The organism is Mesorhizobium sp. M1428 (genome assembly GCF_040317515.1).
Taxonomy (GTDB): domain Bacteria; phylum Pseudomonadota; class Alphaproteobacteria; order Rhizobiales; family Rhizobiaceae; genus Mesorhizobium.
In genome coordinates this window covers 392457-450127 of record NZ_JAMYKT010000001.1, presented here as the reverse complement: position 1 = coordinate 450127, position 57671 = coordinate 392457, and the positions used below count along the sequence as shown (strand labels likewise).

The 57671-nt window shown below is 62.4% G+C and carries 51 protein-coding genes, 3 pseudogenes and 1 riboswitch (1 of these 55 only partly in view); of the genes and pseudogenes, 23 read left to right on the top strand and 31 right to left on the bottom strand.

Annotation, left to right across the window (positions count from 1 at the left end; all coding sequences use genetic code 11):
- Positions 1-168 precede the first annotated feature (168 nt).
- The 4 genes from NKG60_RS02215 (at position 169) to NKG60_RS02200 (ending at position 5389) form a co-directional block, all read left to right on the top strand.
- Positions 169-1428 carry a sarcosine oxidase subunit beta gene (locus NKG60_RS02215; RefSeq protein ID WP_352865258.1) on the top strand — a complete coding sequence of 420 codons (1260 nt, stop codon included), beginning with the start codon at positions 169-171 and terminating at the stop codon, positions 1426-1428.
- A gap of 91 nt (positions 1429-1519) precedes the next feature.
- Entirely contained in the window at positions 1520-1816 is a 297-nt protein-coding gene (locus NKG60_RS02210) for a sarcosine oxidase subunit delta (RefSeq protein ID WP_352865255.1), read from the top strand.
- A complete protein-coding gene (locus tag NKG60_RS02205; RefSeq protein WP_352865251.1) occupies positions 1813-4809 on the top strand; it encodes a sarcosine oxidase subunit alpha in 2997 nt (998 codons plus the stop codon). Before NKG60_RS02210 ends, NKG60_RS02205 begins: the two co-directional genes overlap by 4 nt.
- Complete coding sequence (locus tag NKG60_RS02200) at positions 4802-5389, top strand: sarcosine oxidase subunit gamma (protein ID WP_352865248.1); 588 nt, start codon at positions 4802-4804, stop codon at positions 5387-5389. Before NKG60_RS02205 ends, NKG60_RS02200 begins: the two co-directional genes overlap by 8 nt.
- 19 nt (positions 5390-5408) lie before the next feature.
- Here the strand turns inward: NKG60_RS02200 and NKG60_RS02195 are convergent, their stop codons facing one another.
- On the bottom strand, positions 5409-6107 hold the full coding sequence (locus tag NKG60_RS02195) for a nitroreductase (protein WP_352865245.1): 699 nt from the start codon (positions 6105-6107) through the stop codon (positions 5409-5411).
- A 271-nt stretch (positions 6108-6378) separates the two neighbouring features.
- Between NKG60_RS02195 and NKG60_RS02190 the strand changes: the two genes are divergently transcribed.
- From NKG60_RS02190 to NKG60_RS02170, 5 genes are read left to right on the top strand one after another with little or no spacing between them, the layout of a single operon-like run.
- Entirely contained in the window at positions 6379-6972 is a 594-nt protein-coding gene (locus NKG60_RS02190) for a helix-turn-helix domain-containing protein (RefSeq protein ID WP_352865243.1), read from the top strand.
- A gap of 13 nt (positions 6973-6985) precedes the next feature.
- Positions 6986-9439 (top strand): GcvT family protein, encoded by a 2454-nt coding sequence (locus NKG60_RS02185; protein WP_352973969.1) that lies wholly within the window; start codon positions 6986-6988, stop codon positions 9437-9439.
- Positions 9436-10335 (top strand): homocysteine S-methyltransferase family protein, encoded by a 900-nt coding sequence (locus NKG60_RS02180; RefSeq protein ID WP_352865238.1) that lies wholly within the window; start codon positions 9436-9438, stop codon positions 10333-10335. The genes NKG60_RS02185 and NKG60_RS02180 overlap by 4 nt, the downstream gene beginning before the upstream one ends.
- Positions 10335-11516, top strand: coding sequence for a pyridoxal phosphate-dependent aminotransferase (locus tag NKG60_RS02175; RefSeq protein ID WP_352865236.1), 1182 nt, complete (start codon positions 10335-10337; stop codon positions 11514-11516). Before NKG60_RS02180 ends, NKG60_RS02175 begins: the two co-directional genes overlap by 1 nt.
- Positions 11513-13972, top strand: coding sequence for a GcvT family protein (locus NKG60_RS02170; protein ID WP_352973966.1), 2460 nt, complete (start codon positions 11513-11515; stop codon positions 13970-13972). The genes NKG60_RS02175 and NKG60_RS02170 overlap by 4 nt, the downstream gene beginning before the upstream one ends.
- A gap of 6 nt (positions 13973-13978) precedes the next feature.
- Here NKG60_RS02170 and NKG60_RS02165 read toward each other — a convergent pair whose 3' ends face one another.
- The 6 genes from NKG60_RS02165 to NKG60_RS02140 all read right to left on the bottom strand — a co-directional run bounded on the left by NKG60_RS02165 (position 13979) and on the right by NKG60_RS02140 (position 20330).
- Positions 13979-14560: an NAD(P)H-dependent oxidoreductase gene (locus tag NKG60_RS02165; RefSeq protein ID WP_352865231.1), complete on the bottom strand. Its 582-nt coding sequence runs from the start codon at positions 14558-14560 to the stop codon at positions 13979-13981.
- A 222-nt stretch (positions 14561-14782) separates the two neighbouring features.
- A complete protein-coding gene (locus tag NKG60_RS02160) occupies positions 14783-16180 on the bottom strand; it encodes an FAD-binding oxidoreductase (protein ID WP_352668648.1) in 1398 nt (465 codons plus the stop codon).
- On the bottom strand, positions 16180-17481 hold the full coding sequence (locus NKG60_RS02155; protein WP_352974061.1) for a cytosine deaminase: 1302 nt from the start codon (positions 17479-17481) through the stop codon (positions 16180-16182). The genes NKG60_RS02160 and NKG60_RS02155 overlap by 1 nt, the downstream gene beginning before the upstream one ends.
- 160 nt (positions 17482-17641) lie before the next feature.
- Complete coding sequence (locus NKG60_RS02150) at positions 17642-18493, bottom strand: ABC transporter permease (protein WP_352865228.1); 852 nt, start codon at positions 18491-18493, stop codon at positions 17642-17644.
- On the bottom strand, positions 18480-19322 hold the full coding sequence (locus NKG60_RS02145; RefSeq protein WP_352865225.1) for an ABC transporter ATP-binding protein: 843 nt from the start codon (positions 19320-19322) through the stop codon (positions 18480-18482). The genes NKG60_RS02150 and NKG60_RS02145 overlap by 14 nt, the downstream gene beginning before the upstream one ends.
- A gap of 3 nt (positions 19323-19325) precedes the next feature.
- The gene (locus NKG60_RS02140) at positions 19326-20330 is read right to left on the bottom strand and encodes an ABC transporter substrate-binding protein (RefSeq protein ID WP_352973963.1); all 1005 of its coding nucleotides are present in this window, start codon (positions 20328-20330) and stop codon (positions 19326-19328) included.
- Positions 20331-20606: 276 nt separating this feature from the next.
- Between NKG60_RS02140 and NKG60_RS02135 the strand changes: the two genes are divergently transcribed.
- The gene (locus tag NKG60_RS02135) at positions 20607-20990 is read left to right on the top strand and encodes a RidA family protein (RefSeq protein WP_352865220.1); all 384 of its coding nucleotides are present in this window, start codon (positions 20607-20609) and stop codon (positions 20988-20990) included.
- 99 nt (positions 20991-21089) lie between these two features.
- Entirely contained in the window at positions 21090-21893 is an 804-nt protein-coding gene (locus NKG60_RS02130) for a creatininase family protein (RefSeq protein ID WP_352865217.1), read from the top strand.
- Here NKG60_RS02130 and NKG60_RS02125 read toward each other — a convergent pair whose 3' ends face one another.
- Both NKG60_RS02125 and cobD read right to left on the bottom strand, forming a co-directional pair.
- On the bottom strand, positions 21894-22403 hold the full coding sequence (locus NKG60_RS02125) for a tyrosine phosphatase family protein (RefSeq protein WP_352865215.1): 510 nt from the start codon (positions 22401-22403) through the stop codon (positions 21894-21896). It abuts the gene before it with no gap.
- Complete coding sequence (gene cobD / locus NKG60_RS02120) at positions 22400-23458, bottom strand: threonine-phosphate decarboxylase CobD (RefSeq protein WP_352865212.1); 1059 nt, start codon at positions 23456-23458, stop codon at positions 22400-22402. The genes NKG60_RS02125 and cobD overlap by 4 nt, the downstream gene beginning before the upstream one ends.
- On the opposite strand from cobD, the gene cbiB reads away from it, so the two are divergent.
- Complete coding sequence (gene cbiB, locus NKG60_RS02115; RefSeq protein ID WP_352668625.1) at positions 23457-24428, top strand: adenosylcobinamide-phosphate synthase CbiB; 972 nt, start codon at positions 23457-23459, stop codon at positions 24426-24428. The genes cobD and cbiB overlap by 2 nt on opposite strands.
- Positions 24429-24861: 433 nt before the next feature.
- On the opposite strand, the gene cobO is transcribed toward cbiB, so the two are convergent.
- The 5 genes from cobO to NKG60_RS02090 form a co-directional block, all read right to left on the bottom strand.
- Complete coding sequence (gene cobO, locus NKG60_RS02110; protein WP_352865209.1) at positions 24862-25479, bottom strand: cob(I)yrinic acid a,c-diamide adenosyltransferase; 618 nt, start codon at positions 25477-25479, stop codon at positions 24862-24864.
- A 1-nt stretch (position 25480) separates the two neighbouring features.
- Positions 25481-26002, bottom strand: coding sequence for a bifunctional adenosylcobinamide kinase/adenosylcobinamide-phosphate guanylyltransferase (gene cobU / locus NKG60_RS02105; protein ID WP_352973958.1), 522 nt, complete (start codon positions 26000-26002; stop codon positions 25481-25483).
- Complete coding sequence (locus NKG60_RS02100; protein ID WP_352865204.1) at positions 25995-26765, bottom strand: CbtA family protein; 771 nt, start codon at positions 26763-26765, stop codon at positions 25995-25997. Before NKG60_RS02100 ends, cobU begins: the two co-directional genes overlap by 8 nt.
- 15 nt (positions 26766-26780) lie before the next feature.
- Complete coding sequence (locus NKG60_RS02095; protein ID WP_292663404.1) at positions 26781-26960, bottom strand: CbtB domain-containing protein; 180 nt, start codon at positions 26958-26960, stop codon at positions 26781-26783.
- A 36-nt stretch (positions 26961-26996) separates the two neighbouring features.
- A riboswitch (cobalamin riboswitch) is annotated at positions 26997-27193 on the bottom strand.
- 358 nt (positions 27194-27551) lie between these two features.
- On the bottom strand, positions 27552-28751 hold the full coding sequence (locus NKG60_RS02090; RefSeq protein ID WP_352865201.1) for an MFS transporter: 1200 nt from the start codon (positions 28749-28751) through the stop codon (positions 27552-27554).
- Positions 28752-28997: 246 nt separating this feature from the next.
- On the opposite strand from NKG60_RS02090, the gene NKG60_RS02085 reads away from it, so the two are divergent.
- Both NKG60_RS02085 and NKG60_RS02080 read left to right on the top strand, forming a co-directional pair.
- Positions 28998-29996, top strand: coding sequence for a heparan-alpha-glucosaminide N-acetyltransferase (locus NKG60_RS02085; protein ID WP_352865464.1), 999 nt, complete (start codon positions 28998-29000; stop codon positions 29994-29996).
- A gap of 16 nt (positions 29997-30012) precedes the next feature.
- Positions 30013-30519, top strand: a complete 507-nt coding sequence (locus NKG60_RS02080; protein WP_352865199.1) for a methyltransferase family protein — start codon at positions 30013-30015, stop codon at positions 30517-30519.
- Between the two features lie 18 nt (positions 30520-30537).
- On the opposite strand, the gene NKG60_RS02075 is transcribed toward NKG60_RS02080, so the two are convergent.
- Positions 30538-30924, bottom strand: a complete 387-nt coding sequence (locus NKG60_RS02075; RefSeq protein WP_023676566.1) for a MerR family transcriptional regulator — start codon at positions 30922-30924, stop codon at positions 30538-30540.
- Between the two features lie 139 nt (positions 30925-31063).
- Positions 31064-32482, bottom strand: coding sequence for a magnesium transporter (mgtE, locus tag NKG60_RS02070; protein WP_352567561.1), 1419 nt, complete (start codon positions 32480-32482; stop codon positions 31064-31066).
- Between the two features lie 276 nt (positions 32483-32758).
- Here mgtE and NKG60_RS02065 point away from each other — a divergent pair, with 276 nt between their 5' ends.
- Complete coding sequence (locus NKG60_RS02065; protein WP_352865196.1) at positions 32759-32980, top strand: hypothetical protein; 222 nt, start codon at positions 32759-32761, stop codon at positions 32978-32980.
- Between the two features lie 191 nt (positions 32981-33171).
- Here the strand turns inward: NKG60_RS02065 and NKG60_RS02060 are convergent, their stop codons facing one another.
- A complete protein-coding gene (locus NKG60_RS02060) occupies positions 33172-33654 on the bottom strand; it encodes an SRPBCC family protein (RefSeq protein WP_352668608.1) in 483 nt (160 codons plus the stop codon).
- Positions 33651-33968 (bottom strand): ArsR/SmtB family transcription factor, encoded by a 318-nt coding sequence (locus tag NKG60_RS02055; protein ID WP_023720727.1) that lies wholly within the window; start codon positions 33966-33968, stop codon positions 33651-33653. The genes NKG60_RS02060 and NKG60_RS02055 overlap by 4 nt, the downstream gene beginning before the upstream one ends.
- Positions 33969-34246: 278 nt before the next feature.
- On the opposite strand from NKG60_RS02055, the gene NKG60_RS02050 reads away from it, so the two are divergent.
- The gene (locus NKG60_RS02050) at positions 34247-35227 is read left to right on the top strand and encodes a phosphatase PAP2 family protein (protein WP_352973955.1); all 981 of its coding nucleotides are present in this window, start codon (positions 34247-34249) and stop codon (positions 35225-35227) included.
- Positions 35228-35273: 46 nt separating this feature from the next.
- On the opposite strand, the gene NKG60_RS02045 is transcribed toward NKG60_RS02050, so the two are convergent.
- On the bottom strand, positions 35274-36341 hold the full coding sequence (locus NKG60_RS02045) for a cyclic nucleotide-gated potassium channel (protein ID WP_352668601.1): 1068 nt from the start codon (positions 36339-36341) through the stop codon (positions 35274-35276).
- A 704-nt stretch (positions 36342-37045) separates the two neighbouring features.
- The gene (gene metH / locus NKG60_RS02040; RefSeq protein WP_352973954.1) at positions 37046-40855 is read right to left on the bottom strand and encodes a methionine synthase; all 3810 of its coding nucleotides are present in this window, start codon (positions 40853-40855) and stop codon (positions 37046-37048) included.
- An 869-nt stretch (positions 40856-41724) separates the two neighbouring features.
- Here metH and NKG60_RS02035 point away from each other — a divergent pair.
- Positions 41725-41952 carry a GcrA family cell cycle regulator gene (locus tag NKG60_RS02035; protein ID WP_352566386.1) on the top strand — a complete coding sequence of 76 codons (228 nt, stop codon included), beginning with the start codon at positions 41725-41727 and terminating at the stop codon, positions 41950-41952.
- A 47-nt stretch (positions 41953-41999) separates the two neighbouring features.
- On the opposite strand, the gene NKG60_RS02030 is transcribed toward NKG60_RS02035, so the two are convergent.
- From NKG60_RS02030 to NKG60_RS02000, 7 genes are all read right to left on the bottom strand, one after another.
- Positions 42000-42179, bottom strand: coding sequence for an aspartate/glutamate racemase family protein (locus NKG60_RS02030; RefSeq protein WP_352668596.1), 180 nt, complete (start codon positions 42177-42179; stop codon positions 42000-42002).
- Positions 42180-42294: 115 nt separating this feature from the next.
- Entirely contained in the window at positions 42295-43527 is a 1233-nt protein-coding gene (locus NKG60_RS02025) for a MalY/PatB family protein (protein ID WP_352566382.1), read from the bottom strand.
- 7 nt (positions 43528-43534) lie between these two features.
- Positions 43535-44356, bottom strand: a complete 822-nt coding sequence (locus NKG60_RS02020; protein ID WP_502912287.1) for an amino acid ABC transporter ATP-binding protein — start codon at positions 44354-44356, stop codon at positions 43535-43537.
- A gap of 24 nt (positions 44357-44380) precedes the next feature.
- Entirely contained in the window at positions 44381-45505 is a 1125-nt protein-coding gene (locus tag NKG60_RS02015) for an amino acid ABC transporter permease (protein ID WP_352974060.1), read from the bottom strand.
- Between the two features lie 18 nt (positions 45506-45523).
- Complete coding sequence (locus NKG60_RS02010; RefSeq protein WP_352973951.1) at positions 45524-46711, bottom strand: amino acid ABC transporter permease; 1188 nt, start codon at positions 46709-46711, stop codon at positions 45524-45526.
- Positions 46712-46781: 70 nt separating this feature from the next.
- Positions 46782-47795 carry an amino acid ABC transporter substrate-binding protein gene (locus NKG60_RS02005; RefSeq protein ID WP_352973949.1) on the bottom strand — a complete coding sequence of 338 codons (1014 nt, stop codon included), beginning with the start codon at positions 47793-47795 and terminating at the stop codon, positions 46782-46784.
- A 195-nt stretch (positions 47796-47990) separates the two neighbouring features.
- Positions 47991-48953, bottom strand: coding sequence for a LysR family transcriptional regulator (locus NKG60_RS02000; protein ID WP_352668589.1), 963 nt, complete (start codon positions 48951-48953; stop codon positions 47991-47993).
- A gap of 464 nt (positions 48954-49417) precedes the next feature.
- Here NKG60_RS02000 and NKG60_RS01995 point away from each other — a divergent pair.
- The 3 genes and pseudogenes from NKG60_RS01995 to NKG60_RS01985 form a co-directional block, all read left to right on the top strand.
- Positions 49418-49660: pseudogene (locus tag NKG60_RS01995) on the top strand (NADP-dependent oxidoreductase); the annotation flags it as partial.
- 1016 nt (positions 49661-50676) lie between these two features.
- Positions 50677-51135 (top strand): nucleoside diphosphate kinase regulator, encoded by a 459-nt coding sequence (rnk, locus tag NKG60_RS01990; RefSeq protein ID WP_352566373.1) that lies wholly within the window; start codon positions 50677-50679, stop codon positions 51133-51135.
- Between the two features lie 162 nt (positions 51136-51297).
- Positions 51298-51861 (top strand): GreA/GreB family elongation factor, encoded by a 564-nt coding sequence (locus NKG60_RS01985; RefSeq protein WP_352973947.1) that lies wholly within the window; start codon positions 51298-51300, stop codon positions 51859-51861.
- Positions 51862-51869: 8 nt separating this feature from the next.
- Here NKG60_RS01985 and NKG60_RS01980 read toward each other — a convergent pair whose 3' ends face one another.
- The 3 genes and pseudogenes from NKG60_RS01980 to NKG60_RS01970 form a co-directional block, all read right to left on the bottom strand.
- Entirely contained in the window at positions 51870-52415 is a 546-nt protein-coding gene (locus tag NKG60_RS01980; RefSeq protein WP_352973945.1) for a DUF488 domain-containing protein, read from the bottom strand.
- A 71-nt stretch (positions 52416-52486) separates the two neighbouring features.
- Complete coding sequence (locus NKG60_RS01975) at positions 52487-53062, bottom strand: LysR substrate-binding domain-containing protein (RefSeq protein WP_352668585.1); 576 nt, start codon at positions 53060-53062, stop codon at positions 52487-52489.
- Positions 53063-53206: 144 nt separating this feature from the next.
- A pseudogene (locus NKG60_RS01970) lies at positions 53207-53278 on the bottom strand (LysR family transcriptional regulator); the annotation flags it as partial.
- Between the two features lie 182 nt (positions 53279-53460).
- Between NKG60_RS01970 and NKG60_RS01965 the strand changes: the two are divergent.
- The 3 genes and pseudogenes from NKG60_RS01965 (at position 53461) to NKG60_RS01955 (ending at position 56495) form a co-directional block, all read left to right on the top strand.
- Positions 53461-54123, top strand: a complete 663-nt coding sequence (locus NKG60_RS01965; protein ID WP_352668583.1) for a 5-formyltetrahydrofolate cyclo-ligase — start codon at positions 53461-53463, stop codon at positions 54121-54123.
- Positions 54124-54258: 135 nt separating this feature from the next.
- A pseudogene (gene ctaD, locus NKG60_RS01960) lies at positions 54259-55824 on the top strand (cytochrome c oxidase subunit I); the annotation flags it as partial.
- 50 nt (positions 55825-55874) lie between these two features.
- On the top strand, positions 55875-56495 hold the full coding sequence (locus tag NKG60_RS01955) for a Tim44/TimA family putative adaptor protein (protein WP_352710508.1): 621 nt from the start codon (positions 55875-55877) through the stop codon (positions 56493-56495).
- 519 nt (positions 56496-57014) lie between these two features.
- Here the strand turns inward: NKG60_RS01955 and NKG60_RS01950 are convergent.
- A protein-coding gene (locus tag NKG60_RS01950; protein WP_352973938.1) for a glucoamylase family protein crosses the window boundary here: on the bottom strand, positions 57015-57671 show its end. The gene runs 726 nt beyond the window's last position; only the last 657 of its 1383 coding nucleotides appear in the window; the start codon falls outside the window, past its right edge; the stop codon is at positions 57015-57017.

Genomic DNA, 57671 nt, shown 5'->3' with positions numbered 1-57671 from the left:
AGGCGGCTCGTTTTTCGAAGTCCCGCCAATCGAAGTCGGCCAAATCCGATCGAAGTCGGCCAAATCCAATCGGAGTCGGTGAGTCGAAAAGCGATGGCGCAATCTTGGCTTTGCATCGGTGGCCTGCTCTATAGTCTGCCGCCAAGTCTGAAATGGATGACAATAAGAATGGCGGAATATTCGGCCTTTTCGCTTCTCAAGAACGCGCTGACCGGAAACAAGGACTGGAGGCCGGCCTGGCGCAAGCCCGACCCGAAGGCGTCCTACGACGTGGTCGTCATCGGCGGCGGCGGCCATGGCCTGTCGACCGCTTACTATCTCGCCAAGGAGCACGGCATCACCAATGTCGCGGTGCTGGAGAAGGGCTGGCTCGGCTCTGGCAATGTCGGCCGCAACACGACGGCGGTCCGTTCCAACTATCTCCTGCCGGCCAACACGCGCTTTTACGAGCATTCGATGAAGCTGTGGGAGAACCTTGCCCATGACCTCAACTACAACGTCATGTTCTCGCAGCGCGGCTGCCTGAACCTCGCCCACACACCTGCCCAGCTCGACGACTATGCCCGGCGCGGCAACGCCATGCGCCATCTCGGCGTCGACGCCGAACTGATGACCCCCGCCGAAATCGCGCGCCTGGTGCCGGCGCTCGACGTCTCGGCCACCGCGCGTTTCCCGATCGTCGGTGGCCTGATGCAGCGGCGCGCCGGCACCGCGCGCCACGACGCCGTCGCCTGGGGCTATGCGCGCGGCGCAGATCGCCGCGGCGTCGACATCATCGAAAATTGCGAGGTTACCGGCTTCCTGCGCGACGGCGACCGCATCACCGGCGTCACGACGACGCGCGGCGAAATCCGCGCCAAGAAGGTAGCGGTCGCTGTTGCCGGCAGCACCGGGCGGGTCATGCGGCTCGCCGGCATCGAGACAATGCCGATCGAGAGCCACGTGCTGCAGGCCTTCGTCACGGAATCGCTAAAGCCATTCATCGATAGGGTCCTGACCTTCGGCATGGGTCATTTCTATATGTCGCAATCGGACAAGGGCGGCCTTGTCTATGGCGGCGATCTCGACGGCTACAACAGCTACGCCCAACGCGGCAGCCTGCCGATCGTCGATGAGGTGATGAGCGAGATGCTGGCGCTGTTCCCTGGGCTGGCCCGTGTCCGCATGCTGCGCTCATGGGGCGGCGTCTGCGACATGTCGATGGACGGCTCGCCAATCATCACCACCGGTCCGCTGCCGGGCATGTATCTTAACTGCGGCTGGTGCTATGGCGGCTTCAAGGCGACGCCGGCTTCCGGCTGGTGCTTCGCCTGGACCATCGCCAAGGATGAGCCGCACGATCTCAACGCGGCCTTCACGCTCGACCGCTTCTACCGTGGCCTGGTGATCGACGACAAGGGCCAGGGCGCCACACCCAGGCTGCATTAGGCCATGATCCCGAACCGCAGGTCCGCGTCAGCGAAAAGTGGAAACCGGTTTTCGGACCAGATCATGGTCAAACGAGAAGTTTAAGAGATCCATGCTCATCACCTGCCCCTATTGCGGCCCGCGCGACGTGATCGAATTCACCTATCAGGGCGACGGCAACCGCCAGCGCCCACAGCCCGCTTCGCAGAACCTCGACGCCTGGAACGCCTATGTCTACGACCGGCTTAATCCAGACGGCGACCACAATGAGATCTGGCAGCATTCCGGCGGCTGCCGCGCCCATCTCAGGGTCGTGCGCAACACGCTGACGCACGAGATCTCGAGCACCGCGTTCGCGCGCGGCGACCACAAGTCGGTTGCGCGGCACCGGGCCGAGGACAAGCCATGAGCCCGCGCCGTACCGAGGCCGGCGGCCGCATCGACCGGCTGCGGACCATCCGTTTCACCTTCGACGGCGCGCCCTATACCGGCCACGCCGGCGACACGCTGGCTTCGGCGCTGCTGGCCAACGGCGTCTCGCTGTTCGGGCGTTCGTTCAAATATCACCGCCCGCGCGGCGTGCTGACCGCCGGCGTCGAGGAGCCGAACGCGCTGGTGACCGTGTTGAGGGGCGAGGTTCGCGAGCCGAACATTCCCGCCACCATGGTCGAGATCTATGACGGGCTGACCGCAATCAGCCAGAACCGCTTCCCCTCGCTTGCCTGGGACGTCAGTGCCGTGAACCAGCTCGGCGGCAAGCTTTTGTCGGCCGGCTTCTACTACAAGACCTTCATGGGACCGGTGATCGGTCCGCTGAAGGGCACGCGCTTCTGGATGTTCTGCGAGCATTTCATCCGCCGTGCCGCCGGCCTGGGCAAGGCAGGCACGGCTCCCGATACGGCGCGCTACGAACGTATGAATGCGTTTTGCGATGTGCTGGTGGTCGGCTCCGGCCCGGCCGGGCTGATGGCCGCCAGGGCGGCTGCCGATCAGGGTGCACGCGTCGTCCTGGCCGAGCTCGAGCCGCATTTCGGCGGCTCGGCCAATTGGTCGGGCGAGACGATCGATGGCATGCCGGCCGCCGACTGGGCAGCGCGCGCCGCCGGCCAGCTTGAAGGCCGTGACAATGTCCGCCTGCTGCCGCGCACCACGGTCTGGGGCTATTATGACGGCAACACGCTTGCCGCGATCGAACGCGTCACCGACCACAAGGAAACGCCCGGCAAGGGCGAGCCGCGTCATCGCTATTGGACGATCCGCGCCAAGTCGGTGGTGCTGGCCACCGGCTCCCTGGAGCGTCCGCTGGTCTTTCCGGGTAACGATCGGCCAGGCGTAATGCTGGCGCATGCTGCCGAGCGTTATGCCAATGAATATGGCGTGCTGCCGGGCGACAGGATCGCGCTGTTCACCAACAATGACAGCGCCTATCGCTCCGCGCTTGGGCTGAAGAAGGCCGGTGCCGTCGTCGTCGCCATCGTCGACGTGCGCCCAGAGCTTTCGAGCGAAATGCGCAAGCTGGCCGGCGAAGCGGAGGCCGAGATCTTTTCCGGCCACGCCGTGATCGCTACCGAGGGCGGCAAGGCGCTTTCCGGCTTCAAGGTGCAGCGCTTCGACATGGTCAACGGCGCGCTTTCCGGCGATGCGCGCAGCATCCACGCGGATTGCCTGCTGATGTCGGGCGGCTGGTCGCCGACCATCCATCTGGCCAGCCAGGCAGGCGCCAGAGCGGAATGGAACGAAGCATTGCAAGCTTTCCTGCCGCCCAAGCCGACGACACGGCAATGGATCGGCGCCGGCGCCTTTACTGGCAGTTTCTCCACCGCCGAGGCGATCGCCGAAGGCCGCGCCGCCGGTCTTTCCGCTGCGGGCGCAACCGCCACGCCGGCGGCATTGCCTGCCGTCGAGGCAGCACCTGGTGATCCCGATCCGGCGCCGGTGTTCGAGATCAAGGCCCAAGGAAAGAGCTTCGTCGACTTCCAGCATGACGTGACGGCCGACGACGTGCGGCTAGCGCATCGCGAAGGCTTCGTCTCCGTCGAGCATCTGAAGCGCTACACCACGCTCGGCATGGCGACCGACCAGGGCAAGAGCTCCAACATACCCGGCCTCGCCATCATGGCCGAGGCGCTCGGCAAGCCGATCCCAGAGGTCGGCACGACCCGCTTTCGCCCGCCCTTTTCTGCGGTGTCGATCGGCTCGCTTGCCGCCGAACGCTTCGGCGATCTGAAGCCCGAGCGGCTGACGCCAATGCATGACTGGCACGTCGCCAACGGCGCCACCATGTATTCCGCCGGCCTCTGGTACCGGCCGATGATCTACGGCCATCCCGGCGAGACGATCGAGCAGGCCTATGTGCGCGAAGCGAGAGCCACGCGCGAGAGCGCCGGCATCGTCGACGTCTCGACACTGGGCAAGATCGCGGTGCAAGGCCCCGAGGCGGCGGAATTCCTCGACCGCGTCTACACCAACATGTTTTCGACGCTGGCCGTCGGCAAGGCGCGCTACGGGCTGATGCTGCGCGAAGACGGTCTCGCCTTCGACGACGGCACCACGTGGCGCATCGGCGAGCAGGATTTCCTGATGACCACCACCACGGCCAATGCCGGCAAGGTAATGCAGCATCTGGAGTATTTCCTCGACGTGATCTGGCCGGAGCTCAAGGTCCACGTCACCTCGGTGACCGACCAATGGGCCGGTGCCGCCATCGGCGGGCCGAAAGCGAGGCAGATATTGGCCGCGTGCGTCAGCGGCACCGCCGTCGACAATGCCGCCCTGCCCTTCATGGGCGTTGTCCACGGCGAAATCGCCGGCGTGCCGGTGATGATCTGCCGGCTGTCCTTCTCCGGCGAAATGGCCTTCGAGGTCTATTCCGGCGCCGGCTACGGCACCCATGTCTGGGAGGCGCTGATCGAAGCCGGCCAGCCGTTCAGGCTGGTGACCTACGGGCTGGAGGCGCTGGGCACCATGCGCATCGAGAAAGGCCACGTCACCGGCGCCGAGATCGACGGCCGCACCACGGCACGCGACCTGCATCTCGACTGGATGCTGTCGAAGAAGAAGCCGTTCATCGGCTCGGCGATGATGGACCGCGAGGGGCTGATCGCACCCGACCGCCTGGAACTCGTCGGTATTGTTGCGCTCGACAACCAGCCGCTCAATGGCGGCGCACACATCGTCGAGGAGCTTGACGAAGCCAATCCGCACGGCTCGCTTGGCCACATCACCGCTTGCTGCTATTCGCCGGCGCTTGGCAAATATATCGCACTTGCCCTGGTCAAGGGCGGCAAGGCGCGGCGCGGCACGCGCGCTTATGTCTCCGATCCGCTGCGTAACCGGTTCGGGCCGGTCGAGATCGTCTCCAACCACTTCTTCGATCCGGACGGGAGCCGCATGCATGGTTGAGCGCCAATCACCGCTTGAGCCGGTGCTGCATCCGGGCTCGCATGGCAATTTCGAGCACGGTGTCGAAATCATCTTGTCCGAAACCAGGCCGGGTTCGATCCTGCAGCTCGCCGCCTGGCCCGGCGAGGAGAAGAAGTTGATGGCCGGCATCCATGCGGTCACCGGCCTGGCTTTGCCCGACGGCGCCGGTGGAGGTGTGACGAACGGCGCCAGGTCGGTGTTCGGCTTTGCGCCGGGAAAGTTCACGGTGGTCGATGAAGCCGAGGGATTGGCGCCAGCCTTTGCCGATGTCGTCACTTCGGCCATCGGTACGGTGACCGACCTTTCGCACGGCCGCACCGCGATCCGTATCGCCGGGCCGAAGGCCGAGTGGGTGCTGGCGAAATTCTTCGCCATCGACTTCGCGCTGCCAGCCTTCCCGATCGGCGCCGGCCGCTCAACCATGCATCACGACGTCTTCGCCCAGATCCAGCGCACCGGAGCCGATCAGTTCGACATCTATGTGTTCCGCTCGTTTGCCCGCTCGTTCTGGAAGGCGCTCTGCCACGCCAGCGAGGAAGTCGGTTACGAAGTGCAGTAGAGCTGAACGGCGCTTCACGTTACTCCGAGAACGTCACCCACTCTTCCAGCGGCGCCCGGTCGGTACGGAATGCGTTTTCGGGCTTGGACGTGTCCTCATGGCCGAGCGCCATGCCGCAGACGACGATCTCCTCGTCGGGAATGTTGAGCACCGGCCTGATCTGCCGGTGATAGGGCGCGAAGGCAGCTTGCGGACAGGTGTGCAGGCCCCTGCCCCGCGCCGCGACCATGATGTTTTGCAGGAACATGCCGTAGTCGATCCATGACCCCTTGTTCAGCCGCCGGTCGACGGTGAAAATCACGCCGACCGGCGCATCGAAGAAGACGAAGTTGCGGTCGTGCTGCGCACGCATCCTGTCGACCTCGCGCCGGCCGATGCCGAGCACGCCATAGAGGCCGAAGCCGTTGGCCCGCCGTCGCGTCAGATAGGGTTCGAAGAACTGGTCGGGATAGTAACGATACTCGTCCCACTCGGCCTTTTCGGCGCGGATACCCGAGCTGAGGATGGCGTCGGTGATGCGCTGCTTGACCTCGCCCTTCGTCACATAGACTTTCCAGGGTTGCATATTGGTGCCTGAGGGCGCGCGCGCGGCAACGGCGAGAATATCGCGGATGGTCTCGTCATCGACCATATCGGGCAAGAAGGCGCGTACCGACCGCCGCGAGGTGATCGCGTCATCGACGATCGCCGCCGCAATCCGGGAGTTGTTTTCCAGCATGGCCGTCCCTTTGCGTATGATCCTGAACCCGATTTTCCGGAAGGATCATGCGCCGACTAGAAGTGATGGAGCATCCTTGCGCGTCTTTTTTGAACGCCCGACAAGCCTATACGCCTCGACCGGACGCCCCACTCGCCGCTCGTGCGCCGAGCCTTTGCCCGAACCGTTAAAATGGCGCAAGTAAATCTTGTGGGTGCGTGAAAATCCTCTTGATTTTTTCACAAACCTGCCGTCACATGAAATTTACTGGGAATTTTTCACCGAAGCAGGGATGGCTTTGCCTTCGACCGCCGCCAGATCGGAACAGGACAGCGGCGAACGGCTGCTGGCCGGCGACATTCGCGCGTTGCGCAAGGCGCGCGGCTTGACGCTTGCCGAAATCGCACTGAAGCTCGGCCGTTCCGTCGGCTGGGTCAGCCAGGTCGAGCGCGGCCTGTCGGTCCCGTCGCTCGGCGATCTCAGGACCTTCGCCGAATTGTTTGGCGTGCCGGTCAGCCTGTTCTTCAGCCATGACGTGCCTGTCGAGACCGAGCGCGGCGTGGTCGTGCGCGCCGGCAACCGGCGCACGCTTGGCACAAGCGATTCCGGCCTGGTGGAGGAGCTTCTGTCGCCCGATCTCGGCGGAAGCTTCGAGATGCTGCGTTCGGTCTTCGCCCCGGGTGCCGAGCTGAAGGCCGAGGCGCGCCGGCCGACCGAGGAAGCCGGCTACGTCGCGTCCGGCAGCTTCGACATCGAAATTGCCGGCGTCTGGCACCGGCTTGGCGAAGGCGACTCCTTCCGCTTCGACGGCAAGCCGTTCCGCTGGCGCAATCCTGGAGCCGAGCCGGCTGTGGTGATCTGGGTGGTTTCGCCGCCCGTCTATTGATCTGGAGAAGAACATGGCCGGTTTGCCGACCACGGCACGCGTGGTGATCATCGGAGGCGGTGCCGTCGGCGCCTCCTCGCTCTACCATCTCGCCAAGGCGGGCTGGACCGACTGCGTGCTTCTGGAGAAGAACGAGCTGACTTCCGGCTCGACCTGGCATGCCGCCGGCAACGTGCCGACCTTCTCCTCGTCATGGTCGCTGATGAACATGCAGCGCTATTCGACCGAGCTCTATCGCCGGCTGGCCGACGAGGTCGGCTATCCCATGAACTACCACGTCACCGGCTCGCTCAGGCTCGCCCATACGACCGAGCGTATGCAGGAATTCCAGAGCGCCAAGGGCATGGGCCGCTACCAGGGCATGGACATCGACGTGGTCGGGCTCGACGAGATCAAGCGCCGTTACCCCTTCATCGAGACGCATGAGCTGAAAGGCGCGCTCTACGATCCGAATGACGGCGATATCGACCCGGCGCAATTGACCCAGGCTCTGGCTAAAGGTGCCCGCGACATGGGCGCGAAAATCATCCGCTTCTGTCCGGTCACCGGCGTGCGCCGCGACAATGACGAGTGGGTGGTCGGGACGACGCAAGGCGAGATCCGCTGCGAGATCGTCGTTAACGCGGCTGGCTACCGTGCCGCCGAAGTCGGCAGGATGTTCGGCCGCGAGGTGCCGATGATGGTGATGAGCCATCAATACATCCTGTTCGAGGAAATCCCCGAACTGGCGGCGTGGTCGAAGGAACAGGGCAAGAAACTGCCGCTGCTGCGCGACGTCGATACGTCCTATTATCTGCGCCAGGAAAAGAACGGCATGAATCTCGGCCCCTATGAGCGCAATTGCCGCGCCCACTGGGTCGGCCACAACGACCCCATGCCGGACGACTTTTCCTTCCAGCTGTTTCCCGACGACCTCGACCGGCTGGAACATTACCTGGCCGATGCCGTCGCCCGCGTGCCGATCCTCGGCACCGCCGGCCTGTCCAAGGTCATCAACGGGCCGATTCCCTATGCGCCGGACGGCAACCCGCTGATCGGCCCGATGCCCGGCGTGCCCAACGCCTTCGAGGCCTGCGTCTTCACCTTCGGCATCGCCCAGGGCGGCGGCGCCGGCAAGGTGCTGGCCGAATGGGTGATCGAGGGCCAGACCGAATGGGACATGTGGTCGTGCGATCCGCGCCGTTTCACCGCCTTTGCCTCGGCCCCGGATTATTGCGTCGCCAAGGGCATGGAGATCTACGGCAACGAATATGCCATCCAATTCCCGCGCCATTCCTGGCCGGCCGGGCGCGACCGCAAGCTGTCGCCGCTCCACGGCCGCATCAAGGCACTCGGCGCCCGGTTCGACGCCTATAATGGCTGGGAACGTGCCACCTGGTATGCGAAGCCAGGCGACGACATCTCCGAACAATCCACGCTGACCTTCCGCCGCGACGGGCCGTGGCAGCATCGCGTGCGCGAGGAATGCCTCGCCGTCCGCGATGCCGCCGGCATTTTGGACCTGCCGGGGTTTTCCCGTTTCAATCTCGACGGTCCGGGTGCCGCCGAATGGCTGAGCCTCCAGGTGACAGGCCTGGTGCCGAAACCCGGCCGCATCGGCCTCGTCTATTTTGCCGACGACAAGGGCCGCATCGTCACCGAAATGTCGGTGGTCCGCCACGACGAGAACCTGATGACGCTGATCACCGCCGCTGTGGCTCAGTGGCATGATTTCGAATGGCTGAAGTCGCGCATCCCGAAGGACGCCACATTCAAGCTGGTCGACAGGACGGAGGAATACTCCACCCAGATCCTTGCCGGCCCCAACTCGCGAAACATCCTCGCCGAAGTCTGCGCAGCCGACCTCACCCTGCCCTGGCTGACGCATCAGGAAACCAGTATCGCCGGACGTTGGGCAAAGCTGGTACGCGTGTCCTTCGCGGGCGAGCTCGGCTGGGAAATCCACAGCAAGTTCGACGATACCGCAGCCATCTTCGACGCCGTCTGGGCGACCGGGCAGAGGCATGGCCTAAAACCGTTCGGCATGTACGCGCTGGATTCGCTCCGGCTCGAAAAAGGTTACCGCACCTGGAAGGGCGACCTGTCGACCGACTACTCGATCCTGCAGGGCGGGCTGGAGCGCTTCGTCAGATGGGACAAGCCCGACTTCCGCGGCAAGGCGGCGCTGCAGAACGAAAGGCAGCAGGGCACCAAGAAGCGCTTCGTCACGCTGGTCGTCGAGAACCCCGGCGACTGCGATGCGCCCTACATGTCGACGCTGTGGCATGACGGCCGGATCGTCGGCGAGACGACATCCGGCGGCTGGGGTCATCGCATCGACAAGTCGATCGCGCTCGGCATGCTGTGCGCCGACCTCGCCGAGCCGGGAACCGCGGTCGAGGTCGAGATCTTCGGCGAACGTTTCAAGGCGGTCGTGCAGAAGGATGAGCCGTTATGGGATCCAAAGAACGAGAGGCTCAGAGCATGAAGAAAGTCATCCTCACCGATGGCGGCATGGGACAGGAGCTGGTCCGCCGCAGCAGTTCCGAGCCGACGCCGCTGTGGTCGGCCAGGGTGCTGATCGACGAACCGGATCTGGTACGCGACCTGCACGCGGAATTCATCCGCGCCGGCGCCCGCGTCATCACCATCAACACTTATTCCGCCACGCCGGAGCGGCTGGCGCGCGAGGGCGCGGAAGAGCTGTTCAAGCCGCTGCAGAAGCGCGGCATCGAACTGGCAAGGCAAGCGCGCGACCAGGCCGGCGACGCGGCGATCGCCGGCTGCCTGTCGCCGCTGTTCGGCAGCTATGCGCCGGCGCTGACGGTATCCTTCCAGGATACGCTCGACATCTATCGCCGTATCGTTGCCGAGCAGGCGGACGGCGTCGATCTGTTTCTGTGCGAAACCATGGCGTCGGCCGAAGAGGCACGCGCCGCGGTCACCGCGGCGTCGGAAAGCGGCAAGCCGGTGTGGGTGTCGTGGACGCTTGCCGACCACGGCACGCCGCGCCTGCGCAGCGGCGAAGCCATTGCAGCGGCGTCGGGCGCTCTTGACGGCCTGCCGGTCGCGGCCCGGCTGGTCAATTGCTGCCGGCCCGAAGCGATCGCCGCAGCGCTGCCCGAACTGATCGCTCTCGGCGGTCCGGTCGGCGCCTATGCCAACGGCTTCACCTCGATTGAGGCGCTCAAGCATGGCGGCACCGTGGAAGTGCTGCACGCCCGCCACGACCTCGATCCGGATGCCTATGCCGGCCAGGCGGTCGGTTGGGTCGAGGCTGGCGCCGGCATCGTCGGCGGCTGCTGCGAAGTCGGACCGGGCCACATCGCCGCGCTGCGCGACCGGCTCGAACAGGCCGGTTATGAAATTTCGGGAGTAGCATAATGCCCAGGCCATCATCGCGCATTTCCGGCATCGTGCCTTCGGGCAAAGACGGCTGGGAGGTTCATTCCGCTGCCTGGGCGCGCAAGCAGGCCGGCGAGGACATCATCATGCTGTCGGTCGGCGACCACGATTTCGACACGCCGAGCGAGACGATCGAAGCCTGCGTGACGGCGGTTCGCGCCAGCAATCACCACTACACCCCGCTTGCCGGCGTTCCGCGCCTGCGCAAGGCGATGGCGGCGGCTTCGACGCTGTGCACCGGTGTTGCGACAAATCCCGACCAGGTCATCGCCACGCCGGGCGGGCAGGCCGCTCTCTACGCGGCCATTCAAGCGGTTCTCGACCAGGGCGACCATGCCATCGTCGTCGCGCCCTATTACGCCACCTATCCCAATACCTTCAGTGCGGCGGGCGCCGAGTTCAGCGTCGTCGAGACCCCCGCCGAGGATGGCTTTCAGCCGCGCGCCGCCGACATTCGCGCCGCACTTCGGCCGAACACCCGCGCCATCCTGATCAACACGCCCAACAACCCGACCGGTGCCGTCTATTCGCGCGAGCGCCTGGAAGAGCTAGCGCAGATCTGCCGCGAGCATGACCTCTGGCTGCTGTCGGACGAAGTCTACTGGACGCTTGGCGGTGGCGAGCACGTCTCACCACGCTCGCTGCCCGGCATGGCCGAACGCACGCTGGTCATCAATTCGATGTCGAAGAGCCATGGCATGACCGGCTGGCGCATGGGCTGGCTGACCGGGCCGGAACCAATGGTCTCGCTGTTGACCGACCTCAATCTGGTGATGACCTACGGCCTGCCGGCCTTCATCAGCCTGGCCTGCGCCGAGGCGCTCGAAAATGGCTACGGCGTCAAGGAGATCGCCGAGCGCTACGCCGCGAGGCGCACCGTCGTCCTCGATGCCATGCGCGGTATGAACAACATCACCGTGCGCGGCTCCGAAGGCGGCATGTATGTGATGCTCGACATATCGGCGATCGAGCCGGACGACGAAAAATTCGCCTGGGCTTTCCTCGACCAGGAAAAGGTCGGCGTCATGCCCGGCTCGAGCTTCGGCGAGGCTGCAGCCGGCCACATCCGCTTCAGCCTCTGCCAGCCTGAGCCGGTGCTGATGGAGGCTGCCACGCGCCTGCGCCGCTTCGCCTCCAGCTATGGTCGCGAGGCCGCATGAACGCCCTACCCCCGAAAGCCATCCCCACCAAAGCAAGGGCGGTCATCATCGGCGGCGGCGTCTCCGGTTGCTCGGTCGCCTATCATCTGGCCAAGCTTGGCTGGACCGATGTCGTGCTGCTCGAGCGCAAGCAGCTGACGTCGGGCACGACATGGCACGCCGCCGGCCTGATCGGCCAGTTGCGCGGCTCGCAGAACATGACGCGGCTGGCGAAATACTCGGCCGACCTCTACGTCAAGCTGGAGGCCGAGACCGATGTCGGCACCGGCATGCGCCAGATCGGCTCGATCACCGTGGCGCTGACGGAGGAGCGCAAGCACGAGATCTATCGGCAGGCATCTCTCGCCCGCGCCTTCGATGTCGACGTACGCGAGATTTCGCCCAACGAAGTCAAGCAGATGTACCCGCATCTCAATGTGTCAGACGTGGTCGGCGCCGTGCACCTGCCGCTCGACGGCCAGTGCGACCCGGCCAACATCGCCATGGCCTTGGCCAAGGGCGCGCGCCAGCGCGGTGCGACGATCGTCGAAAACGTCAAGGTCACCAAGGTGCATACCAGGGCCGGCCGCGTCACCGGCGTTTCCTGGGCGCAAGGCGACGAACAAGGCACGATCGAAGCCGATGTCGTCGTCAACTGCGCCGGCATGTGGGCACGCGAACTTGGCGCCCAGAACGGCGTCACCATCCCGTTGCACGCCTGCGAGCATTTCTATCTCGTCACCGAGCCGATCCCCGGGCTTTCCCGGCTGCCGGTGCTGCGCGTGCCGGACGAGTGCGCCTACTACAAGGAAGATGCCGGCAAGATGATGCTCGGCGCTTTCGAGCCGGTGGCGAAGCCCTGGGGCATGAACGGCATAAGCGAGGAGTTTTGCTTCGACCAGTTGCCGCAGGACATGGACCATTTCGAGCCGATCCTAGAAATGGGCGTCAATCGCATGCCGATGCTCGCCACCGCCGGCATCCACACCTTCTTCAACGGCCCCGAGAGTTTTACCCCCGATGACCGCTACTATCTCGGCGAGGCGCCGGAGCTTTCCGGCTACTGGATGGCGACCGGCTACAATTCGATCGGTATCGTCTCCTCCGGCGGCGCCGGCATGGCGCTGGCGCAATGGATCAATGATGGCGAGGCGCCGTTCGACCTGTGGGAGGTCGACATCCGCCGCGCCCAGCCGTTCCAGAAGAACCGCCGCTATCTCAAGGAGCGCGTCTCCGAAACGCTCGGCCTGCTCTATGCCGATCATTTTCCCTACCGGCAGATGGCAACCTCGCGAAACGTGCGCCGTTCGCCGCTGCATGAGCACCTGAAGGCCCGCGGCGCGGTGTTCGGCGAGGTCGCCGGCTGGGAGCGCGCCAACTGGTTCGCGCAGGAGGGCCAGGAGCGCGAATACCGCTATTCCTGGAAACGGCAGAACTGGTTCGGCAACCAGCGCGAGGAGCATCTGGCGGTCAGGAACGGCGTCGGCCTGTTCGACATGACCTCCTTCGGCAAGATCCGCGTCGAAGGCCGCGACGCCTGCGCCTTCCTGCAAAGGCTCTGCGCCAACGACATGGACGTGGCGCCGGGCAAGATCGTCTACACCCAGATGCTCAACCAGCGCGGCGGCATCGAGAGCGATCTCACTGTCTCGCGGCTGTCCGAGACCGCCTTCTTTCTCCTCGTGCCCGGCGCGACGCTGCAGCGCGACCTGGCCTGGCTGAGAAAACATCTTGCCGACGAGTTCGTCGTCGTCACCGATGTGACCGCTGCCGAAGCCGTGCTTTGCCTGATGGGGCCGGATTCGAGGAAGCTGATCCAAAAGGTCAGCCCGAATGATTTCTCCAATGACAACAATCCGTTCGGAACGTTTCAGGAGATCGAGATCGGCATGGGCCTGGCCCGCGCCCACCGCGTCACTTATGTCGGCGAGCTCGGCTGGGAGCTTTATGTCTCGACCGACCAGGCTGCCCATGTTTTCGAGGCAATCGCGGAAGCCGGCACCGATGTCGGCCTGAAACTATGCGGCCTGCACACGCTGGATTCCTGCCGCATCGAGAAGGCGTTCCGGCATTTCGGCCACGACATCACCGACGAGGACAATGTGCTGGAGGCAGGCCTTGGCTTCGCCGTGAAGACGGCCAAGGGCGATTTTCTTGGCCGCGATGCCGTGCTGAGGAAAAAAGAAAGCGGATTGAGCCGGCGGCTGGTGCAGTTCCGTCTGAAAGACACGCAACCCCTGCTCTTCCATAACGAGGCGATCCTGCGCGACGGCAAGATCGTTGGCCCGATCACCTCGGGCAATTACGGTCATCATCTCGGCGGCGCCATCGGGCTTGGTTACGTGCCTTGCAAGGGCGAGAGCGAGGCGGATGTGCTGTCGTCGTCCTACGAGATCGAGATCGCCGGCGAGCGCTTTGCCGCCGAGGCCTCGCTCAAGCCGATGTACGATCCGAAGGCGGAACGGGTGCGGATGTAACGCACCTCAGAACGCGTCCATCCTGGCCGCGACCTTCGCCACGAACCTCGCCCGTTTCTCGTCGGTCGACAGGTTCATCGAGTATTGCGCGAGGTAGGAAACCGACCCGCCGGGCTTGATGGTCGCACGCAGCACCCGCTTGACCAGCTTGCGCGGCGGGTCACCCATCAGCATGGCGCGGAACCGGCTGCCGCCATAGGTGGTGACCGCGACCACCTTGCGGATGTTGTGCAGCGACGGCTGCACCTTGCCGTCGACCAGCTTGAATGACACGCCGGGCAGGAAGACGCGATCGAAAAAGCCTTTCAGAATGGCCGGATAGCCGAAGTTCCACACCGGAAACGACAGCACCAGCGCCTCGGCCCGCAGCAAGCGCTCGACATAAGCCGACGCCGGATCGCCGGCACTGCGCACGTCGTGATAGGAGAGCCGTTCGGCCCGCGTCAGCCTGGGATCGAAACCCTCGGCATAGAGATCGCAATCGTCGACGACATGGCCGGCCGCCTTCAGCCGCTCGATGATGGTCCGGTGCAGGCCGGCATTGAAGCTGGTCTCGACCGGATGTGCATAGAGGACGAGGATGTTCACCCAAGTCCTCGCAGGCCGGCGCGAGGCACCCCCCTCTGCCCTGCCGGGCATCTCCCCCTCAAGGGGGGAGATCGGCTATCAGGATCGCTTTCGCCAGTTGACGATGTTGGAAGATGGTCGAGACGATGGAACTGCCAATCTCCCCCCTTGAGGGGGAGATGCCAAGTGGTGGCAAAGAGGGCAGGCCAGAGGGGGGCATAGCGCCATACGCCCGTCATCGTCTCAACCCGTCTTCTCCAGCCCCTTGAACAGGAACGACTTGCCCGAGCGATAATCATAGTCCGGGTTTTCCCAGGCGATCATCTTGCCCGGATTGAGCAGCCCTTGCGGGTCGGTCTCGCGTTTGAAAGCCAGTTGCACTTCATCCGTCCGCTTCATGCCGCCTTCTTCCAGCGTGTAGCGATGCGGGTTGAAGATCCAGCAGCCATTGTCCTCGTGGATGCGGATGATCTCGTCGAGCCGCTCCGCCGTGGTGAAGCGGACCAGCGGCAGCCCGGCGATGCCGATGGCGCCGTCGAAGCGGATGAATTCGAGATGCGCCGGCACCTCGTCGCCGAAGCGTTCGACCATCGCCTTGACGTGACCGAGGTGGTCCGGCGACGGATAGCGGGTCTGCAGGTAGGTGATCGTCGGATCGACCCGGATGGCACGCAGCGTGGTGTGGTTCCAGGTCAGCTCATAGGCCGGCGGCAGCCCTTTGAGATCGGCCTCCTCGTCGGCACGAAAGACGATCTCGCCCTTGCTGCGCGCCGTGAAGGCAAGGAAGGCATCCATCGCATGCGGCGCGATCATCAGGACGACGATGCTTTGGCCGCGCCGGAAAAACCGCTGGTGGCGCTTGAAGTAATCGTAGGGGATAGGTGCTGCGATCGGCGTGATCAGCTTCGCCAGTATGCCGTCCTGGATGGCGAGATCGTTGCCGAAGCCGGCCGCATCCATGAAATCGTCGAAGCCGACGATGACGTCGATCCAGTCATAGCTGGCGGTCAGCGGCATCTCGACTTCGGTAATGATGCCGTTGGTGCCGTAGGCGTGCATGACCTTCAGCACATCCTCGCCGGTGAGTTCCATCACTCGCGGCTGTGCCTCCATCGTCACGGTCCTCAGCCGGATGACATTACCGAGGTCGCGCAGTCCGCCCCAGCGGATCGAGCCGATACCACCGGAGCCGCCGGCGACGAAGCCGCCGATCGATGCGGTGTTGTAGGTGGACGGCGACATACGGAGCTCCTGGCCGGAATGCGCCCGCGTCGCTCTGTCGATGTCGGCGAGTACGGCGCCGGGGCCGGTGACGACACGGCCCGGCGCGATCGCCTTGACCGCGTTCATCTCGGCGAGATTGAGCACGACGCCGCCGGATAGCGGCATCGCCTGCCCGTAATTGCCGGTGCCGCTGCCGCGCGGCGTTACCGGCACGCCATGCCGGTGGCAGGCGGCGAGAACGCGGACGACCTCGTCTTCGGTTTTCGGCGTCACGATCAGGTCGCCGGTGACATGCTCGAGCTGCTGCTTCAGCACCGGGCTATACCAGTAGAAGTCGCGGCTCTTCTGCTGGACGATCGCCGGATGGTCGTCGACCTTGAGGCCGTCCAGGTCGCGCTTGAGCGCCGCAATATCCATCATTCCACCATCAGATCATCGAGTTCGGCATAATCGGGCAGCTGGCGCTCGATCGCATGCCCGTCGCGCACGACAATGCGATCCGATTCGGGCCGCGACAGCAATTCCGTCCAGCTTCGCCCCTTGAAGACGACGAAATCGGCCGGCGCTCCGGCGGCAAGCGTGCCGAAACCGTCGAGCCGCATCACCTTGGCCGGCGTCGCGGTGACAGCTTGCGGCCAGTCGGCAACGGGATGGTCTAAATGCAGGATGCGCGTCGCCATGCGATAGACCTCCAGCATGTCGAGATCGCCATAGGCGTAGAACGGGTCGCGCGTATTGTCGGAGGCGACGGCGACGGCAATGCCGCGCGCCTTCATCTCGTGCAGCAGCGTCACCCCGCGCCAGCGCGGCGTTGTCTTGTCGCCGCGCCGGTCCTGCAGATAGAGATTGCACATCGGCAGCGACACCACCGCCAGGCCGGCTTTGGCGACCTTGTCCAGCGTGTCGAGCACGTCGAGGTCGGGCTGGCGCGCCAGCGAACAGCAATGACCGACAAGGATGTTCCCGTCAAAACCGTTCCAGAGGGCGGCTTCGGCAATCTTCTTCAGCGAGATCGCCGAGACATCGTCGGTCTCGTCGGCATGGAAATCGAGGTCGAGGCCATGCTTGATCGCCTGCTCAAACACCTGGTCGAGCAGTTCTTCGAGATCCGGCACCATGTAGGTGACGACGCCGAGCACGCCCTTGGCAGCGGCCACCCGTTTGGCCAGCCTCTCGAACCATTTCCTGTCGCGCACGCCCTCGATGCCGAGCAGACAGGCCGCCTGCAGCTCGATGCGGCCGCGCCATTTCTCCCGCATCGTCTCGAACACCGGCCAGGAGATCTGTTCCTGCGGCGCAACGCTGTCGAGATGCGTGCGCAGCGCCTTGGTGCCATGCGCATAGGCCGAGCGCAGCGAAAAATCCATGCGACGCGCAACGTCGTCGGCGCTCCAGCGCGCCGCGCGGTCGGCGCCCGTTGCGTTCAGCGCGCTCATGAAGGTGCCGTCCGGGTTGGGCTTTCGAGGCCAGATATGGCCCTTGTCGATATGGGTGTGGCAGTCGACGAAGCAGGGCAGCACGATGCGGCCGCCGAGGTCGGTGGCGTCTGCCGGTGCCTTGGATCGGCTATGTCCGACAATATTGGAGATTCTGCCGTCTGCGACGGCGATATCGGCAAGCGCAAATCCGTCGGCCTCGAACGGAGCGGCGAGCCCTGGTGTCAGTGACGCGTGAAGCCGGACGTTGGTGAGTACGAATTGACCGGATTGAGGGATCATCGTTGAGGTCATCGCTGCCCCTCATCCGCCTGCCGCCACCTTCTCCTCGTATAGTGACGGGGAGAAGGGATTGCCCGCAACGCTGGCGCCCCCCTCTCCCCGTTCTCCACGGGGAGAGGGTAAGGGTGAGGGGCAGCGCCTGCCTGCGAGAACAACTCCATCACCGCTCCTGCCTCAGCGCGCTCTCGTGCCAGCGCCGCAAAATGAGATGCGATATCAGCGACAGCACCAGGAAGATCAGGATGCCGGTGAGCGAGATCAGGATCAGCGCCGCGAACAACCTTGGTGCATTGAGCCGGTAGCCGGCCTCGATGATGCGCGAGGCGAGGCCGGACGACTGGCCGGTGGCGCCGGCGACGAACTCGGCCACCACCGCGCCGATCAGCGACAGGCCGCCGGCGATCTTCAGCCCGCCGAGGAAATAAGGCATCGCCGCCGGCAGCCGCAGGTAGCGCAATTGCTGCCAGCGGGTGGCGCCGTTGAGCTTGAACATGTCGCGCAGATTGCGGTCGACGGAATTGAGGCCGAGCGTGGTGTTGGAGAGGATCGGGAAGAAGGCGACGATCCAGGCGCAAAGCAAAAGCTTTGTCGTCTGGTTGTCGACATAGATGTTGATCAGCGGAAAGATCGCGACGATCGGCGTCACCTGGAGCACGATGGCGAACGGAAAGAACGACATCTCCACCCATTTCGACTGCGCGAACAGCACCGCCAGCCCGACACCGCCGACCACGGCAAGAGCCAAGCTGAGGAAAGTGATCCGAAGCGTCACCAGCAGTGAGGAGAACAGCAGCCCGGCATCGTCATGCAGCGTCTGCAGCACCACGCCGGGACGCGGCAGGATGTATTTCGGGATGTCGTTCCAGACACAGATGCGGTCCCACAGCCAGATCGCCAGGACCATGATCGCCAGCGGCAGCAGCCATCTGCCGATGCGCTCGAAGCGCTCCTGGCGGACGCGGCGCGCCTCCTCCGGGTCGAGTGCCAAGACTGGTTCTTCAATGGCCGTCATGATGCGGTCCGGCAGTTGAGTTGATGGCGCCGATCAGCACGTCGGACGCCTGGCGGCAGAGCGCGGCATAGTCGGGCGAGGTGCGAAACGCCTCGTCGCGCGGATAGGGCGCATCGACGGCAAGCTCGGCAAACACCCGGCCCGGCCGCGCCGCCATGACGACGACGCGGTTGGAGAGGAATACGCTTTCGAAGACGCTGTGGGTGACGAAAACGACGGTAAAGCGCTCATCCTGCCATAGCTCCAGCAGGTCGTTGTTGAGCTTGAAGCGGGTGATCTCGTCGAGTGCCGCGAACGGCTCGTCCATCAACAGAATGCGCGGCTTGGTTACCATGGCGCGGGCGATCGAGACGCGCATCTTCATGCCGCCCGACAGTTCGCGCGGCACCGCATTCTCGAAGCCGGTCAGGTGAACCCGCGCCAGCATCTCCATCACCGCCGGCGTCGCCTTGGCCCGCGACACGCCCTTCAGCCGCAGCGGCAGCCAGACATTGTCGAAGACATCGGCCCAGGGCAGCAGCGTCGGCTCCTGGAAGACGAAGCCGATATTCGAACGGTCGCCGATAGTCGAACGATCGAGGCCGCCGCTGCCGCGCCAGTCGAGCACACCCGAGGTCGGCGTCGACAGGCCGGCGATCAGCCGCAGCGCCGTCGATTTGCCGCAGCCCGACGGCCCGAGCAGGCTGAGGAAATCGCCTTCCCGGATCGTCAGCTCGACATTGCTGAGCGCGGTGACGCCGTTGGAAAACACCTTGCCGACGCCACGCAGCGCCAACAGCGTCTGCCCCGATACGCTTCCTGGCTGTTGCGCCACTTTCTCCAGCTTCACGGCCTACTTCTTCAGGTCGAGCCCGACGCTCTTGTTGACGAAGGCCAGCGTGTAGGCCTTCTTGATGTCGACGCCCGCCGGCGCGACCTTGGCCTTCACCATCTTGTCGTAAAAACTCTGGATGCGCGCGTCGCTCATGGCGCCGATGCCGAGCTTTTCGCTGTCGCCGGAATCGACCACGCCGAACTTCTTCAGCTGCTCGATCGAGAAGGCGATCTGCTCATCCGTCATGTCCGGATTTTCCTTTTTGATCATCTCGTTGGCGGCCTTGTTGTCACCATAGAGATAATTGTACCAGCCCTTGGCCGAGCCATCGACGAAGCACTGGACCACCTCGGGACGCTTGTCGATCGTCTCCTGCATGGTCTCGACCGTCGTCGCATATGTGTCCCAGCCATAGTCGGCCAGCAGAAACTGGTTCGGCGTGAAACCGCCCTGCTTCTGGACGGCGAATGGCTCCGAGGTGACGTAACCCTGCTGGATCGACTTCTTGTTGGCGATGAACGGCGCCGGGTTGAAGGTGTAGGGCACGCGCTTGGCGGCATCGAAGCCGAGGTCAGTAACCATCCACTGGAAGAAGGTCTGCGCACCTTCGTCGCCGAGGATGTACTGGTCGGCGTTCTTCAGGTCTTCCCATTTGTCCAGCCCCTGCCCGGGATGGGACATGATGACCTGCGGGTCCTTCTGGAAGTCGGCGGCCACGACGCGCATCGGTATGCCTTGCTGCACGGCATCGAAGGCCGACAGCAGATTGCCGCCCATGTAGAAATCGATCTTGCCGGCCAGCAGCAGCGGCCGGCCGCTGACCTGTGGGCCGCCCTGCATGATTGTCACGTCGATGCCGCAGGCGGCATAGGTACCATCCACCACGGCCTGATAGTAACCGCCATGTTCCGGCTCGGCCAGCCAGTTGGTGCCGAAGGTGACTTTTTCGTTCGCTGCCGCGGCAAGCGTGCCTGCGCCAAGCAGCACGATCGCGCTGGCTGAAATCTTGAGTTTTCCGTACATCCACACCACCCTTTGTTCGCTCCGCCGCGTCACGCGCCGGGCTCGACACCATTGTTTCAAGAAGCAAGACACATGCCACCGGCGCGTTGCGCCGGGACCGCCCGCTTGTGCAATGCCCGCCTGTGCAATGGCGGCGCGAAGGCCGGACGGGTCATGCTGTACGAAAGGCATCGTGCCTATTTTTTGATCGCCTGTCCATAATCGCCCTCGTGACATGCACCGCCATCTTGATGCCCGCATCGATCCCGCTTTACGCTGCTGTGAACGGAGATTGCCATGTTCAAATTTCTCACGCCGAAGTCGATCAAGCCGCCCTTCGCCCGCTACAGCCATGGCGTCGAATTGCCGCCAGGCAAGCGGCTGGTGCTGTGTTCGGGCCAGGTCGCGATCACAGCGGACGACCAGATCCCGGACGAGGCCGGCGCCCAGGCCGAGCTCTGCTTCCAGAACATAGCGGCGATCCTCGGCGAGGCCGGGCTCGGCCTGTCCGACATTGTCCGCATCAACGCCTACGTCACCGACCGCGCCTTCCTGCGTCCCTATATGGAGGTTCGCGACCGGCTGTTCGCCAGCCCTGCGCCCGCCTCGACGCTGATGATCGTGTCCGGTTTTGCGCGGCCGGAATTCAAGGTCGAGATCGAGGTCATCGCGGCGGGATGATCGACAGGGTCGGAATCGACAGGCAGATGATCTCCAGTTACACGACAAGGTTGGCGCTGCCCCTCATCAAGCGCGCATTCAGTCTCCTCGAGGTTCAAAATGGCCGGAACAAAAAAACGCGTATGGTGGGGCGACTACCGGACAACCGAATACGCGACCGTCGATCCGGAGGCGACGATCGCCATCCTCCCGGTGGCGGCGATTGAGCAACACGGCCCGCATCTGCCGGTCTCGACCGACACTTCGATCATGAACGGCATGCTCGACACGGTGATCGCCCGCCTGCCCGGCGATCTCGACATCCGCATCCTGCCGGTCCAGGCGGTGGGCAAGTCGAACGAGCACCTGCATGCGCCCGGCACCCTCACTTTGCCGGCGACGACCCTGGTCGAGGCGTGGACCGAACTCGGCCTGTCGGTCGCGCGCGCCGGCGTCCGAAAACTGATTGTCGTCAACTCCCATGGCGGCAATGAAGAGATCATGGGCATCGTCACCCGCGAATTGCGCGTGCGGGCAAAGATGCTGGCGGTAAAGACCAGCTGGCAGCGTTTTGGCCGGCCGGCCGGCATGTACACCGACCTCGAAGACCGCCACGGCATCCATGGCGGCGACGTCGAGACCTCGCTGATGCGGCACTTCCGGCCCGACCTCGTCGATATGGGGAAGGCCGACAATTTCGTGTCCAAGGTCGCCCGCGCCGAAAAGGAATTTTCGCTGCTGCGCCACACCGGAACGCACGCCTTCGCCTGGATCGCCAGCGACCTCAACCCGAATGGTGTGGTCGGCGACGCCAGCATTGCCACCGCCGAAAAAGGCCGACTCACCGCCGAACATCAGGCCGACGGTTTCATCAGCCTGCTGAGGGACGTGCGCAAGGCAAAGCTGGCGGACTGGCTGGCGTAGTTACCCCTCGATCTTCAACGCAAACGGCGTGCCCTCAAACGCCTCAGTGCCGCGCCCGATCGCCTCAATGGCGCGGCTCATGCGGCCGTTGCGCTCGAGCAGTGCGTCGGCAATTGCGATCAGCCGCGGATTGGGCGTCGCGGTGGGCGACAGCGCGCGCAGAGTCTCAGCCAATTCGGCTTCGTCGCGCTTCGGCGCCAGCGCTGCCGCGATGATATAGGCCGAAGCGGTCGAGCGGCTGATGCCGGCGTAACAATGCACGACCAGCGGCCGCGAGCGATCCCATTGGCGCGCGAAATCGAGCAGGTTCAAGACATGCTCCTCGCCCGGCATCGTCATGCCCTCCTGCGCCACCGCAATGTCGTGCATGACCAGATGCAGATGGTTTTCCCTGGTGATCGAGGCCGGGCGCACCACCTCGGTGCCGGCAGCGAGCAGCGAAAGCAGCCGCTCGGCCCCGGTCTTCGTTACCGTTTCCTCGACTTTGGACAGCGAACAGACGTGGATCATTGGGTCGTTTCTCCCTTGGCATCATCGTCGCGCCGCGAGGCCCAGCCGGCAAGCGCTGATTCGAGCCGCCGCCATTCTTCGTCGGCTCCCGGCAGGCCGGCGCGCAGCACATCCGGCCGGCCGGCGAAATGCCGAAGCAGGATGCCGCGCTGGCCAAGCGCCGAAAACAGGCCGGCGGCGTTCGCCAGCCTGAGATAGCGGAACAGCGTGGTGCCACCGGCGACAGGCACGCCGAAGCGGCCGAACAACGTATCGAGCCGTGCGGCGTCCTCGACCAGACGGAGCCGCATCCCGGCCTGCCAGCCGTTGTCGGCAAGCGCCCTTATGCCATATTCGAGCGCCGGCCCGGCAACCGCCCATGGCCCGAATTGCGCCTCCAGCCGCTCGACCGTCAGCGCGTCGGCCAGTGCAAAGCCAAGCCGCAGGCCGGCCAGGCCGAAGAACTTGCCGAACGAGCGCAGCACGACGATGCCGCCCCGGTCGACCTCGCCGGCCAGGCTTTCGCTGCGCGGGCCGACATCCATGAATGCCTCGTCGACGACCAGCAGCCCGCCTCTGGCGCGTAATGTCCCGGCAAGTCGAAGCAATCTTTCGCGCTCGACGACGCGCCCGTCCGGGTTGTTGGGATTGACGACGACGGCAAGGTCGGCCGCCGCCAAGGCTTCGAAATCATCGACTTCAGCCGCCGCATGGCCGGCGATGGCCGCTGCCCGCCGATGCTCGGCATAAGTCGGCCCGAGCACCAGCGCCTTGCCCGGGCTGACCAGCGAAGCGACGCGCGGCAACAGGACCTGCGTGCCGGGCGCAGCTGCGACATTCACTGCCGACGGCGCGCCATAGGCGCTTGCCGCGACCGCAGCCAATTCACGGGTACGCGCGGCTTCCGGCAATCGCGACAGGGCGGTGGCGGGCAAATCGAAAAGCGGGTAGGAGTGCGGATTGATCCCGGTCGAGAGGTCGACGAAAGGCAGCGGCGCGTGAGGGAAAAGCGCCCTCGCCCGGCCAAGGCTTCCGCCGTGGTCCACTACTGCCGTCACTCCATCAAGAGACTTCATGTCGATCCTGATCGCTTTCCTGTCGCTGGCCATCGAACTTGTACTCGGCTACCCGGCCCGGCTCTTCGATGCCATTGGCCATCCCGTCACCTGGTTCGGCAGGCTGATATCCTTTCTCGACCGCAGGCTCAACCGCGCCACTGATTCCGACGCCGACCGTCGCCGCTGGGGCGTCGTCGCGTTGCTGGTGATCGTGCTGGTGCCGGCCGCCGTCGCCCTCTGGCTCGAGATCGTGCTTTGGAGCATTCCCCTCGGCTTGTTGGTCACCGCAATCCTGGCGACGTCGCTACTGTCGCAGAAGAGCTTGGCCGAGCATGTCGAAGCGGTCGCCGACGCACTCGACAGCGGCGGACTGGACATGGGCCGCATCGCCGTCTCGCGGATCGTCGGCCGCGACCCGGAAAAGCTCGACAGGGCCGCTGTCTGCCGCGCCGCGATCGAAAGCCTGGCCGAGAATTTCTCCGACGGCATCGTCGCGCCGGCCTTCTGGCTCGGTGTCGGCGGGCTCGCCGGCGGCGTCGCCTACAAGGCCGCCAACACCGCCGATTCGATGATCGGTCATCGCACCCCGCGCCACGAGGCCTTCGGCTGGGCGGCGGCGCGCTTCGACGACTGGATCAACCTGCCGGCGTCGCGGCTGACGGCGCTGCTGATCGTGCTAGCGGCTTTCCTGGTCAAGGGCGCCGACGCCAAAGCCGCCTGGCACGCCGTGCGGCGCGATGCGAAAAAGCACCGCTCGCCCAATGCCGGCTGGCCGGAAGCAGCGATGGCCGGCGCGCTCGGCCTGGCGCTCGCCGGCCCCCGTTCCTATGACGGAGTCATGGTCGAAGACGCATTGATGGGCGAAGGCGGCCGGCGCGACGACGTCGAGAGCACCGACATCCGACGGGCGTTGAAACTCTACCGCGTCGCCGACTTACTGCTGATCGGGCTGTTCGGGGTGGTCGCAGTGGTTGTCATACTGGCGTGACCTGCGCTCGAGATCGAGCGCAAACAGAAAACCCGCCATGCGGCGGGTCGTTGGAGCCAATTGGCACTATACCGCAATTAGTAGCATAGCTGCCGGCACAAAGCAAGAACAAAATAGGGCTACGCCGCAAAATAATCGCTTCAGGTCGGCGCTGCCCCATTGCAGACGCTTAACGTTCGAAGTTGGCGAAAGACGAAGCGACATCCGATCTCCCCCCTTGCGGGGGAGATGTCCGGCAGGACAGAGGGGGGTGGGCCGGATCGCCAATTTTTCGATTTAGCCCTATTCCGAATAGCTTGATTGCCTGGCAAGTCGGCGGGACAGCACCCCCTCTGCCCTGCCGGGCATCTCCCCCGCAAGGGGGGAGATTGGCAGCTTCGTCGACGGCACCGCATCGGCATTCTGGAGGGCGCCTACCGATCGCCAACACTCCTCAGAACTCGATCCCCTGCTGCGCCTTCACGCCGGCGGAAAAGTGGTGCTTGGTCACGCCCATCTCGGTGACCAGATCGGCCGCCTCGACCAATGCCGGCTTGGCATTGCGGCCGGTGACGACGACATGCAGGCCTTCGCGACGCGCCTTCAGTGCCGCGACCACCTTTTCGAGGTCGAGATAGTCGTAACGCAGCGCGATGTTCAGCTCGTCGAGCACCACGAGGCTGATCGACGGCTCGGCCATCAGCTCCAGCGCTTTCGCCCAGGCGGCCTCGGCCGCCGCGATGTCGCGCTTCAGGTCCTGCGTCTCCCAGGTAAAGCCCTCGCCCATCGCGTGCCAGACGACACGATCGCCAAAACTAGCAAACGCGTCTTTCTCGCCGGTGTGCCATTTGCCCTTGATGAACTGGACGACGCCGACGCGCTTGCCATAGCCGAGCATTCTGAGCGCCAGACCGAAGGCGGCCGTGGTCTTGCCCTTGCCCGGTCCGGTGTTGACGATCAGCAGCCCCTTCTCGACCGTCTTGGCCGCGACCTCGGCGTCCTGCACCGCCTTGCGCTTGGCCATCTTGGCGCGGTGGCGTTCCTCGTCCTTGGGATCGATAGCATCAGCCATGTCATTTCACCTTGAGCGGCAGCCCCGCCACCATCAAAAGCACTGTGCCCGCGACGGCCGCGACCTCCTGGTTCAGCCGGCCGGCGGCGTCGCGAAACCGTCTTGCCAGCGCATTGTCCGGCACGATGCCCTGGCCGACCTCGTTGGACACCACGAACCAGGGCCCACGCGGCCGCGACAGCACATCCGCCAGCCTCCGGCATTCGGCCTCGACATCATGTTCGGCCAGCATATGGTTGGTCAGCCACAGCGTCAGGCAATCGATCAGCGCCGGCTGGCCGTCAGGCAGCGCTCCGACCGCGCCGGCAAGGTCGAGCGGCGCCTCGATGGTCGTCCAGCCGGCACCGCGGCGCGAGCGGTGCAACGCGATGCGCTGGCGCATCTCTTCGTCATAGGCTTGCGCCGTGGCGATATAGCTCCAAGGCGGCGGACGGGCCGTTACCAGCCTCTCGGCATGCGCGCGCTTGGCCGAGCGCGCCCCGCCGATGACCAGGGTCAGTGCCCCGGCAGCGCGGTCAGGCAAAGCTGTCGCGCAGGCTGGTCGCCGTGCCGGTGAAGCGTCCGCGCACCACGCCGACGACCGCGCCGAGCACCAGCCAGAACACCAGATTGGTCAGCGTCACCGCCACCACGAACTGATGATGCAGGCCTTCCGGGATCGCCGTCTCGAAACTGTCGGGCTGCGGCGCGCCGACGATATGCGGCGCGACGATCAACGCCACGGCAAGGACCGCCAGCGGCAGCGATCTGCGGAAGGCGATAAGGCCGAGACCGGCCGCGGTCGCCACCACTGTTGCCCACCACCAGATCTGGCGTTGGACAAGGTCGGCCGTCGGCATCGCCGGCAATTCCGGCGGCAGGCCGAGGCCCGGCGCCAGCGTGAACACGGCAAAGCCGGCCAGCCCCCAGAACAGGCCCTGGCGCCAATTGCCGATGCCGCCGGCGAATTCCGAAACCGCAACCAGGACCAGCGCAAAGCCGATGCCGGTGACGATATTGGCAACGACGCTGAAGCCGAAGCGCTCGAAACCGTCGGCCGGTGCCCAGCTTTCCTCTTCCGCCGGAGCCATTGCTTCAGCCGGCGCAGCGCTGCTCATAGCCGTCGTGCCCGTGGCAGCCGGTGCCGCAGGTGCCGCGGCATGGTCATGGCCGCCGCCGGCCTGTTCGTAGACTTCCGCTTTGAGGATGAGCGGCACCGTGGCATAGGCCTGCATGCAGGCGAGAACGACGCCGGCCACAAGCCCTGCGATCGCCGCGATGAACACGACGTTGCGAAACAGTGTCATGATGTCAGCCCCTTGTTAGTGGCAGGGAAAGCCCATCGAATGGCGATAGTCGTGCGCGGCATTGTGGACCGCATCGATATGCGAGAAGCCGACAAAGCCCATGACGAAAATGCCGAGGAATGCAGCAAGCGCCAGCTGCATGAAACGCGACTGCGAGGAGGCGGAAGCGCCGAGCGAAACGGAAGCGGTATTCATGTCTTGTCCTTTCGCCCTCCACCCGAGGGCATAGAAGTCAGTTTCCTGTCGCCGGCAGGTCTCCTGGCTCGCGGATCAGCGCCCTTCCCCACCTTCCCGAAGGCGAACCTTCAGTGGCATATGGAGAGGACTACCGCACACAGTTGCGGGGGCAGCCACGGCATTGGGCAAACAACTTGCCCTCACCGCATTCCCTCTTGGTTCCAAACGGAACCGACGACATCAGCGACTATAGGCAGAATCGCCGCGCCCGGCAAACCAAATTCCGCCGGATCGTGTGGCGAATGCGCCGCCCAGGTAATCGGTTTTGGTTCAACTTCGGCCCTCACTTCGAAGCATTGCGCTGCCCTCACCTGCCTGCCAGCATCCTCTCCCTGTATAGTGACGGGGAGAGGGGCGCTGTTGTCGGCAGTTTCGCCAATCGCCAAGGTGTCGATGGTGCGCCGACGGTGCGGTCAGCCCCTTTCTCCCGGTCGCGATAGGGGGAGAATTGCGCTCGATGCGCCACAAAGCCGGCGTGCTGATGCCGGAGGAATATGATTTGCACCGCTTCCACAACTGGGTGCGCGAGCGCCATGCGGCGCTCGAACATCAAAGCGATTTGGGCAGATAGCGCCACGTGACGAAGCTGCAGATCGCCGCCAGCAGGCCGAGTGTCGCGAAAACCGCGCCCAGTCCGAAAAACGCCAGCACCACGGAATAGACCAGCGGCGGCGTCAGCTCGGAAAAGTCGAGATAGGTGCGGTAGACCGCCGCCATCTGTGCCCGCTCATACGAGCGCACCGAGCGCATGAAGGCGGTCGAGCCCAGCGCATCGAGCGCGATGGTGAAGAAGGCACCGCAAAGCAGCAACGCGCCGGTGACCAGCGGTGCGGCCTCGCCGACGGCACCGGCCGCCAGCAGCGTTGCCGACATCGCGAAATAGGCGAACGTCATAGTCCGCCGGCCGCCGAAACGCTTTCCTGCCCTGCCCCAGAAGATGGCCATGAACAAAAGCGCATTGCCGGCCGAAACCAAGAGGCCGCCGGCGAGCTTGCCCTCGCCGGTGATCACCATGAACAGCGGCCCATAGACGAAGAATGTCGTCCAGAAGCAGGAGCGGCCGAAGGCGATCAGCCAGGCCAGCCTCAGCCTTGGCTGCGCGACGAAGCGGCCGATATTGGCCAGCGGATTGACCGGCCGCGTCTTGCCGGGGCGGATCGACGGATTGTCGCCAAGCCGGTAAGTCCAGAACAGCGCCAGCAACGCCATGGCGAAGACGGCCACCGCGCCATGCGCGGCATAGATGCCGAAACGCGTGTAGAGGAAAATGCCGAGCGTCGGCCCGGCGGTCCAGGCAAGCATCGACCACGCCATGCGCAGCGACTCGGCCTGCATGAAATCGGTCTTGCGGATATGGTCCATGATGTAGAGGTTGAGCGTGATCGCCAGCGCGCCGGCGCCGACGACGCGGCAGAGCATGCCGACCACCTGGCCGGCCAGCGTATGGGTGACCAAGAACAGCGAACCGGCGGCCAGCAGGCAGGCGCCGGCGGTATAGACCCAGCGCCGGGCAAAGCGGGCGATCAGCATCGGCATGAACAGCGTCGCCGACAGGCCGAGCATCGCCACGATCGTGTAGAGGATCGAAACGATCTGCTCGTTGTGCAGGATCTCGTAGGCCTGGATCGGGATGACGCTGGATACGGTGGCGCGCGCGAAGGATTCGACCGCATAAAGCGAGGCGAAGGTGCGGGCATCCGCCGGCCGCAAGGCCGCAAGCCAGATCGGATGGCGCACATGGGTAGCCATTGCTTTCCCCGAAGCAGAATCGCCCGAAGCAGGGCTTGGAGCACAAATCTGCCGCGGCGATTCCTTGCCGGGTAACAGGAAACCGACGCCTTCACGGCAAAAAGCGAAGCCGGCCAAAGGCTTTCCGGCTCTGGCCTAAAGCAGCTCTGATGCCGACCGGCACCAACGCGACGCAAGGCCCTGCTTCTTTTGACGGTGGCAACCGTGATAGTCGTCTTGCCGGGGCTGAACCAACACAGCGAGATCATGAGCATCGACACGCCGAGCGCAGCCGTTCAGGATCAACCGAAGTCGACGCGCATCGCCGCTATCGACATAGCACGCGGCATCGCATTGCTTGCCATGGCGAGCTATCATTTCACCTGGGACCTCGAATTCTTCGGCTACACCGATCCCGGCCTCACCGCCTTCGGCTGGTGGAAAATCTACGCGCGCTGCATCGCCTCGAGCTTCCTGTTCCTGGTCGGCATCAGCCTCTATCTCGCCCATGGCAAAAAAATCCGCTGGACCGGCTTCTGGAAGCGCTTCGCCATGGTTGCCGGGGCAGCGCTCGCAATATCGCTGGTCACCCGCATCGGCATGCCCGACGGCTTCATCTTCTTCGGCATATTGCACGAGATCGCGCTCGCCAGCCTGCTCGGCCTGGCGTTCCTGCGGCTCCCGGCGCTGCTGACGCTTGCCGGGGCGGCCCTCGTTATCGCCGCGCCTTTCTACCTGCGATCCGAGCTTTTCGATCATCCGGCTTTGTGGTGGGTCGGCCTGTCGGCGACCAACCCGCGCTCCAACGACTACGTTCCGCTGCTGCCCTGGTTCGGCGCCGTACTTGCCGGCATCGCGGTTACCAAGCTCGCCGCCACCTCCGGCGCGCTGACGCGGCTGTCGGCCTTGACGCCGGGCCGCTGGGCAAACCCGCTGGTCTTCATCGGCCGGCACAGCCTTGCCTTCTATCTGATCCATCAGCCGGTGCTGATCGGCTCGGTCTGGCTGTTTTCGCAATTCATGCCGGCGCAGGCCGAAACCAGGGAGGTGAGTTTTCTGAAATCCTGCCAGGTATCCTGCGAGCAGGCACGCGACACCGAGTTCTGCTCCAGCTATTGTGCCTGCATGCTGGACACTCTCCAGGGCGAAGCCTCGCTTGGCCGGCTCTACAGCAACGACCAGTCCCCGGAGTGGAAGGCGCATATTGGCGAGCTCGCCGGCACCTGCACCGCCCAAACCGAGGCGGCGGAACCGGGAACGCGCTAATCGAGGGAGGACAATAATGAGCGACAGTCACCCGAAACCCGTGCAGCAAAATCCTGGGCAGCCGAAGCTGGGGCACATCCCATGGCCGCCGCTGATCTATATCGCCGCCATCATCATCAGCGTCGCGCTAGGGCTGTTCTATCCGCTGCCGTGGATCGGCGATCTTCTCGGCGACATCCTGTTCGCCGCCGGCCTTGTAGGGTTGGTGGCGGTCGCCGCGCTCTGGTTCACGGCAATTCGCACCATGATCCGCGCCAAGACGACGCTCAACCCGAACGGCGTGCCGGACCATCTGGTGACCGCCGGACCCTTCGCCGTCAGCCGCAACCCGATCTACCTCGCCAACACGCTGCTGCTGGTCAGCCTCGCCTTTGTCACTGGGATCGCCTGGTTCCTGCCGCTGGCGGTCATCGCGGCGTTCCTGACGCAGAAGCTGACGATCGAGAGCGAGGAGAAGGTGCTGACGGCCAAATTCGGCAAGAAATACCGGGACTACGCCAAAAGGGTGCGGCGCTGGATTTGAGCCGAGGCTGACGCCGGCTTAGGTGGTGACGCCGAGTTCCACCAGCCGCTCGACGCAGGACTCCTCGGCCTGGTCGAGCTCGGCCAGGGTCTCTTCGAGGTCGCGGCGTTTTTGGCGCAAATCCTCGCGCTTTTCCTCGATGCGCTTGATCATCAATTTGAGCTGGCCGACCTCGCCGGGCGGCTCCCTGTACATCTGGATGATTTCGCGGATCTCGTTGATCGAGAAGCCGAGCCTCTTGCCGCGCATGATCTGGCGGATGAGATGCCGGTCCGACGGACGGAACAGCCGGGTGCGGCCGCGCCTTACCGGCTGCACCAGCCCTTCGTCCTCGTAGAAGCGCAACGTCCGCGTCGACACGTCGAATTCGCGGGTCAGCTCCGTGATCGAATAATATTCCCGCATCGTCACTCCAATGCCCCGGCCACGCCGCGAGTTCCAACTGGCCGGCGCCGCCGGCGCCCGGGCGCGCACCAGAATCGGCGTACAAGGCACCTTCCAAAGCCTCGCACGACATTTACGTAAAAGTCAATTGAGGTGCCGTTCAGCTTACGCCGAACCACCATGTGGCAAGCCCGAGAAAGGCAAAGAAGCCGACGACATCGGTGACCGTGGTGACGAAAACCGCCGAAGCCACAGCCGGGTCGATCTTGAAGCGGTCGAGCAGCAGCGGGATCAGGATGCCCGCCAGAGCCGCCACGAACATGTTGATGATCATCGCAGCCGCGATGATGCCGCCGAGATTGCGATCGTGGAACCAGGCAGCAGCGACGAGGCCGATCAGGATGGCGAAGATGATGCCGTTGATGAAGCCCACCCCGATTTCGCGGCGGATGATGCGGCCGGCATTGTAGATGTCGAGGTCCCTGGTCGCCAGCGCCCGCACCGTGACCGTCATGGTCTGCGAGCCGGCATTGCCGCCCATGCCGGCGACAATCGGCATCAGCACCGCCAGCGCCACGATATGCTCGATAGTGCGGTCGAACAGGCCGATCACCGAGGCAGCCAGGAAAGCCGTCAGAAGATTGACCAGCAGCCAGGGTACGCGCGAGCGCGAGGTCGAAAAGATGCTGTCCGAGAGTTCTTCGTCGCCGACGCCGCCCATGCGCAGCAGATCTTCCTCGGCCTCCTGCTGGATGACGTCGACGACGTCGTCGATGGTCAGCACGCCGACCAGCCGCTCGTTCTCGTCGACGACGGCAGCGGACAGAAGATCGTATTGTTCGAATTCGCGCGCCGCCTCCTCCTGGTCCATGGTGGCCGGGATGGCATGCCTGGTCTCATGCATGACTTCCTCGACCTTGACCGAGCGCTTGGTGCGCAGGATCTGGTCGAGGTCGATGGCGCCGAGCAGCTTGAAGCTCGGATCGATGACGAAGATCTGGCTGAAACGGTCAGGAAGATTGTTGTCCTCGCGCATGTAGTCAATGGTCTGGCCGATCGTCCAGAAGGGCGGCACCGCGACGAACTCCGTCTGCATGCGGCGGCCGGCGGTCTCTTCGGGATAATCGAGCGAGCGCCGCAGCCTGATCCGCTCGGTGAACGGCAGCTGCGACAGGATCTCGTCCTGGTCCTCCTGGTCGAGGTCTTCGAGAATGTAGACGGCATCGTCGGAATCGAGATCCTGCACACCTTGAGCGATCTGCGCATTGGGCAGACTGTCGACGATGTCGCGGCGGATCGCCTCGTCGACCTCGGTCAGCGCGGAAAAGTCGAAATCCTTGCCCAGCAATTCGACCAGCGCGCGCCGCTGTTCCGGGTGCAGGGCCTCGAGCAGGTGACCGAGTTCCGACTGGTGCAGATCGTCGACTTCACGCTTCAGCGTCAGTGTATCGCGATCGGCGATCGCGGCACCGATCTGGGCGAGGAACGACGAGAGGATGACGCCGTCCTCGTCATAGATGTCGGCGCGGCGCTCCTCGGCCGCCCTGGCGCCGGTCATATGTTCGTCCTGGCCTTCCACCAGCGCCTCCAGCCATCGGATTTCCGGATAAGGTGCCTGTCAGGTCTAGACCATGATCCTGAAAAGTGGAAACCGGTTTTCCGAAAAGATCTTGGTCGAACACAAAGATGGAGCGGCGGCATGATTCGCTTGAGAATCGGCCTCTCTGTGCGCAACGGACGGATATCAGACCACCTTGCGAGCTGCCGGTTGCCCAAGGTTGATAATTCAAGATTGAAAATTAGATAATTCTAATTTAGTATCTCTATAATTATCACTAATAAATGGAGGGTGTTTATGGGGAAGTATCTGTTTACCAGCCTTGCGTTGGTTTGTTCGGGAATAGTTTTGAGCCCGATTACCGCCGAGGCAAAGGCCTTCAAATCTTTTCAGGGCAAGGAATGCAAGCCTGACTACAAACGGCTTTGCCCAATGACACCGATCGGCAAATGCGACCTTCAGAGCATGATCGAGCAGTTGTCACCCGCCTGCAAGGCCTTCGTCGAGAAGCACCGGTAATCCAGCTCTGGTACCGCCGCGGACCAACCGCCGGGTGGCCTGCGACAACGCTAGGTGTGGGTGTGCCCGCCGTTCCGGTTGGGGGCATCGTTCACCCAACAATATTGGTCCCAGTGGCCGGGCAGAGCGGCACATGCTGCACCGGGAATGAGGCGAGGCCGACGGTGCGACGGCCTCGCTGGTATTCCCGATCAGGCGGCGTGGCGCTTGGCCTCAGCCGCATAGCGGTCCAGGAGACCGCTCCAGCCACCCTCGGATTCGAAAGCCTGGCGCATTGCCTCTGCGGTTTCGCCCATGTTCTCCAGAAGCCTGTGCTCGAGTTCCACACGCGTCGCGTTCTCGCCGAGCGCGACAAAGCGAATCTCGACTTCGGTCAGCAATGCCGGATCGTAGCGCCAGCCGGCTCCAATGCGCCAGGCGAGCGTCAGCCTGGACGGCGGATCCCAGGCGAGAACCTCGCCCCAATCGCATTGTGACCCATCCTCGCCGATCTCGTACCAGCGGCCGCCGGCTTTCGGTTCGATCACCGCGGTCGTCAGGGCGGATTTGCCGATCGAGTGCGAAGCCGGCCACCAGCGCCCGAATCCTGTGGTGAACACATCGAATGCCTTGTCGAGCGGCACCTCCACCGTAACCGACTTCCTGACCGGCGCGGGCTTGATCATGGTCGTCATTTCCTCTTCTCCTTGCTGTTGTCGACTTCCCGCTTGAAGGCGTCGAGCGCATCGCCCCACATGCGGTCGAGCCAGGCGCGCATCTCGCCGAGCCCATGCGGGTCGAGATGATAGATGTTGCTGGCACCCTTGGGCTCTGCGCGGACCAGCCGGGCCTCCTTCAAGACCTTGAGGTGCTGCGATACGGCCGGCTGCGAGACCGGAAGCACTCGCGTCAGATCGATGACCGAGCGTGGCCGATCGGCAATGAGCTCGAACACCTTGCGGCGCGTCGGATCGGCCAACGCCACCATTCCTGCATAATCATAAACCATGACTTATGATAAGCTAAAACTTATGATACGTCAACTGAGGGAGCGGTGGACCGGTGTTTAAACACCCGGCCGGTTCGGCCCCCGAGGCTCGGGGGCGTTCCTTCACAAGGGGGCATGGACAGCAACGCGGATGCAAGATTGCTCAGGGAAACAATCCACCCGCGTGCGGGCCGGACGGCAAATGTCGATCACCGGGGAAAAAGTAAACCCGGCGGCAAGGTTTTTACCTTATCGGGTATGTGTCTCTCCGGCGAAACGTTAAGAACGGGTAAATTGGTTTGGCCCTCACCACGGAAGCCTCTCGCTACAGGCCCTCCGCCATATGGCAATTGCGCCTCTCCCTGTTCATGGCGACATACGTTTTAGGCGCATCTGCACTATATCCAGAAGTATTCTATACGTCAGCCTCAATCTATTCTCACAAGTTTCTTGTTGGCATTCCGGTGTTGTTTATCGGTGGCGTCTGTTGTGCCGCGCTAATCCATGGCCGGCGGCAACCGGTTCGCTACGCACTGGATTTGGTTCAAGGGCGCTGGCGCGGCTGTCTGCTGGTGCTGCTGTTCTTCTTTGCCAGCTTGACCGCGTTCTCTACCTACAAGATCGCCATCCCGTCCGTCGTCCCATACTATGCCGACAACTGGTTGGCCGACGCTGATGAATGGCTGCACGGGATGCCGCCATGGGAGATCGTCCATAAGCTCGACAGCAACAATTGGTCGTTCGTCGTCTTCAACAGCTATGAAGTCATTTGGTTTTACCAGTGGTTCGGCACCATCCTTTTCGTGTCGCTCTGGTCGGACGAGATTGCCCGCATCCGCTATCTCTGCGCAGCAGCGCTGACGTTGTGCGTTCTCGGAACGGTCTTGGCCCTGGCGCTGGCATCGGTCGGACCGGTTTACTACCACCACTTTGTTGGCGTGGATCGCTTCCACGGATTGAATGCAGCCTTGGACAGACTGGACCATAGTTACATGGTGCGGGAACCCGCGGCATATCTCCTGATGGCTTACCAGAGCGGCCGGCCAAGTCTCGGCGGCGGCATCTCGGCCATGCCAAGCATGCATGTCGCCTTTGCCGCATTGAACGCCTATTTGCTGTCATCGATCAATCGCTGGCTTGGCGTTCTGGGTTGGACCTTTGCAGCCCTGATCCTGTACGGATCGGTGTTCACTGGCTGGCACTATGCCGTGGACGGCTACGCATCGATCGTTGTTGTGTCGGTGATCTGGTGGGCGACTGGACGCCTGGTGCGCGAATAATTATGTGCGCTTGTGGATAGATGGCCACGCCGAACACCTAGTACGGTCAACCCTTAGGCGCCGCACCGCGCCGCTCGAGTGCGGTCTTGCGGATGATTTCTGCGATCTCCGGGCTGCTGCTGCACAGCATCTGGAAATCCGCCGCGTGCAGCGACAGGAGTGAGACCACCGTTGTGGCGCTGACGGTCGCCGAGCGCGGTTCGCCGGTGATCAGCGCCATCTCGCCGAAGAAGGCGCCAGGGCCCAGCTCCACCGGGTTCGGCGTCGCGACGCTGACGCGCCCCTCCACGACGAAGAACATCTGATCACCGGTCTCGCCATTGCGGCAGATCACAGCGCCCGCCGGCACGATGCGGGGTCGTAATGCGCGCACGATCTCGACTAGTGTGGCCGGGCCGAGCTTCTGAAACAACGGCACGGCGGCGATCAATTGCCAATTGCGGACGAAATCCTCGCGACGGACTTCTTGATAAAAGCCTGTGGCAAGAATGCCAGCCCAGAGCGCGAAGATGCCGATGCCACTCATCATGACCGCCCCGGCAAGGACGCGGCCGGCGAAGCTTTGCGGAATAGCGTCGCCATAGCCGGTAGTAGACAGCGTGACCACCGCCCACCACATTGCCTGAGGGATGCTTCCGAACTTTTCCGGTTGGACGTCGCGCTCGATGACATAGGCCGCGAGCGAAACACCGAACAGAACGATGCTGAAGACCGTGGTGACGCCGATCAGGTTACGCGCTTCGTTGGCCAGGATCCTGCCCAGCAGCGGGAAGAAAGTCGAGTCGCGCAGCGGTTTCAGCAGCCAGACAGCACAGTAGAGGCTCCGGTCAGGCGTGCCGACGAGCAGAAATGCGGCGAGTGGAACCAAAACCGCGAGCATATCAATGGCAATTGCCGGCGTCCTGACCCGAACGTCTCCCGCCCGGCGCTTGAGGACCGTCTCAGCCAGTTGCAGGAGATAGACGCCCCAAATGACCGCAAGCACGGTAGCCAGAGCCAGTCTGCTTCGTCCGGACATATCCGGTGTCGTGAGCGCAGCCACCGCCACGAGCCCAGTCGCAGCCAGCAGCGCGTTGAGCGGTGCGTAAATTCTTAAGAAAGGCAGTACCGACATTCTATGCTCACGAGCGGCTACTATCCTCCAGAGTAGGATGCCTTCAAGGTAAGCGCAAAGGTGCTTACTTTCGCTGCGATGTTCATCACCAACGGTGAACTCAGATGTCCGGGAAAGTGAACAGACAGGCTACAACGCAGCCCTGATCCTGTACGGATCGGTGTCCACTGGCTGGCACTATGCCGTGGACGGCTACGCATCGATCATCGTTGTGTCGGTGATCTGGTGGGCGACCGGACGCCTGGTGGCGAATAATCGAATAATTATGTGCGCTTGTCGGTAGATGGCCATGCCGCCGATGGCCACTTCGCATCGACCAAACTCGCGACCGCAATCAGGCAAAAAGCACGTGCCCTGACAAGGGCGCTCCCTGCCGTGCTCGGGTAAGAGATTCCGCTTTCGAATGTAATTGGTGCGGTCGAGATGCAACGCTGCACCGCCTCCCGCGTTGATTTTAAAGGGGTTTTTGGTTGAATTCCGTAGCGATTTGTATCACAGTTTGTATCTCAGTCCGTATCGCACGATGCGGACCCGGCACCAGCTAAGTAGCCCTTCTTACGAAGGCCGAAACCCGCCCGCTTCAAGAGTCTTTTGCCTACCTCAAACGCTTGGCAAGGAAGGAGCAGAAGAAACTGTCGAAAGCCATCCGGTCGAAAAGGCAGCGGAGATTTAGAAGGCAGGAATTTACGATGCCGCCGTTCCCACTATTCAGCCGCCTCGGCATAGTGTGCCGGCACATAGTTGAGAACGGGGCCCAGCCAGCGCTCGACATCGGCGATTGGCATCGCCTTACGGCTAGCATAATCCTCGACCTGGTCGCGTTCGATCTTGGCGACGCCGAAATAATAGCTTTCGGGATGGGCGAGATAAATGCCCGACACGGAAGAGCCCGGCCACATCGCATAGCTTTCGGTCAGGCTGACGCCCGCATTGCGCTCGCCGTCGAGCAGGCGAAACAGCGTCGCCTTCTCGGTGTGGTCGGGCTGCGCTGGATAGCCGGGCGCCGGGCGGATGCCGCGATAAGGTTCGCCGATCAGGTCGTCCGGTGCCAGGTTCTCGTCGGGCGCGTAACCCCAGAACTCCTTGCGCACCTTCTCATGCATGCGCTCGGCGAAGGCTTCGGCGAAACGGTCGGCCAGCGCCTTGACCATGATCGAGGAATAATCGTCGTTCGCCCGCTCGAAGCGCTCGGCGATCGCCACTTCCTCGATGCCGGCGGTGACGATGAAGCCGCCGAGATAGTCGGCTTTACCGCTGTCGGCGGGCGCGACGAAATCCGACAGCGCGACATTGGCCCTGCCGTCTCGCTTGGCCAGTTGCTGGCGCAAGGTGAAGAAGGTCGCCAGTTCCTGCGAGCGCTTATCGTCCGTGAACAGCCTGATGTCGTCGCCGACGGTATTCGCCGGCCAGAAGCCAATCACGCCCTTGGGCGCGAACCATTTTTCGGCAATGACCTTCTTCAGCATCGCCTGGGCGTCCTCGAAAAGCTGGCGTGCCGCCGGCCCTTGCGCCTCGTCCTCGAGGATCTTGGGATAACGACCCTTCAACTCCCAGGTCTGGAAGAACGGCGTCCAGTCGATATAGCGAGCGAGCTCGGCCAGATCCCAGCCTTCGAAGACTTTGACGCCAAGGAAGGACGGCTTCGGCGGCACATAGGCCGACCAGTCGACCTTGTGCGCGTTGGCCCGCGCCCGCGCCAGCGGCAGGCGCTGCTTGTCGGCTTCGCTGCGCGCATGCGCATCGGCAACCTTCTTGTATTCGGCGCGGACGTTGTCGACGTAGCCGGCCTTGGCCTCGTTCGACAGCAGCGCCGAAACAACGCCGACCGCGCGGCTGGCATCGGCGACGTAGACCGTCTGGCCGCTGGTGTAGCGTGGATGGATCTTGACCGCCGTGTGCACGCGGCTGGTGGTCGCGCCGCCAATCAGCAGCGGAATGTCGAAGCCTTCGCGTTCCATCTCGGCCGCCATATGCGCCATCTCGTCTAGCGACGGCGTGATCAGGCCGGACAGGCCGATGATGTCGACCTGCTGCTCGCGCGCCGTCTGCAGGATCTTCGTCGCCGGCACCATGACGCCGAGGTCGATGATCTCATAATTGTTGCACGCCAGAACCACGCCGACGATGTTCTTGCCGATGTCGTGGACATCCCCCTTCACCGTCGCCATCAGGATCTTTCCTGCGGTCTGGCGCTCGCCATTGTCGATGCCGTTGGCGGCGTTCGCCAGCTTCTCCGCCTCCATGTAGGGGAGCAGGCCGGCAACGGCCTGCTTCATGACGCGGGCGGACTTCACCACTTGCGGCAGGAACATCTTGCCGGAGCCGAACAGGTCGCCGACGACATTCATGCCCGCCATCAGCGGACCTTCGATGACATGCAGTGGACGCTCGGCCGCACCCCGCGCCTCGTCCGTGTCCGCGTCGATGAATTCGGTGATGCCGTTGACCAGCGCATGCGAAATGCGCTGTTCGACCGGCCAGTCGCGCCAGGCGAGATCGCGCTCCTGCGCCTCCTTGCCAGCCGTGCCTTTGAAGCGCTCGGCAAGTTCCAGCATGCGCTCGGTCGCCGTGCTACCACCTTTCGGCTCACGGTTGTTGACGACATCCTCGCAGGCGTCGCGCAGGTCCGGATCGATGGTGTCGTAGACGGCAAGCTGTCCGGCATTGACGATGCCCATGTCCATGCCCGCCTGGATGGCGTGGTAGAGGAACACCGCATGCATGGCCTCGCGCACCGGCTCGTTGCCGCGGAACGAGAAGGAGAGGTTCGACACGCCGCCCGAAATATGAACATAGGGAAGCGTCGTGGTGATCTCGCGCGCTGCTTCGATGAAGTCGACGCCGTAATTGTTGTGCTCCTCGATGCCGGTGGCGATGGCAAAGACGTTCGGATCGAAAACGATGTCCTCCGGCGGGAATCCGGCCTGCTCGGTCAACAGCTTGTAGGCGCGGGTGCAGATTGCGACCTTGCGCGCTTTGGTGTCGGCCTGGCCGTCCTCGTCGAAGGCCATGACGACCACCGCCGCGCCATAGGCACGGACCAGTCGGGCATGATGCAGGAAGGCTTCTTCGCCCTCCTTCATCGAGATGGAGTTGACCAGCGGTTTGCCCTGCACGCATTTCAGGCCAGCTTCGATGATCTCCCATTTGGAACTGTCGATCATCACGGGAACACGGGCGATATCAGGTTCGGCCGCGATCAGGTTGAGATACTCGATCATCGCCCTCTTCGAATCGATCAGGCCCTCGTCCATGTTGATGTCGATGATCTGGGCGCCATTGGCGACCTGGTCGCGGGCGATATCGAGCGCGGCGACATAGTCGGCCGCCGTGATCAGCTTCCTGAATTTTGCCGACCCGGTGACATTGGTGCGCTCGCCGACATTGACGAATGGAATCTCGTCGGTGAGCGTGAACGGCTCGAGCCCCGACAGGCGCATCTTCGGTTCGATGTCGGGAACAGCTCGCGGCGGATATTTCTTCACCGCCGCTGCGATGGCGCGGATGTGGTCGGGCGTCGAGCCGCAGCAGCCGCCCACGACATTGACCAATCCCTCGCGCGCGAAATCCTCGATCTGCGCGGCCATGAATTCCGGACTCTCGTCATACCCGCCGAATTCATTGGGCAGGCCGGCATTCGGATAGGCGCAAGTGAACGTATCGGCGACACCGGATATCTCTGCCAGATGCGCGCGCATGGCGTTGGCGCCGAGCGCGCAATTCAGGCCGATGGTGAAGGGGCTGGCATGGCGCACCGAATGCCAGAAGGCGGTCGGCGTCTGCCCGGACAGCGTGCGCCCGGACAGGTCGGTGATGGTGCCGGAGATCATCACCGGCAGGTACACGCCCTTCTCGATGAAGATCTCGTTGCAGGCGAAGATCGCCGCCTTGGCGTTGAGTGTGTCGAAGATCGTCTCGAGCAGGATGATGTCGGCGCCGCCGTCGATCAGGCCGCGCAGCTGCTCGCCATAAGCAAGGCGCAGGTCGTCGAAGGTTACGGCGCGATAGCCGGGATTGTTCACGTCTGGCGACATCGAGGCGGTGCGGTTGGTCGGCCCGACCGCGCCGGCGACGAAACGGCGCTTGCCGTCCTCCTGCTCGGCACGAACAGCGGCGCGGCGCACCAGTCGCACGCCATCGCGGTTCAACGCGTAGACCGCATCCTCCATGCGGTAATCGGCCTGGGCGATTGAGGTCGAGGAGAAGGTGTTGGTTTCAAGGATATCTGCGCCGGCGATGGCGTACTGATAGTGGATCTCCTCGATCGCCCTCGGCTGCGTCAGGATCAGCAGATCGTTGTTGCCATGCTGGTGGCAGGCACAGCCGGCGAAGGCCTCACCCCGAAAATGGTCTTCGTCAAACCCGAGGCCCTGGATCTGCGTGCCCATGGCGCCGTCAAGGATGAGGATGCGTTCGTGCACCGCTGCGGTCAGAGCAGCAAGCACTTCGGAACCGTTGGGCTTTGCTGTGGCGGGGCCGAACAGGTCATCCAGCGATGAGGAACTTTGCGACATTTTTCATCCTCGAGACGACAGTCGCACTCAAGTCACATAAAGACATCTTTATGTCAACATACGCCCTCCAGCTCTGTTTGTCACCCTTGTTCCCCACGCATCGGTTTCGCCGGCCTGAGGCTGATGATGCCGCTGGTGCCGCCGCGGCCCAAATGACCGCGCCAAGTGTCAGGCCGATGCCGACGTTTTCTCCATCGCTGCGATCAGTTCTTTCTACGGCGGATCCGCAAGTGGCTGGATAGGATCGCCGGCAGTTTGCTCATGATCTTCGGACTGCGACTGAAGTTCAGGCATAGGTCCGACTCGAGCCGTTGCGCGAAGGGCAGCTTTGAGCGGCATGAAGGTCGCCTTATGGCGCAACTAGGATGTCCAGGGTAATCGCCTGCAGCGTCCGCTATCCGGCAATCGCAAAAATCGCCTCAAGGGCGGACATTGCGCGCGAAGCGGCCGTCCAAGGTTCAGCCTACGGAAAGCGTCTTGGGGCGCATCGCGCCATACAACGCTCGCAACCGAATGAGGAGGCCCCGGACTGAGAAGGAGGTGTCGGTCGGGCGCGCCTGATAGGGGCCCACAAGGGCACCCCTGCCCGGTCTGCCGACGAACCCAGGGGGCAGTGACCGCCACGATCAGAGGTACGGCAACATGGGCGGCCGGGCCGCCTTCGCGCTGTCAACCGCACGCTACCCAGCGGCAACTGTGGCCTTAAGTCGCAAACTATTGGCTTCAGAAACCAGGCCGTCGGGCTTCATTGACGCTGCAACCAACACCATATGGTGATCCATTGCCCTCCAAAACGAGAGAAGCTGGCCTGCCGCGGTCGCACTGCGGCCCTCAACCGGCAATGGCTATGAACTAGGAACCTGAAAACCATGCCTGAAAATATCAGAGTAATTTCGAGAGACGTCCCCCTCATTCAGCTAGGCCTCTATCAGTGCCGCTTCCCGGTAAGCGAAGACCCGTCGGTACCCGGCGGTTACCGTTTTTGTGCTGGGTCAACTTCGCCGGACCGCGTCTACTGCGATCACCACCACGGCATCGTAACCGCTGTCGACCCTCGTCGGGCCCGTTCGGTCCTCGCTCAACGACGCGCCGCGTAAATTAGGCGGCGGGCGGGTCGCCAATTTGCGAGTAGACACCCGGTGGATCACCTTGAGGCTTCCCCCTGCTTGCGGGCGTCGATCAGCAATGGTGCCTCGAAGCACGCAATAATATGGGCGTCGACATTGTCCATTTCCGCCGCGACCACCTGCTTGAGCAGGCCCGGTACGGAGAGTTCACCGTCAAATGGCCCTTCGATCGCTTCAGGTCCAGCCATGGACTGCATGCCCAATATCTCGGTCCCTGGGCCCGCCACCGCCAAGGCGGCTGCGACGAAGCGGTCGTGTTGGGATTGATGACGGCAATTCGCATTCGCAGCATTCCGGCTTGGTTGCGCTCAATCACAAAGATGCCAGCGCGCTGGACATGCGCTCCAGCCCTTGGCGCAACAGAGGACGCGGGCAGCCGACATTCAGACGGATGAAGCCTTCGCCGCCAGGCCCATAGACGCGGCCGTCGTAGAGATTGACCCCGGCCTGATCGACAAAGAACTTCTGAATTCCACCCACTCTGCGATCGAGCGCGCACGCGTCCAACCACACCAGAAACGATGCGTCGGGCCGCATGGGCGTGATGCCTGGAAGGTGTTCACCGGCGAACTCGCAAACCAGATCAATGTTGCTGGCGATGTAACGCGTGAGTTGGTCGAGCCATGGCGCGCCGCTGCTGTAGGCAACCTCCAGGGCCAAGCGGCCGAAAAAGTTTGCATTTACCATGAATGACGCCTGCATTGCGGCAAGAAGCGTCTCGCGGCGCTTTTTGCTGGCAACTGAAATGGTTGCCGAAGGAACCCCGGCAAGATTGAAAGTCTTCGTTGGCGCGGTGCAGATGAACGATTTCTCCGCGGCATCTTCCGAGATGGAGGAGAAGACGATGTGGGGGCGATCCGACAACCTTATGTCGCAGTGAATATCGTCGGATATGACCAGGATCCCATGGCGCTCACAAATGTCGTTAAGCGCCGCCAATTCTTCGAGTGTCCAGGCCATTCCGGCAGGGTTGTGAGGATTGCACAGCAGGAATGCCTTGGCACCGCCAGCCGCCAGTCTCTCGAAATCCTCCAGATCGAGCTCATATCTGTTGTTGTGCAATCTCAGCCGGTTCGTAAGCAGAACCCGCCCGTTTCCCTGAACCACTTCGAAATAGGGCGAGTACACGGGCGACTGCACAATGACGCCGTCACCGGGCTTCGTGAAGGTTCGCAGTATCGCAGCGACCGAAGGCATGATCGCCGGGGCGGGAAGCAAGGTCTCCACTTTCGGCGACCAGTTGTGCCGGCGCGCGAACCACGATTGCACGATCTCATAGTGGCGCGGATCGCGGCGTGTGTAGCCGTAAATGCCATGGTCCGCGGCCTCGCGCAGCCGCGCGATGACGGTTTCCGGAGCGCGGAAATCCATATCCGCTGTCCATAGGGACAGCAGGTTCTGGCCCTCGACCTGCGGAGAGAACTCATCCCACTGGTTGGCCCATTTGGCGGATCCGAATTGCTGGCGGTCGTGGATTTGGTCGAAATCTATTCCCGCGATATTTCGTTGCCCAAGCGCCGATGCGGGCGTGTCTGCACAAGCCATTTGATAGTCACCTAGAAAATCTGTTGCTACGGTTACAGCCGCTTTGCTTCTGCGGACGTCCCTCTTTGAGGATTTGCGCCAGAAACTGCCGTGCCCGTTCCGATCGGGAGTTGGTGAAGAACTGATGGGGCGTGTTGGTTTCGACGATCTCCCCGCGGTCCATGAACACCACGCGATCGGCCACCTCCCGCGCGAAGCCCATCTCATGCGTCACGCACAGCATCGTCATGCCTTCACTCGCAAGCGACACCATCGTGTCGAGCACCTCCTTGACCATCTCCGGATCGAGGGCAGAGGTCGGCTCGTCGAAAAGCATGATCTTTGAGTTCATGCAGAGAGCCCGGGCAATTGCAGCGCGTTGCTGCTGGCCACCCGACAACTGCCCTGGGTAGCTCTCCGCCTTCTCCGCAATTCTGACGCGATCGAGATAATGGCGCGCCAATACCTCAGCGGCCGACCGCGGCATCTTTCTCACCCAAAACGGCGCAAGCGTGCAATTCTCAAGCACCGTAAGGTGGGGAAACAGATTGAAGTGCTGAAACACCATCCCGACGTTGCTGCGCACTGCGTCGATCTTGCGCAGATCCTCGGTTACCAACTTGCCGTTGACGATGATGTCGCCCGACTGATGCTCCTCGAGATGGTTGATGCAGCGGATCATCGTCGACTTGCCCGACCCGGAGGGGCCACAGATCACAATGCGCTGCCCCCGCGTCACCGAGAGGTTGATGTTCTTGAGCGCATGGTACGAACCGAACCATTTATTGACGCCACGCAGTTCGATGGCCATCGCCTTGCCGTAGGGCGTTGCCTTCGTCGCTGCGTGCATTGCTTGTGGCATCATCATCTCGTCCTAGGATTTGTGGCCACGCGCCAATTGGCGCTCCATCGATTGCGAGTAGCGGGACATGCCAAAGCAAAAGCCCCAGTAGACCAGTCCGGCAAAGAGGTAGCCGGTTGAGGAGATCGTCGGGCCTGCCCAGTTCGGATCGACTCGCGCCGTTTCGACGGCCTTCAGGAAATCTGCTATGCCGACGATGGCGACCAGCGTCGTGTCCTTGAACAGGCCGATGAAGGTCGACACGATGCTCGGGATAACGATCGTCAACGCCTGGGGGAGGACGATCAGGCGCATTATGTCGAAGTAGTTGATCCCGAGCGCTTTCGCCGCTTCATATTGGCCCTTCGGGATCGCCTGAAGGCCGGCCCTCACAACCTCGGCCATATAGGCGGATGAGAACAACGCTATCGCGATGAGCGGGCGCAGCAGACGATCAGGCGTCAGATAGTCGGGGACGAAAAGCGGCATCATGAAGTTCGCCATGAACAACACCGTGATAAACGGCACGCCCCGGACGACTTCGATGAATGTGACGCAAACCGTCTTGACGAAAGGGAGTTCCGACCGGCGTCCAAGCGCCAGGATAACTCCGATCGGAAGCGAGAAGACGATGCCCACAATCGACATCAGCAGCGTGATCAAGAGACCGCCCCAGAGCGTCGTGTCGATGACAGGCAAATGGAGCCAGGCGACGCCGCGCACCAGAACGAACGCGGCAATGGGGTAGACGAGGAAGAATAGCAACGCCGCCACTTCGCGCCGCGGAGCCTTCGTCCACAGGAGCCAAACGATGAGGATGGCGCCGATCGCCTGCGCAAGGTCCACGCGCCACCGCTCGGAAACCGGGTACGCGCCGTATCGCAGGTAGTCGAACTTCTCGGCAATGAAAGGCCAGCAAGCTCCTTGGCTGTTCGCACGGCATGCTTCGCGACCGCCGCTCCAGACCGCGTCGAAGATCGCAAAGCTCAAAAAGTGATGCAGTAGCCACACGGCGAGGACGACAAAGCAGATTGTCAGCGCGCCTGAAGCTGGCGTCGAAAACAGATTCTTTTTCATCCAGGTCACTGGACCTGGCCGAACGTCGGCGGGGGGCGCCATCGCTGGTATGAGCGCACCGCTGACAAAAGGCGAATGCATGGACTGATCGCTCACGCGTCACCTCTCGACGATCGCAAAATGTCGGTTACACGCGTTCATGGCCAACGACGTGGCGAGGGAGATAACGAGATAGACAGACAAGGTGATCGCCATGACCTGGACGGCCGCGCCGGTCTGGTTGAGCACCGTCCCTGCAAAGATCTGCACGAGGTCGGGATAGCCGATGAACACCGCCAGCGACGAGTTCTTGATGAGATTGAGATACTGGCTTGTCAAAGGCGGTATGATGATCCGCAGCGCCTGGGGAACGACGACCAGACGAAGCGTCTTGCCCGGCGCCAGCCCCAGCGCATACGCAGCCTCCGTCTGGCCCTTTGGCACTGCCTGGATTCCACCTCGAACGATCTCGGCGATGTATGAACCGGTGTAGACCGACAGACCGATCAGGAGAGCGGCAAACTCCGGATAGAGCTGATGCCCGCCTTGAAAATTGAAGCCGTGCAGCTGCGGCGCGACGAACGAGACCGGCTCGCCAGCCGCCAGGAACACGACCAGCGGAAATCCTATCAACGTCGCCAGACTGACCAAAAGCACCGGCAGCTGCTTGCCCGTCCGTCTCTGGACGCTCCTGGCGCGAAACCAGAATGCAACGCAGCAGGAAATGGCCGTCACGAATGCCAGGCTCACCAACCCCGCTCCCGGATGCAACTGGATCTCCGGAATGATGAGGCCGCGATTGTTTAGGTAGATGCCGCCGGGGATGGCAATAGACGCCTTCGGGGAGGGCAACGGCTTGAGGACGGCGTTGTACCAGAACAGCAGCTGCAGCAATAACGGGACATTGCGCACAAGCTCGACATAGGCGGTCGCCACCTTCGAAACGATCCAGTTCCGCGACAGGCGGGCAACGCCGATGACGAAGCCAAGCAAGGTCGCCAACAGGATTGCGAGTACGCTGACGTAGAGTGTGTTGACCACTCCGACCCAGAAGGCCTGACCATAGGTGGACAGCGCATCGTACGGTATCAGGGTCTGACTGATGTCGAAGCCGGCAGCCTCATTCCAAAAATCGAATGAGAGCGGAATCCCGCGGACCCGCATATTCGATGCTGTCTGCATCCCGATGCCCAGGGCCAAGGCCAGCAGACAGCCAGCGAGCAAGAGCTGGTAGAGAACGCCTCGCACTTTCGTATCGTGCAGCGACAGGCTCCTGCGCGACGGCGCGGGAAGCGACAAATGGGACATGGCCTGTTCCTATCGGGATCCGTGCAGGGCGCTGGTGGTAACACGCCAGGGCCTTGCAACCATGCTTTGCCTAGCGGATCGGCGGAGCGTACTGAACGCCGCCTTTGTTCCAGAGCGCGTTCATGCCACGCTCCATTTTCAGCGGCGAATCCTTGCCGATATTGCGATCAAAGACTTCACCGTAGTTGCCTACCTGTTTGATCACCTGGACCGGCCAGTCGTCGCCGAGCCCGATGTCCTTGCCTATGCTACCGTCCACGCCAAGCAGACGGCGGATGCTGGGATTGTCCGACGACTTCATGGCATCGACGTTCTTGGAGGTGACCCCGTTTTCTTCCGCGGCCACCATGACGTAGAGCGTCCACTTCGCCACATTGAACCACTGGTCGTCACCCTGCCGCACCGCCGGGCCAAGCGGCTCCTTTGAGATCAGCTCGGGAAGAACAATGCTGTCGTCCGGCTTGGCCATGCGAAGCCGCGACGCGTTCAAGGTGGAGGTGTCCGCGGACAAGACGTCGCAACGACCCTCCTCGTAAGCCTTCACGACCGCTTCCTCGTCGGCGAAACCAACCGTCGTATACTTGATCGACTGCGAGCGAAAATAGTCGGCAAGGTTCAACTCGGTCGTGGTGCCCTGGGTGACGCATATCGATGCGCCCTCGAGCCCCTTGGCTGACGTGATGTTGTCCGCCTTGCGCACCATGAATCCCTGACCGTCATAAAAATACGTGCCGGCAAACAGTATGCCGAGGGATGTATCGCGGGAGGAGGTCCAGGTTGCGTTGTGTGCGAGAATGTCGATCTCTCCCGACTGCAAGGCAGTGAAGCGATCTTTTGGCGTCAATGGGATGAACTTGACCTTTTGCGCATCCCCGAGCACGGCAGCGGCCACGGCGCGACAATAGTCGACCACAAATCCGGTCCATTTGCCTTCATTGTCGGGAAGGCTGAAGCCAGCCGTGGCCGAATTTGTGCCACACGTCAGCACGCCATTTTTCTTGACATTGTCGAGGGTTGTGGACCACGCCGAGGAGGCGGTGCACGCGATAGCGAGGGCAAGGAGGCCCTTGAACGTGGATCTCATTTCGGTATTCCCCTGTTTTTCTTGAAGAGACTGTGCTCTCAAGCATAAGTATTCGTCAAATTGATTGTTCTCATTACGAAAATGAGCGCTGCTCATAATTTATGAGGCACCCGCTCTCGGGTGAAAAGGGACTTGAGTGGTGATCGGGCCGGTTTGCTTGAGCGGGCTGATCGAATGAGCGACAGTGCGCGCGATCTATTGTGCAGCCAACCCCGGTGCTCCGACGGTTGGCCCTTGATCTCTCTTGGTCCGCGACTCGTTGTAGATGCTAATGATGATTTCCCGGAGCCATTTGGTACCCGGGTCATTCGCCATCTGGCGGTGAACAATGAGCCACGCATTCACATTTGATATCGGAAGGGGCGGCGGGACCAGCGTCACCTCGCTCCTCTCATCCAGCATTTGCAGGATGGCATCGCCGCAATGGGTAATCAGTTCAGTGCCGCGAAGCGCCCAGGGCAGCACCAGATAATTCGGGATGGTCGCAACGACATTGCGCCGTAAACCCATTAGCTTGAGGGCGGCATCAGCAAGACCTTCTGCCAGACCATCTGCGGAAATCTGCAGGTGAGAACTGGCCAAATACGTTTCCAGTGTCATTGCGTTCCTGGCTATCTTGCTTCCACTCCACACCGCGCAAAATAGCTGATCCTGGCCAAGTTCCACCTTCAGGAGACCCGGGTCATCGCGTATCGCGGCTCCCGTCAGCGCACAGTCGACTTGTCTCAAATAGACTGATGAACCGATCTCGGGTCCGTTTGCGGGAATGACGTTCAGCGTCGCGCCAGGAGCTTGCCTCGAAAATTCTCGAATGAGCCCAGGGATAAATATCATGGCGTGGTAATCGGTAAGTCCAACGCGAAAGTTGCGTCGCGTCGTTGCCGGATTGAACACCTGATGCCGGTCGATCGACGCGCGGATCGTTGCCAGTGCAGCAGAAATATCTGACAGCAACTCCACCGCCCGTGGGGTTGGCCGCATCTCCCCCCCGTCTCTCGTGAACAATTCGTCCTGCAAGAGATACCGAAGCTTTGATAGGGAATGACTTACAGCGGATTGTGTTCTTCCCAATTCGGTCGCTGCACGCGTTACGCTCCTTTCACGCATCATAACGTCGAATACTCGTAGCAAATTGAGGTCGATATCATCAAAACTCATGAGAACGTCCGCACAGTTTTTCGCATGCTACACTGTTTTCAAGCGGCGGGCGAAAGCCAGATTTGCGCCTGCTGTCGACGGCCGTGACGAGACCCTATCGTAGCTTCACTCTCAACGGCTTCGCTGGCCGTGGCTGTCGTATGGCCAAGCCCGCGCAGACGGCTTGGTCTCCCCTTTTTGCTCTCCGGCGAATTCTATTCGCCGACGGGCAGATCTGCATGACTTTGCCTATATACCATATCATCAAGCCAGTTGCTTCCCTTGCCGGCATCTGCCTGCCTTGATCAAACTGTTCGTGGCGCAGAGGTAAGCCGCCGGGGCGAGTGTCCGCTTTTGGGATTTTCGCACATCATCGCAACGACCGACATTAGGCGCGAAGCGGGCATTCGCCGTCCAAGAGACAAAAGTTTCTTTCGGTGAACCCATGACATCGACAAGCAGCACGGATTGGCCCCTCTCCTGCGGTTCGAGCCGGAGGAACACTGGTGACCGTCGTCGGGCCGCCCGACGCGCCGCCCGCCAATGGCCTGGCGGTCGACTTCGTTGTCGAGTCCGATCGTGCTCAACTGAGTGAAATCGTCCAGCGCGTGCGGGACGGACGGCTGCGGACGAACATCGGCAACATCTCGACCCTCGACGATGCCGTTTCCGCGTTCAAAACGACCGAGCGACGCTCGGGGAAGACGATCATCAGCGTTCGTCCGTGAGCGACACGCGCCTGTCAATGCGCCCGGCCGGCCGCCGCTGTCCAGATAGGCCGGCTGCGTCCTGTACGCAACGCCGGATCAAAGCACTCTCCTCTGCAAAGCTGGGCGCTCGTTGGCGATGCCGGCTATAACAAGGAGGCAAACACTGCGCAGGGTATCAGCGATGCCTTCCGGGATGCTGAGCTCTGCGCAAAAGCACTTGGCCTGGCTTTCAAGGGTGACAGCAGTTTCGAGGCGGCTATGGCGGACTATCAGCGACAGCGCGACCAACACTCGCTGCCGATGTATGAGTTCACCTGCCAACTCGCAACGAGGAGCCGCCAATGGAGATGCAGCAACTCTTCGGGGCGATCGCTGGCAACCGGCAAGCCGAGGACAACTTCGCGCGCATGAACGCGGGCACGATCTCGCCAGCCGCGTTCTTCGCACGCGAAATGTAGCCCGGATCATGGGCTCAGCCGAATTTCTGGTGTCGTCTTGAGCGTTGAGGTTCGTGGGCAGCGGTTTAGGCCGCGCTCTGGGCTGGAGCGACCTCACCGAGGAGGAGCAGCGGCGCTCAAACGCACGAACCGTGGACCTGCCAGGCGCTGTCGAAAGTATTGGCCGAACGCCTTATCTCCTCGGGCTTGCCGAAGAGAGACCGAGCGGGACAGGCAGAAACTCTCGAAGAGAGCTGGTGATAAACACCTTGCTTGGCGCTCGCGTTGACTAGCTCGCGACTTTAATACCCGCCGAGGCGGCTTCCTTGACTTCCCGGATCTGTTCACCAACTATCATGATATGAATGCCGCCGTTAAAATCCGTCACGACTTTCTTTTCCGGGTTTGCCCCATCGCGGGATCGTAACCCCCGGCTCGGCTGGCATGTGCCCCCGAGCCGAGGGGCAACACTTAAAAAATCGACATGGAAGTCCGCGGGCCGCCGATCGACTCGGCTCGGCTGTGAGCAGGACATTCTTGAATTGGCCGCTCGCATCATCTTTCGCGGCGGCGTCCCAACGAGATACGAGTATTCAAATGCAAGACAAGAAGACCCGGCGTAGGCCGAACATCCGCATCTCGCAGTCGGACCATGCGCGTCTGTCGGCGCTCGCGGGCGCCGTCGCCGCACGAAATCCGGAGGCTTCCGATGAACTGCTCGCCGAACTGGAACGGGCTCGTATCGTCCCCGACGGTTGGATTCCCACAGGTACCGTCCAGATGGGCTCGACAGTGACGTTCAAGCCAGACACCGGCGACGCGAAAACGGTCACGCTGGTTTTTCCTGGCGATGCGGATATCACCGAAGGCAAGGTTTCAATCCTCACGCCGATCGGCACGGCCCTGATCGGCCTCTCGGCCGGACAGTCGATCATGTGGACTGCGCGAGACGGGCGGCGGCACGAACTCTCGGTGCTAGCGGTGAAACAACCGGCTCCGGAAGGCGTGACCGAACAGCGCCCGCCAGCGCCTTCGACTATCGAGGCGAGCGTCTAGACATGGGCATTTCCGTGCGTCTCCTCAATCACGCGGGCAGCTTGATCGCGGGAGTCTGACCCCTGTGCCGGCCTATTATGGTCCGGCACAGGGGGAAGTTTTCCCACCCGATCAATTGCTTAACGCCGGATTCCGCCCCGCGGAACCGGCTGGAGACGCGCCATGCCCACTACCGACAGCTGTCAACTGACCACCAAGGACTACGCAATTCTTGAAGTAATGCGGGAACGCCATCCGAGCCGCGGCGAAATCCTCTCGGCTATCCTTGACCGGAAGATTTCGAGCGCCGTTGTAATGTTTCGGGATGATGTTCCGGCAACCGTCGTGACGCTCAGCAGCCGCGTGGCTTATCGGGTAAACGACGGCCCTGCCGAAACCCGCATCGTCGCACATGACGAGATGCGCGGTCTGGTTGGAATGCTTTTGCCTATCACCAATCCGCGCGGTCTGGCGCTGCTTGGCTTGGCCGAAGGTGAGTCGATGTCCATTCCAACTGCGGACGGCGGCCTTGAAACGCTGAGTGTGCATGAAGTGGTCTATCAGCCGGAAACCGCAAGGCGCGAGAGATTGAAGCTGGCGGGAGCTGCCGCGCCGGGCTCGTCGCGATCGGCCGGACCGGTTCTGCGCGTCGTTCATCGTTCCGATGAGATGCAGGACCAAGCGGTGGACAAAAACATCGCGGCCTTCGACACCGGGTTCGACGACCCAGGTCCGTCGGCCGCCTGAGAGCTCGACTATCCCGAAAGTCGTGAAGGCGGGTAGACAAGCGTTCCGTCAGGCCTTGCCCTCACACCTTCGGTGAGTTTCGCCGGCTCGATCTTATCCTTGCCCATTAAATGAAAGACGGCCTCGCCGCGGCTGAGGAGATAATCGGCGACGATTCTTCTGTGACAGCGCCACCAGAGCGTTTCCGAGCACATGATGGCGCTTCGCCTCTGCCTGCCGAGGGACAGAAGCCGATTCAGGCCGTCAAGAAACTCCGCCGACAGCGCGTGGTCGGCGTAATTGTGAAAACTCTGGTTGATCCAGAATGCGTTGAGCACAGGTGGAACGTCGTGCGCCTTGCCGCGCAGGCCGCCAAGCTCGGCAATGTATTCATATCCGATCCCGAACGCTGCCAGCGCTTCGGGAAGCACCTCGCTGTTGAACTGCGGGTTCGCCCGCGAGCGTCTGACAGTCCTGATGTCGATAACCAGGGTGATCTCTGCGATCCGTAGCAGGGCGACGAATTCGGCGATCGACCGCGTCGAGTGACCGATGGTGTGGAATGGATAAGGCATGTACGGTCAACCCATGGCAACGGATTTCTTTCCGGCTTGATGACCGATGATTTGGAACTGAAACAACGCTGTCATTTCACCACCTGCTTCAGACCACGTAACGCCTCCTGGACGTCGGCGCGCGCCTCGCTTGCTTCCGGATAGACTGCATAGGCTGGATAGGTGAATTCCGGGGCGCCTTCCACCACCTCCAGCTGTCCCGCCTCGATATGGGGCGCTGCGGCGCCCCTGCGGAAATAGCCCATTCCGCCAGCGCGCAGGATGTAGCTCAGCCCGAGCGGACCAAGGCCGACCATCAATCCTGGCTCGCCGAAGGCTGAGGAGCTGGCATCATGCTGGGCCGCAAACAGCAGTCCCCAATCGACATAGACATAATCCTTGGACCCGACCGTTCCCCGGTCTCCGTCCGTGGTCCGAACCAGGACGAGTTGCTCCTCGACGAGAAGCTCTACCTTGAAACCCGGCAGCAGCTTCGGCGCATAGAGCACGGCAATGTCCAGAACGCCGGTCCTCAGCTGCTCGAGGAGTTGGTCCGGAACGCCGACCTGGGCCTGGATGGAGATTTCCGGCCTGGCGTTCTTCATCCAGACCAGCCAGTCGAGCAGCAGCGGATTCCACAGACTGAGCTCTCCGCCCAAGGCAACCACGCTTGTCCGTCCCGATGGGATGGCGAGCTGATGCCGTGCCCGTTCCCAGATTTGTACGAATGATTGGGCGAACCGCTCGAATTCCCGGCCCGCCGGAGTCAGCTGCGCGCCATTGCGGTTGCGGATAAAGAGCTGACGGCCGAGTTCGTCTTCCAGCGTGCGTATCCGCGCGCTTACCGTGGTCTGGGTAACGTGGAGCCGGTCGGCGGCTTTCAGAAAGCTGCCGGAATGGACGATTTCCAGAAACGTGCGAGCGCGGTCGATGTCAATTCTGGCTCCAGTCAGTGCAATAATTTTGCATCAATACAGCATTTAATTCCGTTTGCCTTCCTGTTTTACGCAGCGCAACGTTCAGAAGGTCGCGCTGGCTTCCGCCGCAAGAGTTGATGGAGCGCACAATGTCTGATCAGGAGGATCTTCCCTTGGAAACGCGAGAGTACGCCTCGCCGCCGTGCTTCATGCACGAACTCGTTCCCGGATATGGCACCGGGCCGGTTGTGCAAGACGCATGGACAGAAGTCTGTCGATGGCGCAAGGCGGAGCGCAAGCGCTTGATCGATGAGCGTCTTGCCGTCGACGCCGAGGAACGCTTGGCGAGGTCTACTCGCGTTGCCTCCGCGCTCGACCGGGCTGTCAGCCGGGTCAGCGGGCGCATCATCAGCGGCTACTGGCCTTTTCGCGGCGAGCCGGACCTTCGCAACTGGGCGGTACGGGTGATCGAGCGCGGCGGGCGGATCGCGCTGCCGGTCGTCATCAAGAAAGGCTGGCCTATGGAGTTTCGTATCTGGGGACCAGGAGACCCGCTCGAACGCGGCATCTGGAATATTCTTGTTCCGTCAAGCGGGCCATCGGTCCAGCCGGATGTCGTCATCGCGCCGGTTGTCGGTTTCGACCAGGCTAACTACCGCCTGGGCTATGGCGGCGGCTTTTTTGACCGGACTCTGGCGGCCGTGCCGAAGCGGCCTCTCGTCGTCGGCGTCGGTTACGCCGGCAGCAGGATCCAGACCATCTATCCGCAGCCACACGACATTCCGATGGATGTGATCGTCACCGATGAATGAATGAGTGCAGGCGAGACCTGATCCTCCTGTGACGGCGGATCGCAGACGGCCGGGTCCATCTTTGAGTCCGCCGCGCCTCCAGTGAAGAGCAGGAAGCAAATCATGTCCAATCCAGCCACCACGGCCTTGGATGATCATAAGCCGCGGTTTGTCGTCAGGTGGCTGTTCTCCACCAACCACAAGGATATCGGGACGCTTTACCTGCTGTTCTCGATCATGGCCGGGGTCTTCGGTGCAGGGCTTTCCGTGTTGATCCGCATGGAGTTGCAGGAGCCGGGCCTGCAGATATTTGGCGATCCGGGGGTCTACAACGTCGTCGTCAGTGCCCACGGGCTGGTCATGATCTTTTTCGTCCTAATGCCGGCACTGATTGGTGGCTTCGGCAACTGGATGGTACCGATCATGATTGGCGCCCCCGACATGGCCTTTCCGCGCTTGAACAACATCTCATTCTGGCTGCTGGTGATGTCATTTATCCTCTTCATAGCCTCAATGTTCGTTCCAGGAGCGCCCGGCACGCTTGGCCATGGCGGCGGCTGGACGCTCTACCCGCCCTTGTCGACTGATGGCCAGCCAGGCCCCGCGGTCGACCTCGTGATTCTGTCAATCCACCTGTCGGGTGCCTCTTCGATCCTTGGCGCTATCAACTTCATCACCACCATCTTCAATATGCGCGCGCCTGGCATGACGATGCACAAGATGCCTCTGTTCGCCTGGTCGATGCTGGTTACTGCCTTCATGCTGCTGATGTCGCTGCCCGTACTCGCCGGCGCCATCACCATGCTTTTGACCGATCGCAATTTCGGGACGACCTTCTTCGCGCCCGCCGGCGGCGGTGATCCGGTCCTCTATCAGCATCTGTTCTGGTTCTTCGGCCATCCCGAAGTCTACATAATGATTCTACCCGGCTTCGGCATCATCAGCCATGTCATCTCGACCTTCGCCAGGAAGCCGATCTTCGGCTATCTCGGCATGGCCTATGCGATGGTGGCGATCGCCGCGATCGGCTTCGTCGTGTGGGCGCATCATATGTATACGACCGGCCTGTCCGTGGACACCCAGCGTTACTTTGCCTTCGCCTCGATGGTCATCGCCGTTCCAACCGGCGTGAAGGTTTTTTCCTGGCTAGCGACTATGTGGGGAGGATCGATAGACTTCAAGACACCGATGCAGTGGGCTCTCGGTTTCGTCCTGCTGTTCACCATCGGCGGCGTCACCGGCATCATGGTTGCAAACCCTGGTATCGACCGCGTGTATCACGGTACCTATTTTGTGGTCGCCCACTTTCATTATGTGCTGTCTTTGGGCGCGGTTTTCGCCATCTTCGCCGGCTTCTATTACTGGTTCCCGAAGATGACCGGCTATATGTACAACGAAACGATGGGCAAGCTGCATTTCTGGGTGATGTTCATTGGCGTCAACCTGGTCTTTTTCCCGCAGCATTTTCTCGGCATGGCCGGCATGCCGCGACGCTATGCCGACTACCCCGACGCTTTCGCCGGCTGGAATTTCGTCTCGTCGATCGGGTCCTACATTTCAACGGCCGGACTTGTCGTCTTCTTCATTACGGTAGCGGAAGCCTTCAGCCGCAAACGCCAGGCTGGCGCCAACCCATGGGGCGAAGGGGCGGCCACCCTCGAATGGCTGCTGCCGTCGCCGCCACCCTTCCACCAATGGGAAAAGCTGCCGCGCATTCTCTAACACTGGCCTCTAGCTCCAAATCGGCGTCTGTTATTGTTGGGGAGACTGTCATGAACGAGACCACAGATCCAAACAACCAGATCCTGCTCGTAGCAATTGTCGCGTTTTATTGGGCATTGCTGGCAGGTTGGGACCAGCTGCTGCCGCGCTCGGATGACGACAAGACCAAGCGGGGCGATGCGGTGACTGAGCAACGAAGCGGCGTTGCCGATTACACTTCATCGGCGGGCCCTCCCTTGGATGTGATCCGGGACATCGATCCGAATTTTGACCTCGCCGCGTTTCTGATCGGCGCGAAAACGGCCTATGAAGTTATCCTGCGGGCCTATGCAGATGGCGACATCCAAACGCTGAAACGCCTTGTCGGGCCGGAAGTGCTTGAGACCTTCGAACGAGCTATTGCCGGGCGTCGGGATCGGGAAGAGACGCTGCAGCTGACCCTCATCGGCGTGAGTGAAGCAAAAGTCATCGAGGCTCTCGAGGAGAATGGGACCGCAGAGATCGGCGTTCGCTTCGTTTCCGAGGTGGTCAGTGTCACCCGTTCAGCCAACGACTGGGTCGTGGCTGGCGATCCCACGCTGATTGTTGAGGTGATCGATACGTGGACGTTCGCCCGCGAAACACAGTCAACGAAGCGCGACTGGGTTTTGATCGCCACCGAGGGCGACTAACAGGTATGTGCTCTCCGAGAAGCCTGCCTCCCCGTGTCACCGTTGAAGGCAGTCAACCCGGAGCGTTGGGTGGCCTGAGCGGATTTGTCAGTTTTTGACAACACCCACCGACTATTTGCCTGTCGCGATCAATTGGACATGACACGGCTTCAGTCGACCATTTTCAAGCAGCGAGCTGCGTAGCACGGCCTGGCAATAAATTACCAGATCGTATCCTTATGTGATATGGTCAAATCTTGGCCGAGAAAAATTAATAGGAACAAAGGAGGCCGCGATGAGAGAGTATTTTTCATTTCAGCTATTCATGAGAATGTCGACTGCGTTATTTATTGGTGCCGCTATCTTTTCCATCGTTTTCGGGAATACATGATAGCGCTTGGAGCCCGCGGTTAGACTTTCTCGAGACCAAGTCGCTGACATTTCCCGATCCTGAGCAGTAGCTACGACGCGGCGGGACGCGCTTCGCGAACTGTTCCGACCTGCCAGCAGATCACTCAGGGACAAAACCACCCTGCGGCGCTAAGTGCAACCTAGTGGAACCATACCCGCGGCAGCTCGTGGCCCCTGAGCAGACGTTGATGTGTCGAGGTGCTGGCTGGTGAAGCCCAGCCTCGCCAAGCCCCTGCGCACTTCCGGCGCGCCCATGAACAGCCGCCACAAAAGCCCTGTACGATGGTTCTCGATCATTGCGATGATTGGCCCCTGATTGATCGCCAGATATGTCCGGGAGTACCAGTTGCGAGGTTCGCAAAACGCGTCGACAAAGCCGAAGCGGCCCCATATGCGGTTTCGAGGCTTGGTCAGGAAACCGCGCAGTGCGCGCATCGCTTCCCCCGGAGCATACGGGAAACTCGACAGGGCAGCGGACGGGGTGATTACGCCAAAGTCCCTGTCGGGTGCATGCGCGATGTATCCTCGCGGCCCATGGCTCGCGGTCAGACCCCAGCAGTCAGGGCCGTATCCCAAATGGTTATGGGGGTTGCGGACGCAATGCCGATAATTGATCTGCGTATGACGGAGGTTCTGTTGCCAGTAGTCGGCGTAGCGGTCGCTTAGGCCTCGTGGATCGAGCCCGCAGAAGGAATATTGCGAAAAGAAGAGCGGACCACCAGAATCCATTCCCAATGGTAGCACGATCCCGTAATGATCGCGCCCGTTTCGAAAGTCGGATCCACC

Coding starts and splice junctions, on each gene's coding strand:
- NKG60_RS02010 (WP_352973951.1), bottom strand. CDS start 46,711: ATGTCCCATTTGTCGCTTCCCGCGCCGTCGCGCAGGAGCCTGTCGCTG.
- metH (WP_352973954.1), bottom strand. CDS start 40,855: ATGTCGCAAAGTTCCTCATCGCTGGATGACCTGTTCGGCCCCGCCACA.
- NKG60_RS02135 (WP_352865220.1), top strand. CDS start 20,607: ATGTTCAAATTTCTCACGCCGAAGTCGATCAAGCCGCCCTTCGCCCGC.
- NKG60_RS02065 (WP_352865196.1), top strand. CDS start 32,759: ATGGGGAAGTATCTGTTTACCAGCCTTGCGTTGGTTTGTTCGGGAATA.
- NKG60_RS02130 (WP_352865217.1), top strand. CDS start 21,090: ATGGCCGGAACAAAAAAACGCGTATGGTGGGGCGACTACCGGACAACC.
- NKG60_RS02045 (WP_352668601.1), bottom strand. CDS start 36,341: ATGTCGGTACTGCCTTTCTTAAGAATTTACGCACCGCTCAACGCGCTG.
- NKG60_RS02180 (WP_352865238.1), top strand. CDS start 9,436: ATGAAGAAAGTCATCCTCACCGATGGCGGCATGGGACAGGAGCTGGTC.
- NKG60_RS02100 (WP_352865204.1), bottom strand. CDS start 26,765: ATGACACTGTTTCGCAACGTCGTGTTCATCGCGGCGATCGCAGGGCTT.
- NKG60_RS02020 (WP_502912287.1), bottom strand. CDS start 44,356: ATGCACGCAGCGACGAAGGCAACGCCCTACGGCAAGGCGATGGCCATC.
- NKG60_RS02155 (WP_352974061.1), bottom strand. CDS start 17,481: ATGATCCCTCAATCCGGTCAATTCGTACTCACCAACGTCCGGCTTCAC.
- NKG60_RS01985 (WP_352973947.1), top strand. CDS start 51,298: ATGCCCACTACCGACAGCTGTCAACTGACCACCAAGGACTACGCAATT.
- NKG60_RS02210 (WP_352865255.1), top strand. CDS start 1,520: ATGCTCATCACCTGCCCCTATTGCGGCCCGCGCGACGTGATCGAATTC.
- NKG60_RS02025 (WP_352566382.1), bottom strand. CDS start 43,527: ATGGCTTGTGCAGACACGCCCGCATCGGCGCTTGGGCAACGAAATATC.
- NKG60_RS02140 (WP_352973963.1), bottom strand. CDS start 20,330: ATGTACGGAAAACTCAAGATTTCAGCCAGCGCGATCGTGCTGCTTGGC.
- NKG60_RS02095 (WP_292663404.1), bottom strand. CDS start 26,960: ATGAATACCGCTTCCGTTTCGCTCGGCGCTTCCGCCTCCTCGCAGTCG.
- NKG60_RS02195 (WP_352865245.1), bottom strand. CDS start 6,107: ATGCTGGAAAACAACTCCCGGATTGCGGCGGCGATCGTCGATGACGCG.
- NKG60_RS02000 (WP_352668589.1), bottom strand. CDS start 48,953: ATGAGTTTTGATGATATCGACCTCAATTTGCTACGAGTATTCGACGTT.
- NKG60_RS02085 (WP_352865464.1), top strand. CDS start 28,998: ATGAGCATCGACACGCCGAGCGCAGCCGTTCAGGATCAACCGAAGTCG.
- NKG60_RS02030 (WP_352668596.1), bottom strand. CDS start 42,179: ATGCAGTCCATGGCTGGACCTGAAGCGATCGAAGGGCCATTTGACGGT.
- NKG60_RS02185 (WP_352973969.1), top strand. CDS start 6,986: ATGGCCGGTTTGCCGACCACGGCACGCGTGGTGATCATCGGAGGCGGT.
- NKG60_RS02015 (WP_352974060.1), bottom strand. CDS start 45,505: ATGCATTCGCCTTTTGTCAGCGGTGCGCTCATACCAGCGATGGCGCCC.
- NKG60_RS02200 (WP_352865248.1), top strand. CDS start 4,802: ATGGTTGAGCGCCAATCACCGCTTGAGCCGGTGCTGCATCCGGGCTCG.
- NKG60_RS02160 (WP_352668648.1), bottom strand. CDS start 16,180: ATGGATATTGCGGCGCTCAAGCGCGACCTGGACGGCCTCAAGGTCGAC.
- NKG60_RS02125 (WP_352865215.1), bottom strand. CDS start 22,403: ATGATCCACGTCTGTTCGCTGTCCAAAGTCGAGGAAACGGTAACGAAG.
- NKG60_RS02215 (WP_352865258.1), top strand. CDS start 169: ATGGCGGAATATTCGGCCTTTTCGCTTCTCAAGAACGCGCTGACCGGA.
- NKG60_RS01965 (WP_352668583.1), top strand. CDS start 53,461: ATGTCTGATCAGGAGGATCTTCCCTTGGAAACGCGAGAGTACGCCTCG.
- cbiB (WP_352668625.1), top strand. CDS start 23,457: ATGTCGATCCTGATCGCTTTCCTGTCGCTGGCCATCGAACTTGTACTC.
- NKG60_RS02190 (WP_352865243.1), top strand. CDS start 6,379: ATGGCTTTGCCTTCGACCGCCGCCAGATCGGAACAGGACAGCGGCGAA.
- NKG60_RS02005 (WP_352973949.1), bottom strand. CDS start 47,795: ATGAGATCCACGTTCAAGGGCCTCCTTGCCCTCGCTATCGCGTGCACC.
- NKG60_RS02055 (WP_023720727.1), bottom strand. CDS start 33,968: ATGGTTTATGATTATGCAGGAATGGTGGCGTTGGCCGATCCGACGCGC.
- cobD (WP_352865212.1), bottom strand. CDS start 23,458: ATGAAGTCTCTTGATGGAGTGACGGCAGTAGTGGACCACGGCGGAAGC.
- NKG60_RS02170 (WP_352973966.1), top strand. CDS start 11,513: ATGAACGCCCTACCCCCGAAAGCCATCCCCACCAAAGCAAGGGCGGTC.
- NKG60_RS02175 (WP_352865236.1), top strand. CDS start 10,335: ATGCCCAGGCCATCATCGCGCATTTCCGGCATCGTGCCTTCGGGCAAA.
- NKG60_RS02150 (WP_352865228.1), bottom strand. CDS start 18,493: ATGACGGCCATTGAAGAACCAGTCTTGGCACTCGACCCGGAGGAGGCG.
- NKG60_RS02080 (WP_352865199.1), top strand. CDS start 30,013: ATGAGCGACAGTCACCCGAAACCCGTGCAGCAAAATCCTGGGCAGCCG.
- NKG60_RS02035 (WP_352566386.1), top strand. CDS start 41,725: ATGCCTGAAAATATCAGAGTAATTTCGAGAGACGTCCCCCTCATTCAG.
- NKG60_RS02060 (WP_352668608.1), bottom strand. CDS start 33,654: ATGACGACCATGATCAAGCCCGCGCCGGTCAGGAAGTCGGTTACGGTG.
- NKG60_RS02205 (WP_352865251.1), top strand. CDS start 1,813: ATGAGCCCGCGCCGTACCGAGGCCGGCGGCCGCATCGACCGGCTGCGG.
- NKG60_RS01980 (WP_352973945.1), bottom strand. CDS start 52,415: ATGCCTTATCCATTCCACACCATCGGTCACTCGACGCGGTCGATCGCC.
- NKG60_RS01955 (WP_352710508.1), top strand. CDS start 55,875: ATGAACGAGACCACAGATCCAAACAACCAGATCCTGCTCGTAGCAATT.
- cobO (WP_352865209.1), bottom strand. CDS start 25,479: ATGGCTGATGCTATCGATCCCAAGGACGAGGAACGCCACCGCGCCAAG.
- rnk (WP_352566373.1), top strand. CDS start 50,677: ATGCAAGACAAGAAGACCCGGCGTAGGCCGAACATCCGCATCTCGCAG.
- NKG60_RS02075 (WP_023676566.1), bottom strand. CDS start 30,924: ATGCGGGAATATTATTCGATCACGGAGCTGACCCGCGAATTCGACGTG.
- NKG60_RS02090 (WP_352865201.1), bottom strand. CDS start 28,751: ATGGCTACCCATGTGCGCCATCCGATCTGGCTTGCGGCCTTGCGGCCG.